Genomic DNA, 57,671 nt, shown 5'->3' with positions numbered 1-57,671 from the left:
ACACGCACAAAACGCGGAAGACGAGGTTCGCCACACTGCGCCGAGGCCTGTTGATCCCGGCCCCCGCTCTGGTACTGATCGCGGGCACTGTCTTCTCACGCGTGGGCGACTCCCTCGCCTCCCTCGGGATGGTGCTGGACGCGGCGGACCACGGCATCCGCTGGGGCGTCACCGAGGTGTTCCTCGCCGAGCTGATCCCCACCGTCCTGGCCGCTCCCCTCGTCGGAGCACTGGTGGACCGGCGCAGCGCCCGGTCGGTGTGCCTGTCGGCGCTGGCCGTCCAGGCGCTGTCCTTCGGCGCCGCCGCCGCAGTGGACGGCTTCCATCTGCGCGTGGGGCTGATCGCGCTGTCGGGGCTGGCCGGTGTGGCGTCGGTGACGGCCGGCTTCAAGATGCTGCCGGTGGTCGCCGGTGGCGAGCACACCGGACGGGCCAACAGCCTGCTCACCGCGGGGCTGTCGACGGCCGGGCTGATCGGACCGCCGTTGGCCGGCTTCCTGCACTCCGCACGGGGCACCGGGTTCCTCCTCGCCGCCGACGCCGTGTCGTTCCTCGTACTCGCCGGGTGCACGGCGCTGGCCGTCCCGCGCCGTACGGACGTGGCGCTCGGACGCCGGCCGTCGACGAAGCTCTCGGACGGCTACCACGCCCTGCGCGACGCCCCGGTGCTGGGCGTGCTGCTGCCCACGCTCGCCGCGGCGATGCTGGCCACCAGCGTGGAGGGGGTCGCCGGCGTCTTCTATCTGCGGGACGTGGCCGACGGCAACGAACTCCTCTTCGGTCTCTTCCTGGCCACCTGGGCGCTGGGCAGCATTCCCGGTGCGCTGCTGGCCGGCCGCGCGGGCTGGTCGGCGCGGCACACCGCGCTGATCCTCGGTGGAGTGCTCGGCATCTCCGTCGCGCTGCTGTCCGCCGGGCTGCTGCCGGTGGCCGCGGTGATCTTCCCGCTGTTCCTGCTGGGCGGGTTCGGCAATGGTGTATGCAATGTCGGTCTACGAAATGCCGTACACAGTCAGGTGCCGGCGGAGGTGCACGGCAGCGCGTGGGCGTGCTACCAGGCACTGTCGCGGATCTGCATCGGCCTGGGCTTCGTCCTGGGCACCCCGAACGCCCTCGTCTCCAGCCGTGGCCAGGTGATCGTCTCCGGTGCCGTCCCGCTGGCCTTCTCCCTGTGGGCGCTGATCGGCCTGGGCCGCCGGGGGCAGTCGTTCCTCGGGGAGTCCCCGGCCGACATGGGCAAGGTATCGGGCTGAGCCGTCGGGCCGAGGGACCGGGCCTGCCGGCGGACGCGGGACGCGGACAACGCGCAAAGGGTGCCGACCGTCGACCGGTCGGCACCCTTTGTGAGAAGTGTCCGAGGGGGGACTTGAACCCCCACGCCCGATAAAGGGCACTAGCACCTCAAGCTAGCGCGTCTGCCATTCCGCCACCCGGACCAGGTGTCTGCCGCCTTGCCGGGGGTCTTCCCCGCGGCGACATGGACAACAATACCAAGGTTTCGGAGTGCGTTTCACCTGCATATCCGCTGTGTGGGCAGGACCACGGGGGCCCGGTGGCCCCCACGGCCCCGCACCTTCACACCGGGTGAACGCCGTTTCACTCTGCGGTGGCGCAAGGCGTCGCGCGGCGCATCGTCAGGCCGGACCGGTCACGGCCGGAGCGGAGTCACGGCAGAAGCTGGTAGTCCGGGAAGTTCCCGGGCAGCCGTTCCCCGGCCGGGCCCTGCGTGACCGCGCGCACCAGGAGCTCACCGCCGACGAAGGCACCGCGCCAGGACGCGCCGAACCCGCCGAAGAGTTCGTCGCGGTCACCGCGCGAGCGCGGCTTGCCGTGGCCGACCTTGAACGCCCGGATCTGCGGTGCCAGCCGGTCGTAGGTCGCGCGGTCGTCCGTGGCGAGGGTGGCCACCAGGGCGCCGTTGGAGGCGTTCATCGCGGCCAGCAGCTCGGCCTCCGTGTCGACCAGGACGATGGTGTCGACCGGGCCGAACGGCTCCGCGTGGTGCAGCGGGGACGACGGCGGCGGATTGAGCAGGGTGACCGGCTGTACGTACGCGGAGGTGTCCTGGCCGGGCAGGAGGCGGGCGTCGGCGAGCCTGCCCCGGTGCAGCGGGACGGCGCCGCGGTCGACGGCCTCGCTGACCTGGTCCGTGAGCTCCTTGGCCTTGGCGGCGTTGATCACGGGGCCGAAGTCCAGTTCGGGCAGGGCGTCGTCCGGGTTCTCGACGGCCAGCGGGTGGCCGACCCTGATCGTGCGGACCGCCGGGAGGTAGGCGGCGAGGAACTCGTCGAACAGCGCACGCTGGACGACGAAGCGGGGGTAGGCGGTGCAGCGCTGCTTGCCGTAGTCGAACAGCTTGGGGACGACCGCGGTGAGCGCCTCCCAGTCGGAGAAGTTCCAGATGCCCCAGGTGTTGAGTCCTTCCTGTTCCAGGACGTGCCGCTTGCCGAGGTCGGCGACGGCCGTGGCCACCGCGGCGCCGGTGTCGCGCCCGCCGACGAAGGAGACGCAGCCGATCTCGGGTGCCCGCACCAGCGCGTGGGACAGCTCGCCGCCGCTGCCGCTGACGAGGGTGACGGGAACGCCCTCGCGGGCGGCCAGTGCCGAGGCCAGGGTGAGGCAGGCGACACCGCCGTCGGTGGGGGTCTTGGCGATGACCGCGTTGCCCGCCAGGGCCTGGACCAGCATGGCGTGAACGAGCACGCTCATCGGATAGTTCCAGCTGGCGATGTTGGACACGGGGCCGTCCAGCGGGGTGCGGCCGTCGACCATCGGTTCGATGCCGTCGACGTACCAGCGCACGCCGTCGATCGCCCGGTCGACGTCCGCCCGCGCCAGCCGCCAGGGCTTGCCGATCTCCCAGACGAGCAGCAGGGCGAGCAGGTCACGGTGCTCGGTCAGCGCGTCCAGGGTGGCCGCGATCCGGGCCCGGCGTTCGGCGAGGGGGACGTGCCGCCAGGCGCGGTGCTGGTCGAGTGAGGCGCGTACGGCCTGGTGGGCGGTGTCCCGGTCGAGGCGCGGCGCGCCGGCGATGGGGCTGCCGTCGACCGGCGTGGTCGCGGGCAGTGCCCGCCCGTCCGGCTGCCAGGCGCCGCCGAAGAGGTTGAGGACACGGTCGTCGCGGAAGGCCTCGGGGGCGACGGAGAGGCTTCGCTGCCAGGCGTCGTTCCAGGACGTGCCCGGTTTCAGGACGAGGGGGCGGTTCGTGGTCGGGGTGGATGCCATGGGTAGCTCCGCTCTCGGTGCAGGCTCGGGGCGGGTGTGGCCCAGGGTCGTCCTCGGCGCCTGAGTCCGCTTCGACGCGGACTCGGGCGGGGGTGTCCTGCGTCGTCGGCGCGCGCCCGTGGCCGCGGCCGGACGGCAGGCCGGGCGTACCCCGCTCCAACGCCGCCTCGGCACCTCGCAGTTGGTCCTCGTCGCGGCATGCGGCGATGCGGACCGGTCCACGTCGTCCCTCTACGATCGGCTCACCGATCATCCAAGGGGGAACACCGAATGGACACCGCGACGGAGGAGACAGGGCGCCGGGTCACCACCCTGGAACTCTTCTTCGACCTGGTCTTCGTCTTCACGCTCACCCAGCTGACGGTGCTGCTCGCCGCCGACCTGTCGTTCGCGACGGCGGGCCGCGTGGCGCTGATCTTCGTGGTGCTGTTCTGGATGTACGGCGCCTACGCCTACCTCACCAACCAGGTACCGCCCGACCGCCCCTCCCGGCGTCTGCTGCTGATGCTCGGGATGGCCGCGTTCCTGGTGTGCGCGCTGGCGATCCCGCGGGTCTTCGACGACACCGGCGTCGTGTTCGGGCTCGGCTTCCTGCTCGTAGTGATCGTGCACACGGCGCTGTACACGCGCAGCCACGGCTGGGACTCGGTCTGGTACGGCGTGCCGAACGCGCTGGCCGCCCTCTCGGTCACCGCCGCCGGCCTGGTCGACGGCCTCCCGGCGGACGGCCTGTGGATACTGGCGCTGTCGCTCCAGTTCATGACACCGTTCGTGGCCGAGCACGGCCCCGGCCGCCGGGACGGACGTACGGCCGCCGCCCTGCGGGTCCAGCTCGGCGCCCTGGATCCGGCGCACTTCGTGGAGCGGCACGGACTGCTGCTGATCGTCGCGTTCGGTGAGTCGGTGATCTCCATCGGCGTCGGCATCGGTGATCTGCCGCTCTCGCCCGGCCTGTTCGGCGGTGCGTTCCTGGCGCTCGCGCTCGCCGTCGCCCTGTGGTGGACGTACTTCGTACGCGACGAGGAGGGCGCCGAGGCCGCGTTCCGGGCGACGCCGCCGCAGCAGCGCTGGCGGCTGGCGATGAACGCCTACTACTACGCCTTCCTGCCGATGCTGCTGGGCATCGCGTGTCTCGCCGCCGGGGTGAAGAAGACGCTCGGGCATCTCACCGAGGAACTCGCCACCGGCCCGGCGCTCGCGCTGGCCGGCGGGGTCGCGCTGTTCCTCGTCGGTGACGTGGCGTTCAGAAGGGCGATGCGGCTGCTTCCGGTGCGGCACCGCGCGGTCGCCGCACCGGTCGCCCTCGCCGCCGCGTTCCTCGGCGTCCGTTGGTCCGCGGCCGTCGAACTCGTCGCCCTCGTCACGGTGTTGGTGGCGATGCTGGCGGTGGAGGCCCGCTGGTGTACGGCCGAGAGGCGTGGCCTGGACATGGCACGCGCGTGAGGCCCCGGCCGGTCGTCAGGACTGGTCGCGCGCGTGGTACGACCGCCGGGTGTGTTCGGTGTGCTCGCGCATCAGCCGGGCGGCGCGCTCCTCGTCGTGGCCGGTGATGGCGGCGACCAGATGCTGGTGTTCCTCCCAGGACTGCTTGCCACGGGTACGGGCCACCGGCGTGTAGAACCAGCGCACCCGGCGCTCGACCTGCCGGCCCAGCTCGGCGAGGACGGCGTTGCCCGACAAGTCCATGATCTTGGCGTGGAAAGCGGTGTTCAGGGCCACGGCGGTGGCGATGTCGTCAGGGTGGTTGGCGACGGCCGACATTCCCCGGATCAGCAACTCCTCCAGGGCGTCGATGCCGTCGTCGTCCGCGTGTGCGGCGGCGAGGCGGGCCGCCTCGGTCTCCAGGAGCGTCCGGACCGTCAGGAGCTGGTCGGCCTCCTCCTCGGTCGGCTCGTGCACGAACGCGCCCTGGGCGGGCCGCAGATCGACCCAGCCGTCGGTGTTCAGCCGTTGCAGGGCCTCGCGCACCGGCTGCCGGGACACTCCGAGCTGTCCGGCGAGTTCGCTCTCGACGAGGTGCCGGCCGGGCTGCAACGCGCGGGTGGTGATGAGTTCGAGCAGCGCCTCGTAGACGCGGTCGCGCAGTGGGCCGGGCCGTTCGAGTTTGGGCACTGCTCCCTGCGGCAGTCCGGTCGACAACATCCCGGGTCCCCCCTTCTCGGCACGCCGTCCGTCGTGGACGGTGTGCGCGTGTGCAGTGGGCGCCCAGTATCGATTGTCTTTCGTCTACGGTCTACGGTGCACAACCGACCGTAGACCGTGAACCGGGCGCGTGACTGGTGATCTCAAGGGCACCGTACGACCTGCCCGGCATAGGACAGATTGCCGCCGAAGCCGAACAGCAGGACGGGGTCACCGCTGGAGAGCGCGCCCCGCTCGACGAGCTTGGACAGGGCCAGCGGAATGCTGGCGGCTGAGGTGTTGCCCGATTCGGTGACATCGCGCGCGACCACCGCGTTGACAGCACCGATCTTCTCGGCCAGGGGTTCGACGATGCGCAGGTTCGCCTGGTGCAGGACGACTCCGGCGAGGTCCTCGGGGGCGGTCCCGGCGCGCTCGCACGCCTTGCGGGCGAGGGCCGGCAGCCGGGTCGTGGCCCAGCGGTAGACGCTCTGCCCCTCCTGCGCGAATCGCGGCGGTGTGCCCTCGATCCGTACCGCGTGCCCCATCTCGGGCACCGAACCCCACAGCACCGGCCCGATCCCGGGCTCCTCCGCCGCACCGGACGCCTCGACGACGACGGCTCCCGCCCCGTCCCCGACCAGGACACAGGTGCTGCGGTCGGCCCAGTCGGTCACCGCGGACATCTTGTCGGCACCGATGACCAGGGCGCGGGTCGCCGCACCGGCGCGGACCGTGTGATCGGCGGTGGCCAGGGCGTGGGTGAATCCGGCGCACACCACGTTGACGTCTATCGCGGCGGGCTCCGGAACACCGAGCCGGGCCGCGACCCTGGCCGCGTTGTTCGGGGAGCGGTCGATCGCCGTGGAGGTGGCGACGAGGACCAGGTCGATGTCGGCGGGGGCCAGGCCCGCCGCGGCGAGGGCCTTGGCGGCCGCGTGCGCGGCGAGTTCGTCGACCGACTCGTCGGGGCCGGCGAGGTGCCGGGTGCGGATGCCCACCCGGCTGCGGATCCACTCGTCACTGGTGTCGACCATGCCCGCCAGGTCCTCGTTGGTGAGCACCTTGGCGGGCTGGTGGTGGCCGATGGCGATGATGCGCGAGCCGTTCAACTGGGGACCCCTCGTTCAGCGTGAGCAGCGGGATCCACCAGTCTGGGCAGTGACTCACGGGTACGGCGGCAGGTGAAGCCACAGGAATCGGGCGCCGGTGTTGTCGGCTTCTGTCAGACCCTCGGACGCCCGAGCATTCACCCGGTGAACAGCTGGGTCGCCTTCTGCACGAGTTCGTAGAGCCCGTATCCGAGCGGCGCGGCCACCCACAGCCAGGCGAACGCGATCAGTCCCCGTCGGCTAGGCGGACTGGTGTCGCTGGACATCGGCGGCCTCCCTCGGCGCGGGGACGTGGTGACGGGCGTGGACGGGGCGTACGAACTCGTTGGCGACGAACCCGACGACGAGCAGGCCGATCATGATCGCGAACGAAAGCGCGTAGAGCGCGGATCCGTGCTTGCCGGCCGCTTCCTGCCGGTCGGCGATCCAGTTCACGATCAGTGGCCCGAGCACGCCCGCGGTCGACCAGGCGGTGAGCAGCCGTCCGTGGATCGCACCGACCTGGTAGGTGCCGAACAGGTCCTTCAGATAGGCGGGGATCGTCGCGAAGCCGCCGCCGTAGAAGGAGAGGATCACCAGTGCGCACAGGACGAACAGCGGCTTGACCGAGTCGCCGGCCAGGGCGAGGAGCAGGTAGGTCAGCGCTCCGACGCCGAGGTAGACCCGGTAGATGTTCTTGCGCCCGATCAGGTCGGAGGCCGACGACCAGCCGATCCGGCCGGCCATGTTGGCCGCCGACAGCAGGGCGACGAAACCGGCGGCCGCGGAGGCCGACACCGGCGTGGAGCTGTCGGCGAAGAAGTCCGTGATCATCGGCGCGGCCTTCTCCAGGATGCCGATGCCGGCGGTGACGTTGGTGCAGAGCACGACCCACAGGCACCAGAACTGAGGGGTGCGCACCGCGCTGCGGGCCGACACCTGAACGCCCTCGAGGGAGCTCACGGCGCTGCCCTCGGGCCGCTCGGCGCGCGGTACCCGGACCAGGAGGACGCCCAGCGACATGAAGATCGCATACGAAAGACCGTGCACGAGGAACGCGAGCGCGATCCCGGAGTGGTCCGTGCCGAACGAGTCCAGCATCTGCGCCGACCAGGGCGAGGCGATCAGGGCACCGCCGCCGAAGCCCATGATGGCGATGCCGGTGGCCATGCCGGGCCGGTCCGGAAACCACTTGATCAGGGTGGAGACGGGTGAGATGTACCCGATGCCGAGGCCGATCCCGCCGACGAAGCCGTAGCCGAGGACGATGAGCCAGTACTGCTCCGTCTGCGCGCCGAGCGCGGAGAGCAGGAAACCCGAGGAGAAGCAGACGAGGGCCACGGTCATCGCCCAGCGCGGGCCGTTGCGTTCGACGAGTGTGCCGCCGAACGCGGCCGACAGTCCGAGCATCACGATGGCGAGCTGGAAGGGCAGGGCGCTCTGGGTGCCGTCGAGATGCAGCGCGGCTTCGAGAGGCGGTTTGAAGACGCTCCAGGCGTAGGCCTGGCCGATGGAGAGGTGGACGGAGAGAGCTGCGGGCGGGACGAGCCAGCGGCTCCATCCCGGGGGCGCGACAGGGGGCTGCTCATGAGGCCGAACGCTAGGGGCCGGGGAGGGAAGTTGAGAACCGGGCGCGTCGACCGTATGCGATGAACGGTATTCAGGATGCGGTGAACGGTCGGCGTGCGACCCTTGGCCTGCTGTCCTCCACGCTGGGCGTGCAGGACAATGGGATGGCTACCAGCACGTACGGAACCGGGGCTGATCAGGACATGGGACGAGTCACCGAACGACGCAAGGTGATCCGCATCCGCGACGGGGCGGTCTCCGCCCGCCCGGACACGCTCGTCGCCGAGGAACCCCTGGAGATCAGACTCAACGGCAAGCCGCTCGCGGTCACCATGCGTACACCGGGCGACGACTTCGCGCTGGCCGCGGGGTTCCTGGTGAGCGAGGGGGTCCTGGCCACCGCATCCGATCTGCTGAACATCGTCTACTGCGCGGGGGCGACGGTCGACGGTTCCAACACCTACAACGTGGTGGACGTGAAGACCGCGCCGGGCGTCACGCTCCCCGACTTCACGCTGGAGCGAAACGTGTACACCAGCTCCTCGTGCGGGCTGTGCGGCAAGGCCAGCCTGGACGCGGTCCGTACGACGGCCCGCTGGCCCATCGCCGACCGGCCTCCGATACGTGTCGCGCCCGGACTGCTCGCCGCCCTCCCCGACCGGCTGCGGGCGGCCCAGCGGGTGTTCGACCGGACCGGCGGTCTGCACGCGGCGGCCCTGTTCGACGAGGACGGCGAGCTGCTGGACGTCCGCGAGGACGTGGGCCGGCACAACGCGGTCGACAAGCTGGTCGGGCGCGCGTTGCAGAACGGGGACCTGCCGCTGTCCCGCACCATCCTGCTGGTTTCCGGCCGGGCCTCCTTCGAGCTGGCGCAGAAGGCCGTGATGGCGGGCATTCCGGTGCTGGCGGCGGTGTCGGCACCGTCCTCGCTGGCGGTGGACCTGGCCGCCGAGACCGGGCTGACCCTGGTGGGCTTTCTGCGGGGCAGCTCCATGAACGTGTACGCGGGCGAGGACCGCATCGCTCTGCGGACCGCGGCCGCGCAGGGCTGACCCGCCTCGGCCGTCGGGCTCCCGGCCTGCCGTCGGCCGGTCAGGGTTGCAGCCGCAGCTCCTGCGCGCGCACCACCGTTCCCAGCCGGGGAAAGTCCAGCGTCACCGAGGCCTCGTGCTCGGGGGCGGTGAAGGCGGCCATGGCGTCCTCGACGAAGACGAGGTCGTAGCCGAGGTCGGCGGCGGCGCGGGCGGTGGACTCGACACCGAGGTTGGTGGCGATGCCGCCGAACACGAGCGTGGTGACTCCTCGCTCCCGTAGCCGGCGGTCGAGGTCCGTGCCCTGGAAGGCGCCGATCGTACGCTTCACGATCTCCAGGTCTTCGTCCCGCGGAAGGCCGGCCACCAGTCCGCTGCCGGGCGGCTGTTCGGCAACGCCGGGACGTTCGACGCGGACGAGCGCGACAGGCGCGCCGGCCGACCGGAAGGCGGTCGCCAACTGTTCGGCGACGGCGAGGACTTCGGTTCCCTTGCGGGGTTCCAGGGGCAGCGCGACGATGCGGTCCATCAGGTCGACGAGGACGAGGGCGGTGCGCGCCGGATCGAGGGCGAGAGGTGCGGTCATGACGGAACGTTAACCGTCACACGCCCTCCGTACCGGAAATCCGGGTCAGCAGGGCCATGAACTGGTCGCGTTCGGCCGCCGACAGCGGGGCGAGCAGCGCGTCGTTCGCCTCCCGGGCCGCCTCCTCGCAGCGGGTGAGCAGCCGGGCGCCCTCGTCGGTCAGGGAGACAGCGTTCTTGCGGCGGTCGCGGGGGTCCGGCGCACGGACGACGAGGCCTGCGGCTTGCAGGTCGTTGAGGACGCCCACCAGGTCCTTGGGGTCGAGTCCGATGCCGCGGCCGAGGTCGGCCTGGGCGACGGGGGCGAGATCGCGGACGGCGGAGAGTACGACGTGGTGCCACATCTTCATGTCCTGCGCCGCCAGCGCCTCGGCGACCAGGGCCCGGCCGCGCGCGGCCGCCCGGCCGAGGATCCAGCTGGGGAGGGAACGGATCGCGGGAAGGGGGGCTTCGGCCATGAGGACAGCCTACAGGCCAACCGTTGGACTTCCCAATGAATATCCTCTATCGTTGGGGCTCCCAACGATTCGCGGGCGTGGTTCGGGAGGGCGCTCCCCCGCTCCGTCCGCTTCCTCAGGAGGTGCGATGCGTCGCGTCCGGTACGAGTCCCCCGGTGGCCCACTGTTCCTGGAGGACGCCCCGGTGCCCGAGCCCGGCCCGGGCGAGCTGCTCGTGCGCACCGAGGCCGTCGGCCTCACCCTCCCGGTCGTACGCAAGGTCACCGAGGCCGCCGAACCGATCCCGCTGGGCGGTGAGATCGCCGGGGAGGTCGTGGCCGTCGGCGACGGGGTCACCCGGTTCGACGTCGGCCGGCGCGTGACGGGACTGTGCTTCGGGCACGGGTACGCCGACTTCGCGATCCTGCACGAGGCGATGGCCTCCGCCGTGCCCGAGGCCGCCTCCGCCGTCGACGCGGTGGCACTGGTCCGCAGCGGACTGGTCGCACTCGGCGCCCTGGAGGCGGCGCGGCCGGAGCACGGCGAGGCGGTTCTGGTCACGGCGGCCGCGAGCGGCGTCGGCCACCTCGCCGTCCAGCTGGCGCGCCTGCGCGGCGCCGCCCGGGTGGTGGGCGCCGTGTCCGACCCGGCCAAGGCGGACTTCGTCCGCTCTCTCGGCGCCGATGACGTCATCGCGTACACGGACGACAACTGGGGAGACCCCGTCGACTGCATATTGGATGCGGTCGGCGGCGACCTGCTCACGCCCGCGATCGCCGCACTCGCACCGGACGGCCGGCTGGTGGCGTACAGCTCGGGCGGCGGGACGATCCAGGCGTACGACCTCCTGGTGGGCGCCAAGTCGGTGATCGGGTTCCAGATGGCCCGGATCGCCCGAGGCCGGCCGGAGCTGTACGAGCGGTGGCGGGTCGAGCTGTGGCGACTGTTCAGCGAGGGCGCGCTGCGGCCCGCCGTGCACGGAGAATTCGCGCTGGAGGACGCGGCCCGCGCCCACGAGGTCATCGAGTCGCGGAGCAACCTCGGCAAGGTGGTGCTGCGCCTCTGACGCGTCCCGCCGATCCCGGGAAGTGGCCGCACGCTTCTTGTGGGGCGCCCGAAGCGCCAACTACCGTCGTGGGAGCGAACGTTGGACGTGGGATGTCCCGATGTCCAGAGATCCGGACGTCCGGATCCAGGTGGATGAAGGGCAGGTCGCACCATGCCGTCAGGTCTTCGCGCACGCCCGAGACGCATCCTGGCCGCCGTTCTCACGGCGGCCGCGGTGCTCCTCCCGTTCCTGCTGCCGTACCCTGCGCAGGCCGGACCGGCCGCTTTCGCGGCCGACTCGGCCGACTTCGAACAGCAGGTGCTCTTCAAGGCCTCGCAGGACCCGGGTTACGCGTGCTTCCGCATCCCCGCGATCGTGCGGACGACGAAGGGCACGCTGCTGGCGTTCGCCGAGGGACGGGTCCTCAACTGCGGGGACGCGGCCGACATCGACATAGTGGTGAAGCGCTCCGCCGACGGCGGCCGCACCTGGAGCCCGTTGCGGGTCGTCACCGAGGGAGCCGGTGACACGCACGGCAACCCGGCGCCGATCGTGGACCGTGCGACGGGGCGCGTCCTGCTGGCGGAGACCTACAACACCGGCCGTACGGACAGCGGGAGCTGCCAGGTCCCCTGCGACCGTACACCGCACCTCCAGTACAGCGACGACGACGGCCTGACCTGGTCCGAGCCGCGCGACCTGAGTCCGGAGATCCTTCCTCCCGACTGGAACTCCTGGTACGCGACCGGACCGGTGCACGGCATCCAGCTCACCCGGGGCCGCCACGCCGGGCGGCTGGTGTTCGGCGTCAACACCGAGACGTGGAACGGCAGCCGGGTCACCGCCAACCACGCGGCGCTGATCGTCAGCGACGACGACGGCGACCACTGGCGGGCCGGGGCCACCGACACCTGGCCTATCGCCGCCGACGGCACGTTCCGGCAGAAGCCGTCCGAACTGACCCTCACCGAGCGTGCCGACGGCTCCGTCCTCGTCAGCGGCCGTGAACAGGACGGCACCGACCTCGGCCACCGCACCCAGACGGTCAGCCGCGACGGCGGCGCCGGCTTCGCCGCCCCGTTCCGCGACCTCCCGGACCTCTACGCCCCCCAGGTGCAGTGCTCGACACTGCGCCTGGGCGACCGCATCCTGCTGGCCTGCCCGGGCGACCCGGACCGCCGCCGGACGATGATGATCCGTTCCTCCTACGACGGCGGACGCACCTGGGACAGCGTGGACCGGGGCACGGTCGTCACCACGGACTGGTCGGGTTACTCCGACCTGGTAGGTGTCGACCGCGACACGGTGGGCCTGATGTACGAGGGCGGTGCGGTCGACGCCCGCGACGAGATCCGGTTCGCCCGCTTCACCGAGGACTGGCTCACCCCGCGCCGCGGCCCCGACCCGACGACGGCCGACCTCACTTCGCACGCCCCGCGCGCGGCCGTGCTCGGCGGCGCGGAGGAGACGGGCGGTGTGTCGGGCGGCGCGCTGGAGTTCGACGGCGTCGACGACGCCGTGCGACTGCCGTACCGGGCCCGCTTGCCGCTGGGTGCCAAGGACTTCACGGCGTCACTGTGGTTCCGCTACACCGCCACGAACGGCGAGCAGCCGCTGCTGTGGATGGGGGGCATCGGTACCACCCAGCCCCAGGTCTGGCTGCGCGGCGAGCCGGGCAGCGACCGCGTGCGCGGGCTGATCACCGTACGGGACGGCGCGACCGCCGTGCGGACGGCGACCGTGAGCACGGCCGGTGCCTACAACGACGGACGGTGGCACCATCTGGCGCTGCGCCGCGGCGGCGGCCGGTTGACGATTTTCGTAGACGGTATGCAATCGTCCGTTGTCGATGTCCCGGGTTCGGTCAGCCGTAACTCCCCGTTCGGCGTGCACATCGGTCAGCGTATGGACAGCCGGGCCTTCTTCACCGGTGCCATCGACGACGTCCACGTCTGGGACCGGGCGCTGAGCGACGACGAACTGGCCGGTCCTCCGAAGCGGGAGCCCACCGAGGACACCGTGCTGTGGCTGCCCCTGGACCACATCGGCAAGGGCCACGCAGCAAGGTGAACAACCGGGGAGGCCGCCGGTCCCGGCAACCGTCAGCGGCTGCGTGGCCCGCTGTCGGCGGCGGTCCGTGACACCGCGGTCGGCGCCGTCGACGTCGCGGGCGTCTCGGGCGTCTCGGGATCGCCTGCCCGGCGCCGGGCGATGACTGCGCACACCATGAGCTGCATCTGATGGAAGAGCATCAGCGGCAGGACCGCCAGCGAGGCGTGCGCGCCGAACAGCACGCTCGCCATCGGCAGCCCGGAGGCAAGGGACTTCTTCGACCCGGCGAACTGGATGGCGATCCGGTCCTCGCGGCCGAAGCGCAGCGCGCGGGCGCCGTACCAGGTCAGGGCGAGCATCACGGCGAGCAGCACGGCTTCGACGGCCAGCAGCCCGGCCAGCCGGACCGCGCTCACCTGGTGCCATATCCCCCGCACCATGCCCTCGCTGAAGGCGGTGTAGACGACCAGCAGAATGGAACCGCGGTCGACCAGCCCGAGGATCTTCTTGTGCCGGGCGACGAAGCCCCCCACCCAGGGCCGCAGCACCTGCCCGGCGAGGAACGGCACGAGCAACTGCAGCACGATCTTCACCAGCGAGTCGGCGGAGAACCCGCCGCCGGCGTTGCCGAGCAGGCCGGCCGCCAGCAGCGGGGTGAGCACGATCCCGACCAGCGAGGAGAAGGAACCCGCGCATATCGCCGCGGGCACGTTTCCGCGGGCGATCGAGGTGAAGGCGATCGACGACTGGATCGTCGACGGAACGAGTGTCAGAAACAGCAGGCCCTGGTAGAGCGGCTGGGTCAACAGCGCCGGGACCAGCCCACGCGCTGCCAGACCGAGCAGCGGGAAGACGACGAAGGTGCAGGCCAGGACGGTGACGTGGAGCCGCCAGTGCTTCAGGCCGTCCACTGCTTCACGGGTGGACAGCCGGGCGCCGTAGAGGAAGAAGAGGAAGGCGATCGCGGCCGTGGAAGCGCCGGAGGCGACATCGGCGGCCGTGCCCCGGGCCGGCAGCAGCGCGGCGAGGCCCACCGTGCCGAGCAGCAGCAGGATGTACGGGTCGATCGGCATCCGACTCGGCCGGTGCAGGCGTTTCACAGTGCTCCATCTACGTTCGTACGCGGTGCTTGAGGGGTGCCCCAGCCCCCGGAGGGCCCCCTTCCATCGTCCTCCCCGGCAGGCCGATCGGGAATCCCGCACACCACTCTGACTGTCATCACGTTCCGCGATATACCCTCGGCGTGTGTACGACCCCGCGCAGCTGCGTACCTTCCTCGCGGTGGCCCAGACGCTCAGCTTCACGCGGGCCGCTCGGCGGCTCGGGCTGCGCCAGTCCACCGTCAGCCAGCACGTGCGCCGGCTCGAGGACGCCGTCGGACGCCAGCTGTTCCTGCGGGACACGCATTCCGTGGAGCTGACCGAGGACGGCGAGGCCATGCTCGGCTTCGCCCGCCGGATCCTGGCGGCGCACGAGCAGGCGGCGGCGTTCTTCACCGGCACCCGGGTGCGCGGCCGACTGCGGTTCGGCGCGTCGGAGGACTTCGTCCTCACCCGGCTGCCGGAGATCCTCGAAGGCTTCCGGTACGACCATCCCGAGGTCGATCTGGAGCTGACGGTGGAGCTGTCGGGCACCCTGCACGAACAGCTGGCCGGCGGAAAACTGGACCTCGTGCTGGCCAAGCGCCGCCCTCAGGACCCGCACGGCGAGCTGGTCTGGCACGACGACCTGGTCTGGATCGGCGCCGAACGGCTCCGCCTGGATCCCGAACGGCCGGTGCCGCTGATCGTGTACCCGCCACCCGGGATCACCCGGGCGCTGGCGCTGGAGGCCCTGGAACGGCAGGGCCGGCCGTGGCGGATCGTCTGCACCAGCGGCAGCCTCAACGGGCTCGTCGCGGCGGCGCGCGCCGGTCTCGGTGTGATGGCGCACTCCCGGGGCCTGATCCCGCCGGGGCTGTTCCGGCTGCCGGAGCGGGCGGGGCTCCCGGAGCTCGGGAGGGTCGACTTCGTCCTGGTGCACGGACGTGTCCGCGCCTCGGCCCGGAACGCGGCGGACGCGCTCGCGGCGGCCCTCCTGGCGGGCGGGGAGCGGCTGCACCGGCGGGGTGGCTGAGATATGCATTGTGTGCATACAAAATGCAATGTCTGCATACAGAACACAGCTCATGTGGCCCAAAATTGTTCGGTCTGGAGGGGACGTTCGCGTGCTGCGGACGCCGTAATCGCGGCGTACAGATTCGGTGGAGATTACGGCCCCGAAACTTACTGAACCGTAAGGATTCTGTCCGACCCTTCCCCATGTGCGCGCATTTTCCGGTCGTCGGCCTGCGCAAACGTGAGCTTTGCTCGGTTTCGGCCCCCCTCCCGCCCGGTGTGCGGGTGGGGTAGCTTTCACGGCGCTGGGCGAGCGTCACAAGGAGCGGGGAGCGGGTTTGCGCGAGTTCACGAACCCTCCGATGGCGTCGGCGCCACCCGTGGGAGGTCTGGCCGACGTCGTCTTCGACCATGCCCTCGCGGACCCGCTGCACGTCGCGCTCGGCCGCAAGGACGAGCTCGGCCGGTGGCGCGATGTGACCGCCGCCGAGTTCCGCGACGAGGTCCTCGCCCTGGCCAAGGGGCTCCTGGCCCGGGGCGTCCGCTTCGGCGACCGGGTCGCGATCATCTCCCGGACCCGCTACGAATGGACCCTGTTCGACTTCGCGCTGTGGACGATCGGCGCCCAGGTGGTACCGGTCTACCCCACCTCCTCGGCCGAGCAGATCTTCTGGATGCTGTACGACGCCGAGGTGTCCGCTGCCGTGGTGGAGCACGAGGACCACGCGATGACCATCGCCACCGTCATCGACCGGCTGCCGCACCTGCGCCAGCTGTGGCAGCTGGACGCGGGCGCGCTTCAGGAGCTGTACGACGCGGGTGCCCACCTCGACGACGAGACGGTGCACCGGCACCGCCAGGCGGTCACCCCCGACTCGATCGCCACCATCATCTACACCTCCGGCACCACCGGCCGGCCCAAGGGCTGCGTCATCTCGCACGGCAACTTCATGTTCGAGGCGGACACCGTCATCGACCGCTGGGAGCCGGTGTTCCACTCCAAGAAGGGCGACGAGGCGGCGACGCTGCTGTTCCTGCCGCTCGCGCATGTCTTCGGGCGCATGGTCGAGGTGGCCGCGATCCGCGGCAAGGTCCGGTTCGGCCACCAGCCACAACTCAACGCCGCCGCCCTGCTGCCCGACCTTCAGGCGTTCAAGCCGACGTTCATCCTCGCGGTGCCGTACATCTTCGAGAAGGTCTTCAATTCCGCCCGCCGCAAGGCTGAGAAGGAAGGCAAGGCCGGCCCGTTCGAGAAGGCCGTCGAGATCGCGGTGAAGTACGCGGACGCGATCGAGGCGAAGGCATGGGGCACCGGACCCGGCCCCTCGGCGGCTCTGCGCGTGCAGCACCAGTTGTTCGACAAACTCGTGTACGCGAAGGTGCGCGCGGCGATGGGCGGTCGCATACGGAATGCGATGTCCGGCGGTTCGGCGATGGACCGCAGACTCGGACTGTTCTTCGCGGGCGCCGGCGTGCAGATCTACGAGGGGTACGGCCTGACGGAGTCGACCGCCGCCGCCACCGCGAACCCGCCCGAGCGCACCCGCTACGGCACGGTCGGTCAGGCCATCCCCGGCGTCACGGTGCACATCGCCGACGACGGCGAGGTCTGGCTGCACGGTGCCAACGTCTTCCAGTGCTACCTCAACAACCAGAAGGCCACCGACGCGACCCTGCACGACGGCTGGCTCGCCACCGGCGACCTGGGCAGCCTCGACGAGGACGGCTACCTCACCATCACCGGCCGCAAGAAGGAGATCCTGGTGACCTCCGGCGGCAAGAGCGTGTCGCCGGGCGTGCTGGAGGAGCGCGTCCGCGACCATCCGCTGGTCAACCAGTGCATCGTGGTGGGCAACGACCGCCCGTATGTCGCGGCCCTGGTCACCCTCGACCAGGAGGCCGTCGAACACTGGCTCCAGATGCGGGGCAAACCGAAGATGTCGCCCGCCGAACTGGTACGGGACGCCGACCTGGAGACGGAGGTGCGGCGGGCGGTGGTCGCCGCCAACACCCTCGTCTCGCAGGCCGAGTCGATCCGTACGTTCCGCATCCTCGCCCAGCCCTTCACCGAGGAGCACGGGCTGCTGACGCCTTCGCTGAAGCTCAAGCGGAAGGCGATCGAGAACGCCTACGCCAACGAAGTGGACGCCCTCTACCGAGCCTGACGGCCGGTCAACCGATGCTGACGCGGAACAACTTGTCCGACCCGTCCGCCGCCCCTCCGTTGTTGTCGCAGTTGGTCGTCGACAGCCACAGCTGGTCAGCACCCGGTACTTTGGTGACGGTACGCAGTCGACCGTAGGTGCCGACGTAGTACGCGGTCGGAGTGCCGACGCTCTCGTTGTCGCCGTTGATCGGGATGCGCCACAGCCGTTCGCCGCGCAGGGACGCCATGTAGACGACGTTGCGCACGATGGCGATACCGCTCGGGGAGGCCTCCGAGACGTTCCAGGTGGCCTTGGGGTTGGTCATTCCGGCGACGCTGCAACTTCCTTCGCAGGTCGGCCAGCCGTAGTTGGCGCCGGGCTTGATCAGGTTGAGTTCGTCCTTGGAGCTGTTGCCGAACTCCGCCTCCCACAGTCGCCCGCTGCGGTCGAAGGCGAGGCCCTGCGGGTTGCGGTGACCCAAGGAGTAGACGTAGTTGCCGAACGGGTTGCCGGGGGCCGGCTTGCCGTCGGTCGTCATGCGCAGGATCTTGCCGTTCAGGGAGTTCTTGTCCTGCGCGAGGTCGGGTGTCTGGGCCTCGCCGGTGGAGACGTACAGGTAGCCGTCGGGGCCGAAGGCGAGGCGGCCGCCGTTGTGGTAGCGGTTCTTCTTGATGCCCTGCAACAGAACCGTGTAGCCGCTGAGTTGCGTGCCGTCGAAGGTCATGCGGACGACCCGGTTGCCCTCGGCGGCCGTGTGCATGAAGTAGACGAAGTGGTTGCTGTCCCATCCGGGGTCGACGGCGACGCCGAGCAGGCCGCCCTCGCCGTTGGTGGTGACGGCGTTCGGGACGGTTCCGACCTGGGTCCTGGTGCCGTCCTTGGTCACTTTCCAGACCCGGAAGTCGTCCCGCTCGGTGACCAGTGCGGACTTTCCGTCGGGCATCCAGTAGGTGCCCCAGGGGATCGTCCAGCCGGTGGAGAGGGTGCTGATGGATGACGGGACGCCGCCGTCCGTCGCGCAGGCCTTGGTGGTGAGGTTCACCGTGTTGCTCTGCGGGGACACGTTGCCGGCCGCGTCGCGGGCGACGACGTTCAGTGCGTACGGGCTGTCGCAGGCCAGACCGGTGAGTGTGGTCGTCGTACCGCTCGTGACGGTCTTGTAGACGGTGGTGCCGCTGCGCACGTCGTACGCGGCGACCGCGCGGTCGTCCGTGGCGGCGCCCCAGCTCAGGTCGGCGCTGTTCGAGGTGACGGCGGAGACGGAGAGCGTGCCGGGGGCGGTGGGCGGGGTGGTGTCGGAACTGGGCTTGGTGGTGCAGTCGACGACGGGGCTGGCGGAGGATGTGTTGCCGGCGGCGTCGCGGGCGATGACGGTGAGGTCGTAGGTGGTGTTCGGTGTGAGGCCGGTCAGGTCCTTGGAGGTGGAACCCCCCGGCGCTTCACCGATCTTGTTGCCGTGCTCGTAGAGATCGTATGCCGTCACGCCCACGTTGTCCGTCGAGGCGCCCCAGGCCAGGGTGAGGCCGTCCTCGCCGATGTCCGGGCAACTGGGTTGGCCGGGACGGGTCGGGGCCTGGGTGTCGGCCGCCGCGCCGATGCCGACGCGGTCGAGGTTGGGACCGCCGTCGGCCGTCGTGGCGGTGGCGCGGATCTTGTTGGGGCCGGCGTTCAGCGGGACGTTCACGCTCCTGGTCGCCCAGGTGTTCCAGTCGGCGGTGGCCGGGAAGGAGACGGCGGAGGCGACCACCGTGCCGTTGACGGAGATGTCCATCGGGCGGTCCGTGGACGTCCCGTTGGCGAACCGGAGCGTCGCCGCCGCCGTGCCCGCGGTGGCGGCGTTCACCGTGAACTCCACGTAGGAGCCCTTGACGTTGGTGTAGTCGACGAAGCCGGTGCCCGTGTAACCGGTGTGGTTGGTGGCCACGGTGCCCTGGGAGATGACCGCGTCCTCGGCCTGGTAGTCGGTGGCCGCGTGGGCGGGGCCGGAGGTCAGGGCGACGAGCGGCGCGGCGAGGGCCAGGGAGAGGGCCCACGACAGTGCTCTGGTGAGGTTCATGGTTGTCCTCTCAGCCCGTGTACTGGGTGAAGACCTTGAGGTAGTCGTACGGCTGCTGCGTCACGCCGCTGCAGGAGTCGCCGTCGGTGCCGGTGCCGCACGCCCGGTCGCGGTTGACGGCCCAGTAGGTGAGGCGGCCGATGTGGTGCTGCCGGGCGTAGGCGAGCATCGTCTTGAAGTCGGCGGTGCGGACGCGCTCGCCCGAGTCGTCGGTGCGGCCGTTCATCGACGACAGGCCGATGTGGGCGTAGGCGGTGGTGTCGGAGTAGCCGTAGGCGGACTTGACCCGGCTTTTGAGCCCTTCCATGGCCTGGGTGGTAAGGGTGCCCATGTTCGTGGTGCCGCCACCGAAGTCGAACGGCATGATGCACCAGACGTCGTTCGCCAGACCGGAGTTCGCGGCACGCTTGATCATGTCGACGCCGGTGGCGTCGGGTCCGTCGGTTGTCGTGCCGAAGGTGATGACGGTCTTCAGACCGGGGTTGCCGGCCTTCACCGTCTTCAGGGCGTCCACGACGCGTTGGCGCACGGCGGCGTTGGACCACTCGGTGTTCTCGATGTCGATGTCGATCGCCCGTAGTTTGTATGCAGTGATCAGCTTTTGGTATGCGGCGGCCAATGCCGAGGCGCTGGAGCACTTCTCCCCGAGTTTGGCCCCGCTCCAGCCGCCGACGGAGACCATCACGTCACCGCCGGCGGCCCGGATGGCGTTGATCTTCGACTGGTCGGTGCCGCCGGTCAGCGGGCGGTTGCCGTCCCACTTGGGGTTGCAGGTGCCGTCGGAGAGGACGAACGCGAGCGTGAACCACTTGACCCCGGTCGCCGCCATCACGGAGGTGGGATCGGGCGGGCTGCCCCAGCCGAGGTATTCGTACGGGGCGACTGCCATGCCCGGTGAAGCGGCCAGGCCCGCCGCAACGGCCGCCGGCCTCGCCGGGGCGGTCGGCTTCACCCGGATCAGCCGGGTCTCGCCGGGCCGCAGCGTCGCGCTGTAGGAGTCGGCGATCAGGCCCTTGTGCGAGCCGGACCACAGATCGGTCACGTCGCCGGAGCCGGTGAAGCCCACCTGGGACCACTTCACGCTCACCGTGGCGCTGCCTGACGTACTGGTGTTGAACAGGGCCACGACGTACTGGCCGTCGCTCTCCTTCTTGCTCCAGACCTGCCGACCGCCGCTGTTCACGATCCGCGCGGCCGCCACGCCGTCCTGGTCGACGCCGATGAGACGGTCGTTGGTGAGCATGGCCTTGTCGACGGGGTCGAGACGGGTGAGGTCGGTGCCGAGCAGCAGCGGCGATGCCGCCATGGCCCAGAGCGTGAAGTGGGAGCGGCGCTGGTCGGCGGTGAGGCCGACCTGGTCTCCGTTGCCGATCTCGAGGGAGTCCAGGTCGTTCCAGCCGCCGGGTCCGGCGTACGGCTGCCAGGACGCGGCCGTGTTGAAGCGGGCGGAGACGTGCGACCAGTCGGTCAGCGGGTAGCCGCTGCCGTTGGGGTCCGGGCCGCAGTAGCACTCGACGTCACCCTGGGTGCGCCAACTGTTGGCGAGAGTACGCCAGGTGGGGGCGTCGGAGAGGGCAAGGTTGTTGGACAGCGCGAAGTTGATGGGGCGTCCGGTGGCGCGCAGGGCCTTGTCCCAGGCCTGGACGTCGGCGACGTCCTGGCTGCCCACTCCGTCGATCTTCAGGTAGTCGACCCCCCAGGAGGCGAACTGCCGTGCCCAGGAGCTCACGAACTCCTGGGCACCCGGCTTCCCGTAGTCGATGTAGTACATGTTCTTGCAGTTGTAGTTCTTCTCCGTCTTCGAGGTGTCCGCGATGTCCTTCGCGTGGTACGGCGTGCCCTCGATCGGCGTGTTCCTGATCACCGCGTTCTTGGCGATGCCGGGGGTGACGTAGAAGCCGAACTTCAGGCCCTTGGAGTGGATGTAGTCGGCGAGGGGCTTGATGCCGCCCGGGAACTTGGCCGTGTCGACGGCCCAGCGGCCGTAGGAGTCGACGGTGAAGCCGTTGTCGTCGCACTTCTGCCAGAAGTCGTCGAGGTTGACGTGGACGAAGCCGTGGTCCTTCAGGCCGCTCGCCACCAGCGCGTCGGCCTGCGCCTTGATCTTGGCCTCGGTCGGTTGGCGGCGCACGAAGCTCCAACTGCTCCAGCCCATGGCGGGGCGGACCGACTGGCCGTTGTCGGACGCGACCGCCGGGTGGCCGGCGGTGAGCAGTGGGATGGCCGCGGCGATCAGCAGGCCGGCGACAGCGACCACCAGTGCTCTGATACGGGTCATGACCGTCCCCCGTTCGCGGGTGTGGCGTATGCGGTGCCGATCCACGCCTCGTCGATCCGCAGCCGCTTGTAGCGGGTGGTGTCGGTCGACGCGGCCCAGGTGGTGTCGATCTCGAGGCGTACGTAGCGGGCGTTGGCGGCGGTCAGGTCGATGCCCTGGATGCCGCGGCGGCTGGGGAGTTGTCCCGTCTTCACCGCGCTGCCCCAGGTGGTGCCGTCGTTGCTGAGGAAGACCTTGTAGTCCTTGATGCGGGCGGACTGCTCGGTGTCGGAGCGGGCGTAGGCGACGGAGTCCTCGCGCTGGTTGAGCCCGATGTACTGCACCTTCTTCGAACTGCCGAGGTCGAAGGTGAGGTTGACGGGCAGCGTCTTGTTGTTGTCCCAGTACGTGAGGTAGTCGCCGTCGCCGGCGGCCGGGCCCGCGTGCCCGCTCGCGGAGGCGCTGGCGCTGACGGTGACCCCGGAGAGGATGCCCTGCCGTCCGGCGGTCGTGACCTTGAAGACAGTGTCGTACGGGTCCCAGGTGTCCAGGCCGTTCAGCGTCAGCACACCGCCCGACTGTGACCAGGAGACGGCGGCGCCGGTGCGGAGGTCGGTGACGGAGGCGATCCGGTAGCCGTTGTCACGGATGCGCAGGGTGCTGGTGCTGGGCGGTGCCAGGACGTGGATGTACTGGCGGTCGGGGTCGGTCCTGCTGATGGTGGTGACACCGTGGGCGCCGTCGTTCCAGAAGCCGGGTTTGAGGCCGCCGTACATGTAGCCGCCGCCCTCCGTGCCGTGCAGGGATTCCCAGATGGGGTCGAGATAGGTGTTCGCGAAGGTGTTGAAGGCGGCCTGGTTGGTGGGGAAGGTGCCATTGACCTGCGCGGTCTCCGCCATCAATGCCTTGACGGAGGAACCGGCGTTGGTGATCAGCCGGCCGAGGGTGAGCATCCGGTCGACGGTGGGATTGGAGCCGTCGTACCACCAGGCGCCGGTCGAGGGCAGTTTGAAGTCGGCCTCGGTCAGGCGGGGCTGCGCGGTGTATACAGCCTGCGGGTAATCGTATGCAGGCGACATCCCCGTCTTCTGCTCGTTGCTGATCATATCCATGATCGGCGTGTCTTCGTTGTTGTTGCTGAGCGTGTAGTTCGGGCGCTTCCGGTAGATCTGCTGGTAGAGGTCGTGGCTCTCCCAGTAGGCGTTGTCGTTGTCGATCCAGAAGCCGCCGAGGTCGGGGTAGCGGTCCATGACCTCGAAGAAGTTGTCGTAGCTGAACTGGCCGAAGCCGTCGCGGGTGGTGAGGTCGACGTGCTTGCCCTTGTAGGCGGAGTAGGCAGCCGAGTCGAGCCACTCGTGGCCGCCCTCGTCGTGCCACTGGGGGTCGTCGGTCATGTAGAGGATGACCTTCATGCCCTTGGCCTTCGCGGCGTTGATCAGTTCACCGAGGAAGTCCCGTTTGGTGGAGCAGGAGCCGGGGATCTTCGACGGCCAGGGGCGGGCGTAGCCGAGACGGCTGTGGAGTGTCGCCAGTACGAGGTATTGCGTATGCAGTTTCCGGGCTTCGTTCACCCAGTAGTCCGGTGTCCATCCGCCATTGGTGACGTCGTTCTCCCAGGCGGTGCAGCTGGTGTGGGCGGGGGCGGTGCGCAGGCCCCAGTGCAGGAAGAGTCCGCCGACGGAGGCGCGCAGGAAGTCCTGGCGGGGGTTCTGCACGTCGAGGGGGCGTGCGGCGGCCGTGGATCCGCAGTTCTCCGTGGATCCGCTGCCGGAGACGCGGAGTGTCGATCCGGAGGTGGTGCGGCTGTCCGTCAGGCAGTAGCCGGTGACGTTCTGGAAGCCCATGTCGTAGGGTGCGTCGCTGCCGTGCTGAGCGGTGAAGCGGGTGAGGCGCAGGCCGCTCGCCACGTTGGCGATGACCGCCGGGCGCCCGTCACCGGCGGCGAACCGCACGGAGCTGTCGGTCAATTGCACGTTGTCTACGTTGTGCATGTACCAGCCGTACGCCGGCCGTGTCCCGATGCTCTTCGGGTTGTAGTCGCTCGCGTCGTTGCTCGGTACGCCGGTGGACATGGTGCCGTTTCCGCCGGGCACGGTGATGTCGACGTTGGTGAAGCTGATGCCGCTGATGCGGTGGCCGCTCTCCCCCCACAGGGTCGGGCTGAAGGAGGGGCTGTTGCCGGTCGCGGTGATGTTCTCGTAGGTGACGTCGCTGATGGATCCCACGCCCGGGCCGTTGCCGCACCGCTTCCGCGTGCCGATCTTCTCCATGATCGGGGAGTGGACGTCGGTCATGGTGATGTCGCGGTAGTGGACGTCGGAGATCTTCGCGCCGTCCATGGAGACCATGCCCAGCCCCGACTTGTCGGCGCCCTCGATACGGATCTTCTCGAACTGGTAGTCGGAGAAGTCCCCGCAGGTCTCGGAGCCGAACATCAGGGCGTTGCAGCACTTCGCCGACAGGTACGAATCGCTCACCCGGACATGGCCGTTGGGGAGCTTGGCGCCGAGTGCGTAGTCGCTCTTGAAGACCAGGGCGTCGTCGTTGGCCTTGATGTTCGCGTTGGTGACGGTGACATTGGTGGTGGAGATGATGTTCCAGCCGTCGCGGTCGCTCGCGGTGTCGATGGTCAGCCGGTCGGAGGTGACGTTCGTACAGCCGTTGACGAGGGCGGCGAAGTGGCCGCCGCGGCGCAGGGTGAGGCCGTCGCCGATCCTGAGCCCGTTGCACCGGGTGAGCGAGATGATCTTGTCTGCTTCGCCGGAGTCGGGGTTGCCCGTGATGAGGTTGCCGAGGCCGTCGATGACGCCGTCACCGACGAAGCCGATGTTGCTCAGCCGGTCACCGTAGATCATCGCGTCGTGGAAGTGGCTGTGTCCGTAGTCCTGGTAGTCGTCGTAGGGGTTGGTCTCGGCCTTGTCATAGGTGTCCGCGCTCGAACCCTGGATCGTGGCGCCCGTGTCGACCTGGAGCGTCACGTTGCTCTTCATGTGGATGGTGTTCTTCGACTTGTAGGCGCCGGACGGGAAGCGGACCGTTCCGCCGCCAGCCGAGTTCGCGGCCGTGATGGCCTTGTCGATGGCCGGGGAGTCGTTGGTGGATCCGTCGCCCTTGGCGCCGTAGTCGCGCACGTTGAACACGGCGGCCTGCTGCGGTCCGGGCGGGCGGGCCGCGAGGGCCGACGGTTGGGTGAGGCCGAGGACGACGGCGAGTACGAAGAACACGATCGCCGCCGCCCCCTTCCGGTGAACTGCGGGGGGTCGCATGGGACGGCTCCTCAGACGAGTTGGTAGCCGCGGAGGTCGGTCAGCAGGAGGTAGGTGTTCTGCAGGGATCCGGATGTGTCGCCGAGGGAGCGGTAGATGCCCCACTTGGGGCGCACGCGGTCGGCGAGGAAGGTGTCGACGCCGGTCTTCGACTTGTCGATGACGGTCGAGGAACCGGACTTGAGGATCCAGCGCACCGAGCCGGACGAACCGTTGCCGACCTTGATCTGGAAGTCGACGTTCGTCCATTTGTCGTGCAGCGGCTCGAGGTCCGTACGGCCGACCAGGATGTCGTCGATCGCCAGCTTCAGTTCGATGGTCTGCACACCGTTCACGCGGCGCAGCGACTGGACGACGATCGGCGAGGTTCCGCTGCCGGGCTGCTTCATCTGCATGATGTGGGTGAAGGTCGTCGTGGCCTTGAGCGAGCTGGGGATGTACATGGAGTACGTGATCCGCCAGGTCTGGCCCTCGGTCCACTTCAGGTAGCTGCTGCTGCCGGTCCGCAGACCGGTGACTTCCTGTCTCTGGCGGTCGGTCGACGTGTCACGGTCGACCGTATGCATGTTGAAGCGCCAGTTGTCGCCGGTGGCGAAGATGTGCGGCTGCCCGGCCGGATGCGAGTCGGCACGGTCGTCCTCGACGGTCTCGAAGGCGCCGAGTCCGTCGCGGCTCGCCGACGGTGCCCATTTCTGCTGCCAGGAGGCTGCGTGTGCGGTGCCCGCCGCGGGGAGCCCGGCGACCGCGCCGGCCGCGCCCCCGATGGCGGCGCCCAGCAGCGCCCTTCTGGATGTGCTCATGACATCAATCACCTCGCAGTTGCTCGTTCATGATCAGGAAGGCGCCGAGGCCGTGGAAGTCGTTCACGGCCCGGGTGCGGGCTACGTAGTACGCGTAGTCACCCACGTTCGTGCCGATGGAGATGTCGGCGAGCTCGGTCCGGCCGTCCGCTCCCGTCGAGAGCTCCGCCAGCACGCCCTCGTAGCCGCGGCGCGCCACGGCCGCGTAGTGCGGATCGATGTATCCGCGCTGGGCACCGCGCGAGAGGGCGTAGGTGAACATGCTGGAGCACGACGTCTCGGTCCAGTTGTCGCCGCGGCCACCCTTGTCGATCACCTGGTACCAGCGTCCGGTCGCCGGATCCTGGTACTTCTCCAGGCCTTCGGCCAGGCGACGGAGGATTCCGAGGAGCTGGCCACGACGCGGATGGCCCGTGGGGATCGCGTCCAGCACGTCGACGATCGCCATCGAGTACCAGCCGACCGCACGGCACCAGTGCTCGGGAGCCAGCCCGGACTGCGGGTCCGCCCAGTTCGCGTTCTTCGACTCGTCGTAGGCGTGCCTGAGCAGCCCGTTGCCCACTTGCAGATGGCTGCCGTAGACGTACAACTGCCGGGCGGCCTCGTCGTTCGCATACACGCTGTCCCCGAACTCCTTGCCGTACTCGACGAGGAACGGGTTCACCATGTAGACGCCGTCCGCCCACAACTGGTGTGCGCGGGAGGAGTTGTCGGCGTGCCAGAAACCGCCGTCGCTCGTGCGCGGGTAGGTGTTCAGGCGGTCGCGGATCTTGCGGGCGGCCTTGCGGTAGCGGTCCTGGCCCGTCTCGTGGTGCAGGATCACCAGCAGGCGGTCGGCCTGCATGCTGTCCAGGCTGTTGAACGACTGACTGATCGAGCCGTCGCTCTTCACGAACCGGTCGACGTAGTCCTTGATGTAGGTGAGGTAGCGGGCGTCGTGCGTCCTGAGGTAGGTGAGGTACTGGCCGTAGAGGTACAGGCCGACCGGGTACGACCAGCCGCCGATCGTGCTCGGCGTGTAGCGGGCCATGGTGGAGTCGACGACGGCCGTGGACCAGTCGCGCGCGGCGGCCGGGCGGCTCACGGCCACCGCCGGGGTCGGGGCGGTCGCGGGCAGTGCGGCCAGGGTGGCGGTGGCGACCGCGACGGCTGTGATCGCCGCCCGCAGGCGTCGGCGTCTCATGTTCCTCCCTCTTGGTGTGCGCTCTTCCTGTATGCGACCTGCTTGTATGCAATCGGCGTATGCAATCCGTCTGTGCGATCGTGCCGGCGCGCGTCAGCTCACTGACAGGCCGTCAGCTCGACGGGCCTCCACGAGGCGGTAACCAGGGCTTTGCCAGACCTTTTCATCCGATGTATGCAGAACCAGCAGTTCCGTCCGGCAGGGCTCCTGCGAGGTTCCGTTCATGGCTGCGTACCCGCCTTTCCCGAGCTTGGGTTCAGGGTGACGGCCTTCAAGCGCAGATCAGCCCAGACTCAGAGCGGGCGTTCAGAGGCATGCACCGAGTTCATCTACACGTCCGGCGGCGCGATCCAGATTCCCGGGATGACGGGGCGCGGTCAATGGTCCGGACCGATAAGGTCGGATGCATTTCCGGCCATTCTCCGTCCGCCGCGGTGACTCGCGGGTCAGTTCCGGCGGATTCGGCGGTGAGGAATGCATCGCGGCCCGTGATCGTTGACGATGGGAGTACCACTTGTCGACAACCTAAGGATCAAGAGCTCGTGAGCAGCAAGGTCCCCCCGATCATCCTGAACAATGGCGTCGAGATGCCCCAGCTGGGCTTCGGCGTCTGGCAGGTGCCGGACGACGAGGCCGAGCAGGCCGTCGCCGCGGCGCTCGAGGCCCGGTACCGCAGCATCGACACAGCGGCGATCTACGGCAACGAAGAGGGCACCGGCAAGGCCATCGCCGCCGCCGGCCTCCCCCGCGAGGACGTCTTCGTCACCACCAAGCTCTGGAACAGCGACCAGGGGTACGACTCCACCCTCCGCGCGTTCGACACCTCGCTGGCCAAGCTCGGCCTGGAGTACATCGACCTGTACCTGATCCACTGGCCGCTGCCGGCCCGCGGCAAGTACGTGGACACGTACAAGGCGTTCGAGAAGCTGCTCGCCGACGGGCGGGTGCGCGCCATCGGCGTCTCCAACTTCCTTCCGGAGCACCTCGAGCACCTGCTCGCCGAGACCTCGGTCGTGCCGGCCGTCAACCAGATCGAGCTCCACCCGCACCTTCAGCAGCACGCGGCCCGTGAGTACCACGCCGAGCAGGGCATCGCCGTCGAGGCCTGGTCGCCGCTGGGTTCGGGCAAGGGCCTGCTGGAGGTCCCGGCGATCGTGGCCATCGCCCAGAAGCACAACCGCACCCCGGCCCAGGTCGTGCTGCGCTGGCACCTCCAGCTCGGCAACATCGTGATCCCCAAGTCCGTGACGCCGTCCCGGATCAGGGAGAACATCGAGGTGTTCGACTTCAGCCTGGACACCGAGGACCTCGCGGCGATCAGCGCGCTGAACGAGGACCGGCGCCTGGGCCCCGACCCGGCCACCTTCGACATGGGCTGACACCCGCCCTCGTACGACCGTCCGCCCCGCCATGCCGCGGGGCGGACGCGCCGGGCCGTGTGACCAGGCCTCAGTAGTCCTGCGCGTCCGCGTGGATGACCTCGAGCTCCTCCAGCCCGGTCACGGTCACGTTCGCCTTGGCCGCCCCTTCGTGCCAGGCCGCGGCCTGGGCCGCGCGGGACGCGGCGAGGGACTCTCGGTCGGTGAACAGGGTCCAGACCAGACCTCGTCCGCGTTCCCGGTCGATGAACAGGGCGGCCCTGGCCAGCCCCGCCATGACCTCCAGCCGGGGCACGACCGACGCCCGGAACGTGTCGGCCAGCAGGTCGGCGTCGGCGGGCTCGAACTCCAGCCTGGCGATGCGCAGTCCGCCGCCCACCCGCGGCTGCCTGATCTCGTGCAGGACAGCCACCTCGGCGTTGTCGACCGCGAGCGTTCCGGCGAACGGCCCCAGCAGCGCGCCGCGCCGCTCACGCATCACCTCGTCGCTGTTGCGCCGGGCCTCCTCGGACTCCCACCAGCTCACGGCCAGCAGCTTGCCCAGCGTCCGGTCCACGAAGACGCCCGCCCCGCGGTATCCCGGACGCTCTTCCAGCAGGTCCCGGCCCTCCGAGTTCAGCGCCCTGATCGCCGCGTCGATCTTCGCGGGGTCACCGGTCGCGTAGATGCTGCGTACGAACATGGCTCGTCGCCTCCGGGATGTCGTACACGCGTCCGGAATTCCGGACACTGCCAGTCTTCCCCCCAGCCAGGACGACCGCCAATCAGGGGACGGCGACCGACTTCACATCCCAGGGGTTGACGGGGACATGCTGCCGGGTCCACTTTGTACGACACTCGAGTAAGGAAACTTTCCTAACAGAAGGGTCCCCCACAGTGCGCCTTCGAACACTGACCCTCGCCGCGGCCTCCGGGGCCGCTCTGCTCGCTGCCGGAGTGCTCCCCGCGAACGCCTCCGGCAATCCCACCACCCCGGCCTCCGCCCAGGAGGGTTCGGTCAGCGCGGCCGACCTGCTCGCCAAGGTGAAGTCCTGTTCGCAGATCTCCAACGGCAAGTACAAGACCGACGACGAGACATCGGCCACGATCCCCGTGTGCGGCAAGAACGGCGCGGTGTTCTGGAAGGCCGACATGGACATCGACTGCGACGGCCAGCGCACCACCAACTGCAACGAGGACCGCGACCCCTGGTACCAGGACGACACCGCCTTCCACCAGTCCGACGGCAAGCCGCTCAAGGCCGAGTCGCTGCCGTACGTCGTCGTCCCCAGTTCCAGCAGCATCTGGAACTACGCCGGCGCGGGCATCAAGGGCGGCGGCGTGGTCGCCGTCATCTACAACAACAAGGTCGAGTACGCGGTCGTCGGTGACACCGGCCCCACGAAGATCATCGGCGAGGCCTCGTACGCCACCGCCAAGGCCCTCGGCATCGACCCGGACCCGGCGACCGGCGGCACCGACTCCGGCGTGACGTACATCCTGTTCAAGAACTCGAAGGTCTCCCCCATAGAGAGCCACAGCGCGGCGGTGTCCCTCGGGGACCAGCTGGCCAAACAGTTCCTCGCCAACAACTGAGCCTGGGAGGGGAGGCGGGTCCGGTGCCGCGTCCTGGGCGGCGGCACCGGGCCTCGCGCTACGTCAGTTGGGCTGCCCGATCGGCCGGACGACCACGGTGTTGACGTCGACGCCGGCGGGCTGCCGGATCGCCCAGACCACGGAGTCGGCGATCTGGTCGGCGGTGAGCAGGTGACCCGGCGGAAGACTGCCGTTACCGTCCCAGAAGGGCGTCTCCACCCGGCCGGGGGCGATCAGCGTGACACCGACGCCGAACTCCGTGACCTGGCGCCGGGTGTTCTCGGCGAGGCCGGTCACCGCCCACTTGGTCGCGCCGTAGATGTTGCCGGGCGTGTTCACGAATCCGGCGACGCTGCCGACGAGGACGATCCGGCCACGGGTCTCCTTCAGGGCGTCGATGGAGGCGCGGATGAGGAGGGCGGGACCGAGGACGTTGGTGAGCACCATCTCCGTCCAGCCGGCGGGGTCGCCGTCGGCGACGGAGTCGTGAGTGGCGTGACCTGCGTTGGCGATGACCGTGTCCAGTCGGCCATACGTCTTCAGGGTACGGTCGACCGCCGACTGTATGTCTTCGTACACGCCCGCGTTGCCGGTGAACGTCAGCAGACCGTCCGGGTTGCCGAGGCTCTCGGCGAACTCCCGCAGCCTCTTCTCACCGCGCCCGGTGACGGCGACCCGGTGCCCGGCATCCAGCAGTTGCCGGGCGACAGCGGCGCCGATACCGCTGCCGCCGCCGGTGATGAGCGCGACCGGAGAATCTGTCATGGTTACCCCCTGCGTTTCGGACGGACGCGGGCGAGTTCATCACTTCGAGAGGGCTCGAAGTCAAGCTCCTTGTTTGGCATGGGGTTTGGACCGCGGGACAGCCAGTCGACCGTGGATCGCATGCCCGGCGGCATCCGCCGGACGCCGTATGCAGTCACCGCATGCGATTGCTGTATGCGATCGGTGTATGCGATCGACTAGACCGGCCGTACGGCCGTGTGCACCGTGTATGCCCCCAGCAGGAACACATCCGGCCGCCGGTGCACACTCGCCGGGTCGGCCGGGTCGAGCAGGCGGTCCAGTGTGGCGCGGTCCTCGGCGTCGAGGCCGTCGGTGATCGCGTCGCGGAGCCGGGCGAGGGACTCGGCGACGTAGGCGCGGGCCCGGTCGGACGCGGGTGCGGGCAGGTCGAGCAGGAAGCTGCGGGTGCGGGTGTGCTTGAGGCCGGCCGCGGTCAGCAGGGCCGGCCAGTCCTCGGTCACGGCGACGGAGCCGGGCAGGTCGGCCCGCATACGCGTGAACCATTCCTCCTGCACGACGTCGAGGCGCGCCTGAAGTCCGGGCCGGCCGATGCCGATGTCGCGGGGCAGGAAACGGGAGGGCAGGCCGCCCTCGAGCAGGGCCAGGGTGCCGCCGGGGGCCAGGCGGTCCGCGAAGGCGGTGAGGGCGGCCCGCTGGTCGCCGAGGTGGTGCAGGCTGCGGCCGGCCCACAATAGGTCGGCGGGGTATTCCAACTCACCCAGGACGTCAGGGAGCTCACCGGCCAGGGTGGCGAAGCGGTCGGCGACGCCCTGCCGGGCCGCCCGGGCGCGGGCCCGTTCCAGAAGGGGCTCGGCGACATCCACGGCCATGACCCTCGCGCCCGGGAACGCCTCGGCGAACAGGCACGACACGACGCCGGGACCGCTGCCCGCGTCGACGATCAGACCGGGTTCGGTCACTTCCCGCGCCAGCCAGGCCATGGCTCGCTCGTAGACGGGGCTGAACAGTTCCGCCTGGTTCTCCAGCTGCGGACCCATCTCGGCCCAGTCGATGTCCGTGTGCCCGTGACCGTGCCCCTGGCCGTGCTGGTCGCTGTGCTCGTGGTGGTGCGCCATGGTGTCAGCCTCTCTTCCGGATGCCGCCAGACTGCGCCGACGCACCGCCGACCGGCCAGCGGTGTTGCCACGACGGCAAAAACGGGATGCGGCGGAAACCGGGGACCACCGAGCATCAGGCGGTGGACGACGAACTGGTGGAGCGCTCCCTCGAAGCTGCATGCGGCGTTCGACCTGCTGGTCGGTGCGGGCCGCTGGAAGCCCCGCTGCCACCTGGGCGCCTTCCCGTTGCGCTTCCCGCACGCCGACGAACCGGACGACGCGGGCCGGCACGTCGACGGGGGCCACGTCCCGGAGGGTGAGACCTGGCCGTACGCCAACCTGCGATCCCGTGGGAGTTCGCGATCCGCCGGGGTCTGGCCCCGGAGGGCTGAACCCGGCGGATCGCCTGGGCGTCACCGGGTCACGACAGCGGCGGGTAGGCGTTCTGCATCAGCTGCTGGAACTGGGCGGAGAACCAGTGCCCGGACAGTGGTGCGTTGGGAAGGGCGCCCGACATGTTGTTGCCGTTGCGGGGGTTGCCCGTGTACGTCGGGTCGCACATGCGGTCGAAGCCCTTGCCCTCGTCGTTGGCGATGGCGCTGCTGGAGCCGTCGGACTCGCCCGGGGGCTTCATCCACACGTAGGCGTCGATGCCGGTGGCCGGGCTGGCCTGGGGGCGTTCGCCGAGGCCGGCACCGGACTGGTTGCACCAGTTTCCGACGTGGATGCGGCGGTCGTAGCGGCCGCCGTCGACGTAGGTGTCGACGCTGGTCTGCGGACCGGGGCCGGTCGGGCGGGCGGTGCCGCCCCAGCCGTTGCGGGAGGTGTCGATGAGCATGCCGATGTTGGAGTTGAAGCCGACGGACACCGCTTGGTTGCGGAAGGCCTGGGCGTAGGACAGCTCGTCGACGTAGCGGTTCCAGTCGACCCACTTGGACTGGCGTACGGAGGTGCCGTTCACCGTGTCGTTGATGGTGAAGTTGTTCTCCTTCAGGGCGCTGTAGTTGGCCGTGTTGGTGATGAAGCCCTGTACATCGTCCACAGTCGCCCCGTTGCTGGTCGCCACCTGCTTGAACAGGGTCGCGGTCGGGCCGAAGTTGTCGTCCCAGCCGAGCCAGCCGTGGTGGCCTGCGTCGAGGTAGTTGTAGACGTTGGGGATGGCGCCGAGCTTGGCCAGGGCGTAGCTGACGCCCTTCTGGTAGTTGCCGTTGGCGAGCATGGTGTCGCAGGCAGGGGTGGCGGTGGCCTTGCTGCCGGTGTTGGTGATGAGGTTGGGCAGCGAGTCGAGCTCGATGGTGTTGACGATCCTGAGCGAGGCGTACTTGGGGTCGGCGAGGATCGCGGCGATCGGGTCGATGAACTGCGTCTTGTACTTGTCGATGTCGGTCGGGCCGAGTTCGCCGTTGGAGGCGAGGGCGGAGCAGTCACGGCCGGGCAGGTCGTAGATGACGAGCTGGATGACCTCTTCGTTGCTGCCCTTCTGGGCGAGGGCGGCGTCCAGGTGGGCACGCAGGCCCATGTGACCGTTCGCGCCGTTGATCGCAGCGATGCGGTCCAGCCAGACGCCGGTGGGCTGGTTGGAGACGCGGCTGCCGCCCGGTTCGGCGGCTGCGTTGGCCGACCACTCCGGGTTCACGTACACCTTGGCGCCGGCGTACGGATTGTCGACACGGCTGCCGGTTCCGCCGCCCCCGTTGTTGCCACCGCCCCCGTTGTCGCCCCCACCGCCGCCGTCGTCCACGTTGCAGGTGACGCCGTCCAGGGTGAAGGCGGCCGGGACGGCGTTGCTGCCGCTGTAGGTGCCGTTGAAGCCGAAGCTGACCGACCCTCCGGCCGCCAGGCTGCCGTTGTACGTCTCGTTGTTCGCGGTGACGGCGGTGCCGCTCTGGGTGATCTTGGCGTTCCAGCCGCTGGTGACCTTCTGGTTGCCGGCGTAGGACCACTTGACGGACCAGGCGGACTTCGCGGCGCCGTTGTTGGTGACCGTCACGGCGGCGGTGAAGCCGGTGTCCCACTGGTTCTGCACCTTGTAGTCGACGGTGCAGGGGATGGCGGAGATACCGGCGTCCGTGGCCGGGACGGACGCGTACGCCGTCCCCGAGGCGCCGGCGAGCAGCGCCAGGGCGGCGAGCATCGCTGATCTGGTACGACTCATGAGTGCGGGTTCCCTCTCCGTTGCGGGAGTTGCGGGTGTCGTGTTGCGGATGTCGTTTCCACCTGTGGGCTTGCGGTGCGGACTTACGGGTTGACGGCGCGCAGGTGGTCGCGCAGGCCGACGCCGTAGGCGGTGGGCGTGCCGTCGTAGCTGGAGATCAGGGACGGGCCGGAGGAGCAGTCCCAGGTGTTCCAGGTCCAGCCCAGGTAGGACAGGTTCCGGTCGTCGAACCACTTCATGACCTGGTCGACGAAGCCGTGCGAGCAGGTGTTCTCGCCGATCTCTCCTGCCACCAGCGGCACTTGGGCCGCCACCGGGGCCAGGGTCGAGTTCCAGCAGCTCTCACTGGCGCAGGTGTTGAAGTTGTAGACGTGGTAGGCGGCGGCGAGATTGCCGGTGGGGTCGGTGGGCTTGTACGTCAGCCACTGGCTGAGGTCGTTGGAGTAGGCGAGCCCGCCGGCCAGGATGACGTTCTTGGCGCCGGCGGATCGTATGGAATCGACGAGGTCCTGCATACCGGCGACCTCGTACGAAATGCCGGGGCAGGTGCCGCCGTCCTTCCAGCACTGCCACGCCTGGGTGGTGGTGGATGTCGCCCGGTCCGGATACGGCTCGTTGAACAGGTCGAACGCCACCGCCGGGTCGTCCTTGAAGGTGCCGGCCACGGAGGACCAGAACGAGGGGGTGTACTGCATGTCGGGCATCGGTTTCTGGCAGGTGGCGTGCACGTCGGAGCAGCCGGCCGAGTTGCCGGTGTACTGGCCGTAGGACCAGTGCAGTTCGACGATCGGCGTCATGCCGTGCGCTTCGACGCGCGCCACCAGGTCCTTGACCGCGTTGATGTAGTTGGCGCCCGCGTACTCCGGTTTGATGTTGGCAAGGCCCAGCCAGCATTCCTCGTTGAGCGGGATGCGGACCGCGTTGGCCTTCCAGTCGGCGATCGCCGCGACGGCCGCGTCGTCGGCGGGGCCGTCCCAGATGCCGTAGCCCTGGACGCACATGAACTCGCCGCCGGAGCGGTTCACGCCGAGCAGCCGGCGGGTCTTTCCGTCGGCGTCGACGAGCTTGTTGCCGGAGACGTGCAGGGCGGGTGCCTTGCCGGTCGTCGGGGGTGGGTCGGTGGGCGGCGGGTCGGTGTCGACGTTGCAGGTCGTCCCGTTGAGCTTGAACGTCGTCGGTACGGAGTTGCTGCCTGACCGGGAGCCGAGGAACCCGGCGCTGACGCTGGCGCCGGTGCCCAGGGAGCCGTTCCAGGTCTCGTTGGCCGCGGTCACGGTGGTGCCGGACTGGGACCATTTGGCGTTCCAGCCCTGGGTGACCTTCTGGCCATTCGCGAAGTCGAAGGTGAGGTTCCAACTGCTCAGCGCGGCCTTGATGTTGGTGATTTTCACGGAGCCCTGGAAGCCGGTGTCCCACTGGCTGGTGACGGAGTACTCCACCGTGCACGCGGGTGTGGCTCCCTGTGCCGTGACCGCCGGGACGGTCACGCTCGCGAGGAGTGTGACCGTCCCGGCGACGGCTAAAAGTACTGAACGCGGGGGGTGTCGCATGAGCGAGTCCTTGCAGCTCGGGCGCGTCGTTACGGACGCGTCGACTGAACGGAATCGCTCCCACTGGTGCGAAGGAAGGTAGCGCCAAGTACCGGCAAAGGACAGAGGAGTCGCTTGACTTTTCCTCAACCGGATCCGTCGAATCTTTTCGACTCTTCAAGCACCTTGACCGTTCACACCCCCGTCTCCACTATGGGAGCGCTCCCACTGGTTCAAGCCTTGACTTCTTCCGAGCCGCAAGGAGGAACCAGCACATGCATCCCGGACGGAGGCTCAGAGCCGCGCGACGGTTGTGGACGGCCGTCGTCGCGGCGCTCGCCCTTCCCGTGACAATGCTCGCCACGGGAACGGCACCCGCGCACGCGGCGGCACTCCAGTGCAGCGTCGACTACAAGACCAACGACTGGGGCTCCGGCTTCACCGCCGACCTCACCCTCACCAACCGCGGCACGGACGCCGTCAACGGCTGGACCGTGACGTACGGTTACTCGGGCAATCAGAAGCTCCTCAACGGCTGGAACGGCACCTGGTCCCAGTCCGGCCAGTCGGTCACCGTGCAGAACGCCTCGTACAACGGGACGATCGCCGCCGGCGCGGCCGTGAGCACCGGCGCGCAGTTCACCTACAGCGGTACCAACACCGCTCCGACCGGCTTCGCGATCAACGGCACCGCCTGCGTCGGCGCGCACCAGCCACCCGTCACCGTGCTGACCAGCCCCGCCGCGGGCGCGGTCTACACACAGGGGGACGCGGTTCCGCTGGCGGCGACCGCGGCGGCCGCCGACAACGCGACGATCAGCAAGGTGGAGTTCTACGACGACACCACGCTGCTCGGCACGGACACCAGCGCGCCGTACTCGCTCTCGGCCTCAACTTTGACCGTGGGCAGTCATTCTCTGGTGGCGAAGGCGTACGACAGCCTGGGCGCCTCCGCCGCGTCGACGCCGGTCGGCATCACGGTCGCCTCGGGGCCCGCCGTGGTGGCCTCGCCCACCCAACTGGGTGTCCAGCAGGGTAAGACGGGGACGTTCTCGGTGAAGCTGTCGACACAGCCGAGCGCCAACGTCTCGGTGAGCGTGGCCCGTACGGACGGCAACACGGGCCTCAGCGTGACCGGCGGATCGTCGCTGACGTTCACGCCGTCCAACTGGAACACCGCGCAGACGGTGACCATCACGGCCGATTCCTCGGGCACGGGCGCGGCGACCTTCACCGCCTCGGCGACCGGTCACACCAAGGCGACGGTGAGCGTGACGGAGCTGGCGGCGTCGAAGGCGTACGACGCCCGCTTCCTGGACCTGTACGGGAAGATCACCAACCCGGCGAACGGCTACTTCTCCCCCGAGGGCATCCCCTACCACTCGGTCGAGACGCTGATCGTCGAGGCCCCGGACCAGGGTCACGAGACCACGTCGGAGGCCTACAGTTACCTTCTCTGGCTTCAGGCGATGTACGGCAAGGTCACCGGTGACTGGTCGAAGTTCAACGGCGCCTGGGATCTGATGGAGAAGTACATGATCCCGACCCACGCCGACCAGCCGACCAACTCCTTCTACAACGCCTCGAAGCCCGCGACGTACGCGCCCGAGCTGGACACGCCGAACGAGTATCCGGCGAAGCTGGACACGTCGGTGCAGGTCGGTTCGGATCCGATCGCCGGTGAGCTGAAGACCGCATACGGGACGGGCGACGTATACGGTATGCACTGGCTCCAGGATGTCGACAACGTCTACGGCTACGGCAACGAGCCCGGCAAGTGCGAGGCCGGCCCGACGGCCACCGGACCGTCGTACATCAACACCTTCCAGCGCGGCCCGCAGGAGTCGGTCTGGGAGACGGTGCCGCAGCCGACCTGCGACGCCTTCAAGTACGGCGGCACCAACGGGTACCTGGACCTGTTCACCGGCGACTCCTCCTACGCCAAGCAGTGGAAGTACACGGACGCCCCGGACGCCGACGCGCGTGCGGTGCAGGCCGCGTACTGGGCGGACGTCTGGGCGAAGGCGCAGGGCAAGGGCAGCGACGTGTCGGCCACCGTCACCAAGGCGGCGAAGATGGGCGACTACCTGCGGTATGCGATGTACGACAAGTACTTCAAGAAAATCGGCAACTGTGTCGGAGCCTCCTCCTGCCCGGCCGGCACCGGCAAGGACGCCTCGGACTACCTGCTGTCCTGGTACTACGCGTGGGGCGGCGCGACGGACACCAGCGCGGGCTGGGCCTGGCGTATCGGCTCCAGCCACGTGCACGGCGGCTACCAGAACCCCCTCGCGGCGTACGCGCTCAGCTCCTACGCCGATCTGAAGCCGAAGTCGGCGACGGGTGCGACGGACTGGAGCAAGTCGCTCCAGCGGCAGCTGGAGTTCTACCAGTGGCTGCAGTCCTCCGAGGGCGCCATCGCGGGAGGCGCCACCAACAGCTGGCAGGGCCGGTACGCGACCCCGCCGGCGGGCACGTCGACCTTCTACGGCATGTACTACGACTGGCAGCCCGTCTATCACGACCCGCCGTCCAACCAGTGGTTCGGGTTCCAGGCGTGGTCGATGGAGCGGGTCGCCGAGTACTACCAGCAGACGGGGAACGCCACCGCCAAGGCGATCCTCGACAAGTGGGTCAAGTGGGCGCTGTCCAAGACCACGGTCAACCCGGACGGCACCTATCTGATCCCGTCGACGCTCCAGTGGTCGGGCCAGCCCGACACCTGGAACGCCTCCTCCCCCGGCACCAACAGCGGGCTGCACGTCACCGTCGCCGACTACACCAACGACGTCGGCGTGGCGGCCGCCTACGCCAAGACGCTGACGTACTACGCCGCCAAGTCCGGTGATGCGACGGCGAAGTCGACGGCCAAGGCGCTGCTGGACGGCATGTGGAACAACTACCAGGACAGCCTGGGCATCGCCGTGCCGGAGACCCGTACCGACTACAACCGCTTCGACGACAGCGTGTACGTGCCGAGCGGTTTCAGCGGCAAGATGCCGAACGGTGACGCGATCAACTCGTCCTCGACCTTCATCTCGCTGAGGTCCTTCTACAAGAACGACCCGGCCTGGTCGAAGATCTCGAGCTACCTGGCGGGCGGTGCCGCGCCCGTCTTCACGTACCACCGGTTCTGGGCCCAGGCGGACATCGCCATGGCCATGGGTTCGTACGCGGAGCTCCTCGAATAAGTCCCCGCTACCGCTCCGTGTACGCCGGACCGGGCGGCCCCCACCCGCACTGGGGGCCGCCCGGTCGTCACGCCCTCCTCCCCGAAGGAAGGACCCCCACCGTGCGAAGAACGCGTACTCTCACGGCAGTTCTGGCGCTGGCCGTCGGCCTGCTGGCGGGCAGTCCGCCCGCGCTGGCCGCGAGCACACCGAAGGTGACGCTCGCGGCCGACACCTACACCTGGAAGAACGCCCGGATCGACGGCGGTGGCTTCGTCCCCGGCATCGTGTTCAACCGCTCCGAGAAGAACCTGGTATACGCCCGCACGGACATCGGCGGCGCCTACCGCTGGCAGGAGTCGACGAAGACCTGGACCCCGCTGCTGGACTCGGTCGGCTGGAGCGACTGGGGTCACACGGGTGTCGTCAGCCTCGCTTCGGACGCGGTGGATCCGAACAAGGTGTATGCGGCCGTCGGTACGTACACCAACAGCTGGGACCCCGGGAACGGCGCGGTGCTGCGCTCCGCCGACCGGGGCGCGAGCTGGCAGAAGACGGACCTGCCGTTCAAGCTGGGCGGCAACATGCCCGGCCGGGGCATGGGCGAGCGTCTGGCGATCGACCCCAACAAGGACAGCGTCCTGTACCTGGGCGCGCCCAGCGGCAAGGGACTGTGGCGGTCGACGGACTCCGGGGTGACCTGGTCGCAGGTGACGGCCTTCCCCAACCCCGGCAACTACCAGCAGGACCCGAGCGACACGACCGGATACGCCAGTGACAACCAGGGGATCGTCTGGGTCACCTTCGACGAGTCCACGGGTACGTCGGGCAGCGCGACGAAGACGATCTACGTCGGGGTGGCGGACAAGGACAACGCGGTGTACCGGTCGACGGACGCCGGTGCGACGTGGTCGCGGCTGGCGGGGCAGCCGACCGGCTATCTGGCGCACAAGGGTGTACTGGATACGAAGAACGGCTACCTGTATATCGCATACAGCGACAAGGGCGGTCCGTACGACGGCGGCAAGGGCCAGCTGTGGCGGTACGCGACGGCGACCGGCACCTGGACCAACGTCAGCCCGGTCGCCGAGGCCGACACGTACTACGGCTTCAGCGGTCTGACGGTCGACCGGCAGCATCCGGGCACGGTGATGGCGACCGCATACAGTTCCTGGTGGCCGGACACCCAGATCTTCCGCTCCACGGACAGCGGCGGCACCTGGACGAAGGCCTGGGACTACACGTCGTACCCCAACCGCTCGAACCGCTACACCATCGACGTGTCGTCGTCCCCGTGGCTGACCTTCGGCGCGAACCCGTCGCCGCCCGAACAGAGCCCGAAGCTGGGCTGGATGACGGAGTCGCTGGAGATCGATCCTTTCAACTCCGCGCGGATGATGTACGGAACGGGTGCGACGCTGTACGGGACGGAGAACCTGACGAACTGGGACAGCGGCGGGCAGTTCACCGTCAAGCCGATGGTGCAGGGCCTGGAGGAGACGGCCGTCAACGACCTGGCCTCTCCCCCGGCCGGCGGCACCCAGCTCTTCAGTGCCCTGGGTGACGTCGGCGGCTTCCGGCACACGGATCTGTCGAAGGTGCCGTCGATGATGTTCACCTCGCCCACCTTCACCACGACCACCAGCCTGGACTTCGCGGAGACCAACCCGAACACGGTGGTGCGCGTCGGCAATCTGGACTCCGGTCCGCACGTGGCGTTCTCGACCGACAACGGCGCCAACTGGTTCGCGGGCACGGATCCTTCGGGTGTCAGCGGCGGCGGCACGGTGGCGGCGAGCGCCGACGGCAGCCGGTTCGTGTGGAGTCCGGCGGGTACGGGCGTGCAGTACACGACGGGCTTCGGTTCGTCCTGGTCGGCGTCGAGCGGGATTCCGTCCGGGGCGGTCGTCGAGTCCGACCGGGTGGACCCGAAGACCTTCTACGGTTTCAAGTCGGGCAAGTTCTATGTGAGTTCGGACGGCGGTGCGACCTTCGCCGCTTCCTCGGCGACCGGGCTGCCCGGCGGTGACAGCGTGCGCTTCAAGGCGTTGCCCGGTGTCAAGGGCGATGTGTGGCTGGCGGGCGGTGCGAGCGACGGGGCGTACGGGCTGTGGCACTCGACGAACGGCGGCGCGAGCTTCACCAAGCTGTCGAACGTCGAGCAGGCCGACACGATCGGCTTCGGCAAGGCGGCTGCGGGGGCCTCGTACCAGACGCTGTACAGCAGCGCGAAGATCGGCGGGGTGCGGGGCATCTTCCGGTCGACCGACAAGGGGGCGAGCTGGACCCGTGTCAACGACGATGCACACCAGTGGGGTTGGACGGGTGCGGCGATCACCGGTGACCCGCGGGTGTACGGGCGGGTGTACGTGTCGACGAACGGGCGGGGGGTCGTCTACGGCGACACCTCCGACACGAGCGGAGGCGGGGGTGACGGCGGCGGAGGCGGCGGAGGCGGCGGAGGCGGCGGAGGCGGAACGGATCCGACGCCGACCGGTGCCTGCGCGGTGACGTACAAGATCACGAACCAGTGGTCGGGCGGCTTCCAGGCCGATGTCCAGCTGACCAACACCGGTTCGACCGCTTGGACCGGCTGGTCGCTCGGCTGGTCCTTCACCGACGGGCAGAAGGTCACCCAGCTGTGGAACGCCGACTACACGCAGTCGGGCGCGGCGGTCAGCGCGAAGAACGTGAGCTGGAACGGCGCGGTGGCGGCGGGTTCCTCGGTGGGCTTCGGCTTCACCGGGAGCTGGTCGGGTGCCAATACGAAACCGACGTCGTTCAAGCTGGGCGACCAGAGCTGTACGGTCGGCTGACGACCGGGGGCGCGTGCCACGGCGGGCACGCGTCCCGTCCGCTACTTGGCGGAAATGAGCTTCTGGTTCTTGGGGAGTCCGCAACCCCAGGGCACATTGATGCATCGTAGCGTCGAGGCTTTTGCCGCCGCCTTCGTAGGTGACCGTGTCGGTCAGGGCGTAGACCCCGTCGTCGGTCTCGTCGGGCGTGAGGCCGGCCCCTTCGTCGGCCGCGACCACGGCGCCCATGGCGGCTGCCGCGGTCGCGACGACGACCGTGTTGGTCTTCTTGGGCGGTGGCGGTGGCGGAACGGCCGGGCCGTATCCGGGCATGGGCGGTGGCGTGATGTTGGTGCTCATTGGTCCCCGCAGGGATGAAAGTGTGCCCAAGATCGGTGTAGCCGTCATTTACCGGCTCAGGGGGTGTATACCGCAGGCCTCGGTGCCGTCGCCATCCCGTCGCCGATGAAGAAGCTCGGGTGGGGCGGTTGATTGTATGCGGTGTTCTGCCATGCGAGTGCCGTGCGGTACTGGGTGTCGTGCAGCAGCGTCGTTATGCGCGTGCCCGTCTCGTACGGCGTGGAGTAGATGCGCAGTGCCTTGTTGTCGGTGGTGGGCCACACGACCTCCTCGCGCCAGTCGCCGAGGATGTCCCCGGACAGGGCGGGGGTCGCCTTGGTGCCGTTGTCGGAGTGGACGCCGGATCCGGTCAGCAGCCGGGTGTCGGACGAGGTGCCGTACTTGTCGATGTGGGTGTCGTCGAGGAGTTCACGGACGGTGTCGCCGTCCCACCAGCTCACGAAGTTGATGCTGCCCGGTTTGCGGCTCGCCACCACGGTGCCCTGCGGGTTGCGCACCCCGTCGGCGTGGGACGACCAGGATTCGGCGCCGGGGCTGCCCGCCCAGACGTCTCCCGAGACGCCTCTGCCGTTGTCCCCGTTCGCCGCCGTCGACCACAGGATCTGCCCGGTCTTCACGTCCGCCATCCAGGACGCCGGCTTCGAGGAGTCCTCGTCGACCTTGAACTCCTCCAGGCCGGGCCGGGACGGGTCGAGATCGCCGACGTGCATGGCGTCGCCGTGGCCGTTCTTCGTCGTCCACAGGCCGTAGCCGTTGTCGTCGACGGCCATCGACCCGTACACGATCTCGTCCTTGCCGTCGCCGTCGACGTCCGCGACGGACAGCTGGTGGTTGCCCTGGCCGTCGTAGCCCATGCCGCTGTTGGTGGAGGAGTTGGTGTCGAAGGTCCAGCGACGGGTGAAGGTGCCGCCCCGCCAGTCCCAGGCCGCGATCACGGTCCGGGTGTAGTAGCCGCGGGCCATGATCAGGGAAGGGCGGGAGCCGTCCAGGTAGGCGGTGCCCGCCAGGAAGCGGTCGACGCGGTTGCCGTAGGAGTCGCCCCAGGAGGAGACCGTGCCGCGGGCGGGGACGTAGTCGACGGTCTGCATCGCCTTGCCCGTCTGCCCGTTGAACATGGTCAGGTACTCCGGGCCGGACAGGACGTATCCGCTGGAGTTGCGGTAGTCGGCCGAGGCGCTGCCGATGACGGTACCGGTTCCGTCGACGGTGCCGTCGGCGGTCTTCATGGCGACCTCCGCCTTGCCGTCGCCGTCGTAGTCGTACACCTGGAACTGCGTGTAGTGGGCGCCGGAACGGATGTTACGGCCCAGGTCGATGCGCCACAGGCGGGTGCCGTCGAGTTTGATGCCGTCGAGGACGGTGTCGCCGGTGTATCCGGACTGGGAGTTGTCCTTGGCGTTGGTCGGCTGCCACTTCAGGACCAGGTCCAGCTGCCCGTCGCCGTCGAGGTCGCCGACGGAGGCGTCGTTGGCCTCGTAGGTGTAGGCGACGCCGTCCGGTGTGGTGCCGCCGGCGGGCGGGGTGATGGGCACGTCCTTGTATCCGGTGCGGAGTTGGAGGGCGTGCTCGGAGTCGGCCTGCTCCACGCCGTTGACGATGGCCCGGACCGTGTAGTCGGCGGAGGCCGGGGCGCCGGAGTGGAAGTAGTTCGTGGAGCCTGTGACGGGGCCGGAGTTGACCTTCGTTCCGGCCCGGTAGACGTTGAAGGAGACGTTGTCCGGGTCGGTGCCGAGCCAGCGCCAGCTGATCAGGTTGCCGCTGTCGGTGTGGACGCTGACCAGGCCGCGGTCCAGCTTCTCGACCTGCCGGGCGGTGGCGGCCTCGGCGTTGCCGGGAGTGAGGGCGGTCAGTCCGGCGCCGACCAGCGACGCCGCGGCCACCACGGCGGCGAGGACGGCACGGCGGCCACGCTGCCGGTGCCGGGTACGGGGGTGCGGGTGCTGCATGGGACGAACCTCCTGCGGAGGGGGCTGGGTTCGCCTCTCAGTTGCCGCCGGGGGCAAGGGAGTTGCCGTACCGCTCGGCCAGCTCGGCCGCCGTCCGGGCGATCCGCTCACGCAGTTCGGCGGGCTCGAGCACCTCGATGTCCGTGCCCAGACGCAGGAACTCCCCGTGGGCGTGCTCGACGGACTCGATGGGTACGGAGGCCACCGTCCACCCGGACTCGTCCGTACGGCCGCCCGCGGCCACCGCCGCCGCCCCGGGGCCGGTGAGACGGGCGCCGGGGGCGAGCCGGATCAGGGCCTCGGCCCGGTACAGACGGTCGTGGAAGTCGCACTGGTACGCCGTCCAGAACGCGGTCAGGTCGAAGTCGTCGGGGCGGGTGAACTCCTCGTCCCGGACGGTCAGTCGGAGGATCTGGTCGACGCGGTAGGTGCGCGGGCCGGGCCCGGCGACGACGTACCAGCGGCCCGCCTTGAGGACGAGGCCGTACGGCTCCAGGCGGCGCTCCACGTCGGTGGGCTCCCGCCAACGCCGGTATACGACATCCAGTATGCGATTGTTCCATACGGCGTCGGCCACCGTGGACAGGTACGGAGTCCGGTCGGCGTCCGCGTACCAGCCGGGCGCATCGAGATGGAAACGGCCGCTGATCCGGTCGGCGTGGGCGCGCAGTTCCGGCGGCAGGGCGGCACGGACCTTGAGCTGGGCGGCGGCCAGGACCGGTCCGAGGCCGAGTTCGGCGGCGGGGCCGGGGGCTCCGGCGAGAAAGAGGGCCTCTGTCTCGCCGGTGGTCAGGCCGGTGAGGCGGGTGCGGTAGCCGTCGAGGAGACGGTACCCGCCGGCGTGGCCCGCGTCCCCGTACAGCGGGACGCCCGCCGCGCTGAGCGCCTCGACGTCCCGGTAGACCGTGCGCACCGACACCTCCAGTTCCCCGGCGAGCTGGGCGGCGGTCATCCGGCCGCGGGTCTGGAGCAGCAGGACGATCGAGACGAGGCGGCTGGACTTCACTGACACAGGATGTCAGGGAAGCCGTCCTACCGTGCGGGCATGGCCTTCACGGAGAAACTGCTGACCGTGCCGCCGCCGGTCGAGGTGGCCGGGCGGCGCGTCAAGCGCTACCACGTCACCGCCGACCCGGCGGGCATCGCGCCCGAGGTGGAGAAGGCGGCGTACGCGATCCTGCCGGAGCTGCTGCCGGAGCCGGACGGCACGCCGCCGGCGACGTTCGTCGTCCTCCACCGGGGAGGGGACGACGGCGCCTATCTGAACGCGTACAGCTGGGTGTGGGACAACGTGCTGCACTTCGGCGGCGCGGCGGCCGGCCAGCCGGTGCTGGGCTGTCCCGACGACGACCCGGCGCACTTCGTCCGGCCCGGTCTGCCGTGGATCGGCTGCGTCTGGGAACTGCCGCCGATCCTGCACGAACGCGACGCGTGGGTGCGCCACATGCTCGCACCCGAACGCCCGGACCTGGCCGCCTACCTGGCCGACACCCTGCCCGAAGGAACCACAGGAGACCGCTCATGAGCAGCCCGCACGACTTCGACTTCTTCCACGGCGAGTGGACCGTCCGCCACCGCCGCCGCACCGACTTCCTCGACCCGGAGAGCTCCTGGGAGGAGTTCCCGGGGACGAACCACTGCCGGCCCCTGTTCGACGGGGCCGCGAACATCGACGAGATCGACATGCCGCACCTGGGCTGCAAGGGGCTGACCCTTCGGCTCTTCGACCAGGAGAGCCGTCAGTGGTCGCTGAACTGGTCGTCCAGCCGCAGCGGGAAGGTGTTCCCGCCGGTCGTCGGCCGGTTCGCGGGCGACCGGGGCGAGTTCCACGGGGACGACACGCACGACGGGAAGGACGTGCGGGTGCGGTACGTGTGGTCGGGGGTCTCCCCCGCCGCCGCCCGCTGGGAGCAGGCCTTCTCGGTGGACGGCGGGGAGATCTGGCTGACCAACTGGGTCATGGAGTTCACCCGGCCGGAGGCTTCCGGAACGAGCGCAGGCTGAAGCAGGGGTCGTCGCGGGGCCGGTCCTGGTCCGGGAGGGCCGCCAGCCGCTCGGCGAACCGTTCGGTCAGCGGGTCGCCGGGCGGCAGCACCGTGAACCAGCCGCGGCGCAGGTCGGCGATGGTGCCGCGGGGACTGCGGCCCTGTCCGAAGCCGCGGAAGGACGTCTGCCCGGCGGGACGCAGACCGTGCCGGGCGGCGTGCTCGGCGACCGCGCCTGCTTCGTCCTGGGCGGGGCGGCGCGGGCGCGGGGCGAGGACGGCGTCGAGGTCGCTGCCGACGTCGTGCGCGGCCGCCTTGTCGACGGTGGTGACGTAGACGCCGCCCGGTCTGAGGACGCGGGCGCACTCGCCGACGATGCGGTCGGCGTCGGCGGGGTCGTCCAGCAGGTGCAGCAGCCACACGCTGGTCACGGCGTCGAAGGTGCGGTCGGGGAAGGGCAGGCGGCGGCTGTCGGCCCGGACCACCGCCCCGGGCAGCCGGGCGGCGGCCATCCGGGTCATGCCCTGGGCCAGGTCCGCGCCGGTGACCCGCATGGCGGGCCGGGCCGCGGCCAGCCGGCGGGTGACGATGCCCGTGCCGCAGGCGACGTCGAGGAGGCGGTGGGCGCCGTCGGGTATCAGGCCGAGGACCGCCTCGGCGGCCGCGGCGGCACGGGCCTCGCCGCCGCGCGTCGCGTCGTAGGCGTCGGCTTCCTTCTCGTAGTCGAGCACGTGGCTCAGTGTGCTCCGTGGCCCGCGGCGAGTGCCTCCACCCGGCGGGCGAGTTCGAAGTCCTTCTCGGTGACGACGCCGCCCGCGCTGTGCGTGTTCACGGTGAGCGAGACCGTGTTGTATCCGAGGGTGAGGTCGGAGTGGTGGTCGAGTTCGTCCTGGACCTGGGCGATGTGCACGACCATCGCCGTCGCCGCGAAGTGCGAGCCGAGCCGGTAGGAGCGGGCGATGCGGTCGCCGTCCAGGGACCAGCCGGGCAGTTCGGCCAGCCGGTCCTCGATCTCCTTCTGCGACAGCGGTTCGACGGCCATCCCTGGCTCCCTTCCTGGGTGTCGGGTACCTGTTCAGCCTGCCACAGGCGGGCCGCCGGGGCGCTGGTCAGGAAGGTGCTGCGGGGTGATGCCGGGGTTCGGGGGCGGTGGTCGTCGACGGTGGACGGCGATCGTGGACGACGACTGTAGACAATCATCGTCGACAATCGACCGTCATCGCCGACAATGAACCGTCCCCGTCATCGTCGGCAACCAGCCGCCGGCGTCACCCCCGCCCGCACTCCGCCGCCAGATCGTCCGCCAGCGCCGCGATCCGGTCACGCCCCTCCACCCGCTCCACCCACCCGTGCGGCAGCCCGTGGTCCCCGTACCGGGCTCCCAGGATGTTCCCGCAGATGGAGCCGGTGGAGTCACTGTCACCCGAGTGGTTGACGGCGAGCAGCAGGGCGTCCTCGACGCGTGGCGCGGCGAGGGCGCTGTAGACGCCGATGGCGAGGGCCTCCTCGGCGATCCAGCCGGCGCCGAGCCTCTCCAGCTTCTCGGGGGTGCCGTCGCCGTCGGCGGCCAGGTCGAGGGCCCGGGTCAGGGCGGTGGTGGTCTCGTCGTGGCCGGGGTGGTGGGCCAGCAGGCGCAGGGTGCGCAGGACGGCGCCCTCGACGGAGTCCCCGGTGACGATGTGGGACACGATCGCGGCGAGCGCGCCGGCCGCGTAGTAGCCGGTGGGGTGGCCGTGGGTCATCTGGGCGCAGCGGGCGGCGAGCCCGAAGGCGCTGCCGGCGTCGGTGCGGGCGAGTCCGAAGGGTGCCGAGCGCATGACGGCGCCGCAGCCCTTGGAGTCGGGGTTGACGGGTCCGGGCGGGCCGAGTTCCGTCCAGGGTTCGGGGACGAAGTCATGGGCGAGTCCGGAAAGGCAGGCGTTGCCGGGGGCGCGCCGGGCGTACAGCCAGGGTTCGGAGACGAGGCCGCCGCGGGGGCCCTCGTGGGGGCTGCCGGTGGGGTGGGCCGGGTCGCTGGGCTCGGGTCCGGGTTTGAGTTGGGTCTCCAGCCAGCGTGCGTAGGCCTGGCGCAGCAGGTGGGACCAGCCGCCGCCGATGCCCTTGAGTCGTTCGCGTTCGGCGGCCTGCCGGATGCCCTCGACGGTGAAGAGGGTCATCTGGGTGTCGTCGCTGATGCGGCCGGTGACGCCGTCGGCGTCGGGGACGAGTCCGGTCACGCCGCGTGGGCCGTGTGTGGCGCGGATGGTGTCGAGGGAGCTGAACTCGACGGGGTAGCCGAGAGCGTCGCCGAGTGCTCCGCCGAGGAGGCAGCCTCGGACTCTGGCCCGGTACACGGCCGTGGCCTCCCAGGACGGTTTCCAGGGGTCGTTCATGCGCACACTCCTCGACTACGGTCGTACGTATGACCATTGTGTCCTCGCTTCGTCCCGCCGCCCCGGCCGGGCCCCCTGCCGTTTCCGGCACCGCGACCGCCGTGATCCCCGCCGACAAGGGAGTGGGGCCGCTGTTGCGGGCCTGGCGGGAGCGGCGGCGGATCAGTCAGCTGGAACTGGCCCTGCGTGCCGACTCCTCCGCCCGGCACATCAGCTTCGTCGAGACGGGCCGGTCGCGGCCGAGCGAGGAGATGGTGCTGCGGCTGGCCGAGCATCTGGACGTGCCGGTGCGGGAGCGCAACGCCCTGCTGCTGGCCGCCGGTTACGCCCCGCACTACCCCGAGACCCCTTTGAGCGACCCGGGGTTGGACGCGCTGCGGGACGGAATGGAGCGGCTGATCACGGGTTATGAGCCGTATCCGGCGCTGGTGGTCGACGCGACGTACACGGTTGTCGCCGCCAACCGGGGCATCGCGATGCTGCTGGAGGGTGTGCCGGAGTCGTTGCTGGCGCCGGCGCCGAACGCGATGCGGCTGACGCTGCATCCGGAGGGGCTCGCGCCGCGCATCCGTAATCTGAGGGAGTGGCGCGGGCATCTGCTGGATCAGATGGCGCGGCAGATCGCGCTGCACCGCTCGGACGCGCTGCGCGCGCTGTACGAGGAGGTGGCCGCCTATCCGGTTCCCGAGGAGGGGGGCGCGGGGGAACCGGCGGAGCCGGTGGCGTACTTCGCGTTGCCGATGCGGATCGAGCACGAGGGGCGGGTGTTGTCGTTCGTGTCCTCGATCTCCACCTTCAACACGCCGATGGACGTGACGGTCGCGGAGCTGGCGATCGAGACGTTCCTGCCGGCGGATCCGGCGACGGCGAAGTACTTGCATTCGCTGCTCGGTTGACCGGAGTTGTGACGTCCCTTTTCGGGGTCGAGCAGGTGTGCGAGGCCGTCTCGCGTGGCACACTGCTCGCGTACTTGGGCGCGTAGGGGAGGGCGTGGCGTGAGTGAGCGGCGGGCTGCGCCCACCGTTGGCCAGGTGGTGCTCGGCAAGCGGTTGCAGGAGTTGCGGGAGGCGTCCGGGCTGGGGCGTGACGAGGCGGCCCGGGTGCTGCGGGTGGCGTCGGCGACCGTGCGGCGGATGGAGATGGCCGAGGTCGCGCTGAAGATCCCGTACGTGCAGGTGCTGCTGGCGACGTACGGTGTGCCCGAGGAGGAGGCCACGGCGTTCGTGACGCTGGCCGAGGAGGCGAACCAGCCCGGTTGGTGGCAGCGGTTCCACGACGTGCTGCCGGACTGGTTCAGCATGTACGTGAGTCTGGAGGGCGCCGCCCGGGTCATCCGCTGCTACGAGCCGCACTTCGTGCCCGGTCTGTTGCAGACGGAGCAGTACGCGCGGGCGGTGATGGAGGCGGGCACGATCGGTCAGACCGGGCCGGAGACGATCGAGCGGCATGTGTCCTTGCGGATGGCCCGGCAGGGGTTGCTGGAGCGGGAGGATCCGCCGCACCTGTGGGTGATCATGGATGAGACGGTGCTGCGGCGGCCGGTGAGCGCGCACGCCGAGGTGATGCGCGACCAGTTGGACAGGCTGCTGGAGTACGCCGAGCGTGACCGTGTCACGATCCAGGTGGCCGAGTTCACGAACGGGCCGCACCCGGGGACGTACGCGCCGTTCTCGCTGTTCCGTTTCGCCGAGCCGGAGTTGCCGGACATGGTCTACACGGAGTACCTGACCGGCGCCCTGTACCTGGACTCCCGCAAGGAGGTCTCCGCGCATCTGGAGGTCCTGGACCACATGACGGCGCGCGCGGCGTCGGTGCAGCGGACCCTGAGGATCCTTCGGGAGTGCCGTGCGATGTACTGATCGGGCACCGTCGCAGGGCATTCTCCGCATCCCGCATGTCCCCGTCGGCTCAGCCGACTCACGCCGAGGAGCGCACACCGTATGACCGGATCCGACGCCGCCGCCCCCCGTATCGACACCAGCCGGCCGCATCCGGCCCGGGTGTACGACTGGTGGCTGGGCGGCAAGGACAACTACCCGGTGGACGAGGAGCTGGCGCGGAAGATCCTCGCCGTGGACGGCACGGTGGTGCGCGGGGCGCGTGCCAACCGCCGGTTCATGCAGCGGGCGGTCCGTGTGGTCGCCGAGGCGGGGGTGCGGCAGTTCCTCGACATCGGGACCGGTATCCCGACCGAGCCGAACCTGCACCAGGTGGCGCAGCGGGTGGCTGCGGAGTCCAGGGTCGTGTACGCCGACAACGACCCGATCGTGCTGCGGCACGCCGAGGCGCTGCTGCACGGCTCCGCCGAGGGCAGCACCGAGTACGTGCACGCGGACGTCCGCGATCCCGACACCATTCTGCGGCTGGCCGGCGGGTCGCTGGACTTCTCGCGGCCCGTGGCGCTGTCGATGGTCGCGCTGACGCACTATCTCGGTGACGCGGTCGACGGGGACGATGTGTACGGCCTGCTCAAGGGGTACGTCGACGCGCTCGCGCCCGGCAGCTTTCTGATCCTGTCCCAGGTCACTCCTGATCTGAACCCGGAGGCGATCGAGAAGGCCGCCGGTCTGTTCCGTCGCAACGGGACCCCGTTCCACCCGCGTGCTCTCGCCGAGTTCTCCCGTTTCTTCGACGGGTTGGAGTTGTTGGGCCCGGGGGTCATCCCGGTGACCGGCTGGCGGCCGGAGCCCGAGGACGTGGCGGTCCAGGCGGAGGGCATCGTGCCGGTGTACGCGGGGGTGGCCCGCAAGCCCTGAGGGTCGCGGGCCCTGTCCGCAGCGGCAGGTCAGGCCGCTCCGCCCTTGGTGTTCTTGTCGTCGTCGACGATCTCCGCGTCGACGACGCCTTCGTCGTCCGGTGCCGCGGAGTGCTGTCCGGCGGTGTCGGTGGGGGTCTGCTGGGCCCGTTGGGCCTGTTGGGTCTGGGCGTACATGGCCTGACCCATCTTCTGGCTGACGGTGGCGAGTTTCTCGACGCCGGTGCGCAGGGCGCTGGTTTCCGCGTTCTGTTCGAGGAGGCTCCTGACCTCCGCGCAGGCGGACTCGACCTCGGGTTTCGTGTCGGCCGGGATCCTGTCGCCGTTGTCGTGGAGGAACTTCTCGGTCTGGTAGACGAGTTGTTCGGCCTGGTTGCGGGTCTCGGCGGTCTCGCGGCGTTCGCGGTCCTCCTCGGCGTACTGTTCGGCCTCCCGCATCATGCGGTCGATGTCGTCCTTGGGCAGGGCGGAGCCGCCGGTGACGGTCATCTTCTGTTCGCGGCCGGTGGCGAGGTCCTTCGCGGAGACGTGCATGATGCCGTTGGCGTCGATGTCGAAGGCGACCTCGATCTGGGGGACGCCGCGCGGGGCGGGCGGCAGGCCGGTGAGGTCGAAGACGCCGAGCTTCTTGTTGTAGGCGGCGATCTCGCGTTCGCCCTGGTAGACCTGGATGCCCACCGAGGGCTGGTTGTCGGTGGCGGTGGTGAAGATCTCCGAACGGCGGGTGGGGATCGTGGTGTTGCGTTCGATCAGTTTGGTCATGATGCCGCCCTTGGTCTCGATGCCCAGGGACAGCGGGGTGACGTCGAGGAGGAGGACGTCCTTGACGTCGCCGCGGATGACGCCGGCCTGGAGGGTGGCGCCGACGGCGACCACCTCGTCGGGGTTGACGCCCTTGTGGGGGTCCTTGCCGGTGAGTTCCTTGACGAGATCGGTGACGGCGGGCATGCGGGTGGAGCCGCCGACGAGGATGACGTGGTCGATCGCGGAGAGCTGGACGCCGGCGTCCGTGACCGCCTGGTGGAAGGGGGTCCTGCACCGGTCGAGCAGGTCGGCGGTGAGCTCCTGGAACTGGGCCCTCGTCAGTTTCTCCTCCAGGTGCAGCGGGCCCTCGGCGGAGGCGGTGATGTAGGGCAGGTTGATGCTGGTCTCGGAGGACGACGACAGTTCGATCTTGGCTTTCTCGGCGGCCTCGCGCAGTCGCTGCACGGCCATCTTGTCGCCGGTGAGGTCGATGCCGTACTGCCCCTTGAAGCGTGCCGCGAGGTGTTCGACGATCCGCTGGTCCCAGTCGTCGCCGCCGAGGTGGGTGTCTCCGTTGGTGGCCTTGACCTCGATGACGCCGTCGCCGATCTCCAGGAGGGAGACGTCGAAGGTGCCGCCGCCGAGGTCGAAGACGAGGACGGTCTGTTCCTCGCCGCGGTCGAGGCCGTAGGCGAGGGCGGCGGCGGTCGGCTCGTTGATGATCCTGAGGACCTTCAGGCCGGCGATCTCCCCGGCTTCCTTGGTGGCCTGCCGCTGGGCGTCGTCGAAGTACGCCGGTACGGTGATCACCGCGTCGGTGACGTCCTCGCCGAGGTAGGCCTCCGCGTCCCGCTTGAGTTTCTGGAGCACCCGTGCCGACAGTTCCTGGGCGCGGTAGCGGGTGCCGTCGACGGAGCCCTGTTCTGGGAAGCGCCAGTCGGGGTCGCCCATGTGGCGTTTCACCGAGCGGGCGGTGCGGTCGACGTTGGTGACGGCCTGCCGTTTGGCGACCTCGCCGACGAGTACCTCGCCGTTCTTGGCGAAGGCGACGACGGACGGTGTGGTCCGTGCGCCCTCGGCGTTGGCGACGACGGTGGCCTCACCGCCTTCCAGGACGGCCACCACCGAGTTCGTGGTTCCGAGATCGATTCCCACCGCGCGTGCCATCTGCTCTCCCCTTCCGCCAGGGCGCCGGCTCGTTCCGCCTTCCCAGCACAGGATGCGGGTGGGCCGTTGTCAATGGCGGTACCCCGGGGCCGGCGGACAAGACGGTGCCGCGCCCTCGGTGGGAGGGCGCGGCACGGGTCCTGGGGCGGGGGTCAGGCGAGCTTCGCCGACAGGGTGATGGTGGTGCCGGTGAGGGCCTGGCTGACGGGGCAGTTCTTCTTGGCGTCCTCGGCGGCGGCGACGAACGCGTCGTTGTCGAGGCCGGGAACGGTGCCCTCGACGGTGAGGTGGATGCCGGTGATGCCCTCGCCCGGCTGGAAGGTGACGTCGGCGGAGGTGACGAGCTTGGTGGGCGGGGTGCCGGCGCCGGTCAGGCCGTGCGACAGCGCCATGGAGAAGCAGCTGGAGTGGGCGGCGGCGATCAGCTCCTCGGGGCTGGTCTTGCCGTTCGCCTGCTCGGCGCGCGACGGCCACGACACCGGCTGCTGGCCGATGCCGGAGGAGTCGAAGGTGACGACGCCGTTGCCCTCGAGCAGGTTGCCTTCCCAGACGGTGTGTGCGGTGCGCGTGGTAGCCACGGTGTGTCCTTTCGCGTGTGATTCCGTGTCCGGGATCCGTAGTGCGGGCCCGTTGTCCGGGATCCGTGGTCCGGCTTCCCTTGTCCGGGTCCGTAGTCCGGGTTCCGTCGCTCCCATCCGATCACATTCCGGCCCGTCGTACCCGCAGGACCCGGTTCACCGCGGGTGAACGGCGAGCGGCGCTCAGGCGACCCTCCTGTCCCGCTCGGTGTCCGCGTCGGTGTCCGCCTCGGTGTCCGTGACCGGTACCTCGGGTCCGTTGGACTCGCGCAGCCAGCGGCGCAGGACGCGGTGCACCTGTTCGGCGCCGGTGATCTGCTCGCCGTCGTCGGCGGGCGGGGACAGGGCGAGCGGGGACAGCAGGAAGGGGCGGGCCTGGGCGCCGCCGAGGCCGCCGTGGGAGCCGATCTGCTCCTCGAAGGCGAGGACTTCGCCGTCTGCGGGGTCGTGGAAGGAGTTGACCATGATGTCGGCGGTGTGCGGGAAGGAGTGGGTGCGGCGGACGGCGTCGGCGGCGCCGGGGCCGAAGACGGCCAGCGGACCGGGTTCGTCGTCGAGTCGTCGGAGAGGGACCTCGGCGCCGTGCGCGCCGAGCACCACGCCGTCGTGTTCGGCGCTGCTGACCAGGAGGAAGCCGACGCCGGGGTGGTTGGCGAGGGTGGCGAGCAGGGCGGGGTGGCGGGCGTCGATCTCCTCCTTGGTCATGCGGTGGTGGACGTCCGGGAAGGAGATCAGGCCGAGGTTGCCGGAGGCGAGCACGATCGGCTCGGAGTGCCGGGCGGGGCGGCTGCGTTCGCCGCGGGTCTCGGCGGGGCGGCGCAGGGCGGCGCGGACGGCGGCCCGGGCCTCGGCGCCGCTGTGGGTGCGTTCGGCCTTGCGTGGGACGGGCAGGCCGCAGCCGGCGCGGACGAGGTCGGCGAGGGTGAGGCCGTAGCGGGCGCGGAAGGTTTCACCGGGGCTCTGCCCGTGGTCGGACAGGACGACGATCCGGTAGGGGCGGGGGGCGTGTTCGGCGACGTTCTCGATCAGGGCGAGGGACCGGTCGAGCCGGGCCAGGACCTTCTCGGCGTCGCGGCTGCGCGGTCCGGAGTGGTGGGCGACCTCGTCGTAGGCGACGAGGTCGGCGTAGACGGCGGTGCGGCCGGCGAGCATGTCGCCCATGACGGCGGTGACGACGACGTCCCGTTCGACGACGGTGGCGAAGGCGCGGACGAACGGGTAGAGGCCGCCGCGGCCCACGCGTGGGCGCTGCTTGCGCAGCCGGGCGTGGGTGGACTGGCCGATCTCGCGGCCGACCTCGGCGATGAAGGACAGGGCGGTGCGGACGGCGTTGGCGGGGTCGGAGAAGTACGCGAAGTAGCCGGCCCGCGAGCGGTTCTCACGGCCGCGGCGACGGGTGGCGATGGACAGCACGAGGGCCTGTTCGTCGGCGCCGCCGCTGAAGAGGTTGCCGCGGCTGGCGCCGTCCACGGTGAGCAGTCCGCCGTCGCCTGTATGCGATGTGGCGCGGCGCTGGAGTTCGGCGGCACTCGCCGGTCGATTGCATACCATCACCTCGCCCCGGTCCTTCTCGTACCAGCGGAAGGCGGGGACGTCGAAGGTGCTGCCGTGCAGGATGCCGAGCTGGCTGGCGCCGGTCTGGCTGGACCAGTCGGTGTGCCAGGGGGTGAGCCGGTACGCGGGCGGCGTGCCGTCGCCGCCGGCGAGCCAGCGGCCGACGGTGGGCATCACGCCCTTGGCGACGGCGGCGGTGAGTACGTCGTGGCCGACGCCGTCGAGTTGGACGAAGACGGTGCCGGGTCCGGCCGGGCAGGGCGGGTGGGCTCTTCGGCGGCGGTCGGCGAGCCGGTGCAGTCTGCGCCGGTAGGCGTCGTCGTCGCGGACGGTGAGGGCGGCGCCCGTGGCGGAGGCGACGGCGGACATCACGGCGGCGACGATGACGGCGGTCTCGGGTGCGGCCTCGCTGTCGCCGGAGGGGTTGATCCGCAGGGCGAGCAGGAGCAGCGAGCCGTTGAGGAAGAACACCAGCAGGCCGAGGACGAGGGCGGGCACGAGCAGCAGCAGCCGTACGAGGAGGGGCCACACGACGGCCGACAGGACACCGAAGGCGCCGGCGCCGAACGCGGCGGTGACGGCGATGCGGGTGGCGCTGTCGCCGTCGGCGGACTGGAGCTGGAAGTCGGGCAGGAGGCCGGCGAGCACGAGCATGGTGAGGGTGGAGACCACCCATACCGCGATGCTCCGTCCGATCTGACCGGCGATCCGCCGCCACCGCCCGCCACGCACGCCCGTGCTCCTTCGACGTCGCCGGCCCGCGGCCGCCGCGGGCGTTCGATGCCCCACCCTGTCATACGGGCCGTGCGGCCGCCCCGGCTGCCCGCGGCTACCGGCCGTCGTAGCCGGCGGTGGGCATCGACAGTCTGCGGTGCACGTGTGCCTTCATCTGCGCGTCGTAGCGGGGTTCGGCCCGTCCGACGGTCTCCACGCGCACTCCGCGCCGGCTCGCTTCGGCGGTGAACTCCTCGACGGAGGACAGCGCGGACTCCAGGACGCGGTGACTGGGGGCGACGAACAGGTCGAGTCCGGGGCGGACGCCGTCCCAGAGCGCCGCGTGGTCGTGGCGCAGCCGTCGTACGAGGAGTTCGCGGGCGATGACGTAGCCGTGCTCGGCGGCCCAGCGGGCGCACATCGCGTGCTGGCTGCGGGAGTCGACGAGGAAGGGGTCGATCTCCAGCTCCTCCAGGGGAGTCAGGCTGGCGATCGCGGTGACCCGTACCAGCGCGGCCCTGCCGGAGGCAACCCGTACCTGTCCCATGGCGTCCCCCTCACCTCCGGGTTTTCCCGCCGACCCTACTCCTGCCCGTAGGCTTCGGGGAGTCGCACGAAGGAGGCAATGCGGTGCCGGTGGAGATCACCTGGTGGGGTCACGCCACCTGCACGGTCGAGGATTCGGACACGCGGGTGCTCACCGATCCTCTGTTCGCCCGCCGGCTCGCGCATCTGCGCCGACGGCGGGGTGCGCTGCCGCCGCCGGGGGCGTGGCACGCGGACGTGGCGCTGGTGTCGCATCTGCACGCCGACCATCTGCATGTGCCGTCGCTGGCGCGGCTCGCGCCGGGCACGCGCCTGCTCGTGCCCCGGGGCGCGCCCCGTGCGGTGCCGGGGCTGCGCCGGCTCGAGGCCTTGCGGATCACGGAGGTGGTGCCCGGGGACCGGGTGGAGGTGGGTCCGCTGGTGGTGCGGGTGGTGTCCGCGCGGCACGACGGGCGGCGGCTGCCGGTGGGGCCGCACCGCTCCCCCGCGCTCGGGTATGTCGTGGAAGGGGACGCGCGGACGTACTTCGCCGGGGACACGGGCCTGTTCGAGTCGATGGCCGAGGAGGTCGGGCCGGTGGACGTGGCGTTGCTGCCGGTGGGCGGCTGGGGCCCGTACCTCGGCGAGGGGCACCTGGACGCGGGGCGGGCGGCGCGGGCGCTGGCCGGGCTGGCGCCGCGGGTCGCGGTGCCGGTGCACTACGGGACGTACTGGCCGATCGGTATGGACGCGGTGCGCCCGCACGAGTTCCATGCGCCGGGTGACGAGTTCGTGCGGCGTGCGGCGGCGCACGCGCCGGGGGTGGTGGTGCACCGGCTGGGGCACGGGGAGAGCGTGCGCCTGGAGGTTGCGCGGTGATACGGCTCGCCGCCGTCGTGACGCTCGTGCCGGCCGAGTCGACCCAGCAGGCCCTCGGGTATCCGTCGCTGTTCCTGCTGGTGCTGATCGGGGCGTTGGTGCCGGTGGTGCCGACGGGCGCGCTGGTGAGTTCCGCCGCGGTGGTGGCGTTCCATCAGACGGCGCCGTTCTCGCTGGCGCTGGTGTTCGTGACGGCGTCGGTGGCGGCGTTCCTCGGGGACGCGGCGCTGTACTGGCTCGGGCGGCGTGGAATGGGGTCGAAGAACGGGTCGCGGTGGCTGGCGGCGATCCGGCAGCGGGCGCCGGAGGAGCGGCTGACGCAGGCGCAGGGGAAGCTCGCCGAGCACAATGTGGCGGTGCTGGTGCTGTCCCGGCTGGTGCCGGCGGGGCGGATCCCGGTGATGCTGGCCTGTCTGATGGCCGAGTGGCCGCTGAGACGGTTCGCGCGGGGCAATCTGCCCGCGTGTCTGGCGTGGGCGGCGACGTATCAGGTGATCGGGATCCTCGGCGGGTCGCTGTTCCCCCGCCCGTGGGAGGGCGTGGTCGCGGCGGGGGGGCCGGCCCCGGGGGGGGGGGCCCCCCCCCGCCGGGGGGGGCCCCCCCCCCGGGGCCCCCCGGGCCCCCGGGGGGAAACAAGGCGGGGGCGCCACGGTGCCGGATCCCCCCCCCCCCCCGGCCCAC

At 70.0% G+C, this 57,671-nt stretch carries 43 protein-coding genes, 1 tRNA gene and 3 pseudogenes (1 of these 47 running past the window's edge); 19 read left to right on the top strand and 28 right to left on the bottom strand.

Annotated elements, in window-relative coordinates; translation table 11 throughout:
* Positions 1 to 1,253, top strand: the 3' portion of a protein-coding gene (locus tag ACFY01_RS26250) for an MFS transporter (protein WP_390738177.1). The gene continues 4 nt to the left of window position 1, outside the view; 1,253 of the gene's 1,257 nt are visible here — the last part of the coding sequence; its start codon lies off the left edge, out of view; the stop codon is at positions 1,251 to 1,253.
* A gap of 98 nt (positions 1,254 to 1,351) precedes the next feature.
* Here ACFY01_RS26250 and ACFY01_RS26245 read toward each other — a convergent pair.
* Together ACFY01_RS26245 and ACFY01_RS26240 are read right to left on the bottom strand one after the other, a co-directional pair.
* Positions 1,352 to 1,436, bottom strand: a tRNA-Leu gene (locus ACFY01_RS26245).
* 229 nt (positions 1,437 to 1,665) lie between these two features.
* On the bottom strand, positions 1,666 to 3,225 hold the full coding sequence (locus ACFY01_RS26240; RefSeq protein ID WP_390738176.1) for an aldehyde dehydrogenase family protein: 1,560 nt from the start codon (positions 3,223 to 3,225) through the stop codon (positions 1,666 to 1,668).
* A gap of 270 nt (positions 3,226 to 3,495) precedes the next feature.
* On the opposite strand from ACFY01_RS26240, the gene ACFY01_RS26235 reads away from it, so the two are divergent.
* Positions 3,496 to 4,668, top strand: coding sequence for a low temperature requirement protein A (locus ACFY01_RS26235; RefSeq protein WP_390738175.1), 1,173 nt, complete (start codon positions 3,496 to 3,498; stop codon positions 4,666 to 4,668).
* A 15-nt stretch (positions 4,669 to 4,683) separates the two neighbouring features.
* On the opposite strand, the gene ACFY01_RS26230 is transcribed toward ACFY01_RS26235, so the two are convergent.
* The 4 genes and pseudogenes from ACFY01_RS26230 to ACFY01_RS26215 all read right to left on the bottom strand — a co-directional run.
* The gene (locus ACFY01_RS26230; protein ID WP_390738174.1) at positions 4,684 to 5,367 is read right to left on the bottom strand and encodes a GntR family transcriptional regulator; all 684 of its coding nucleotides are present in this window, start codon (positions 5,365 to 5,367) and stop codon (positions 4,684 to 4,686) included.
* A 143-nt stretch (positions 5,368 to 5,510) separates the two neighbouring features.
* A complete protein-coding gene (locus tag ACFY01_RS26225) occupies positions 5,511 to 6,458 on the bottom strand; it encodes a beta-ketoacyl-ACP synthase III (RefSeq protein ID WP_390738173.1) in 948 nt (315 codons plus the stop codon).
* Between the two features lie 137 nt (positions 6,459 to 6,595).
* On the bottom strand, positions 6,596 to 6,724 hold the full coding sequence (locus tag ACFY01_RS26220; protein WP_361448894.1) for a hypothetical protein: 129 nt from the start codon (positions 6,722 to 6,724) through the stop codon (positions 6,596 to 6,598).
* Positions 6,699 to 8,018 (bottom strand): annotated as a pseudogene (locus tag ACFY01_RS26215) (OFA family MFS transporter); the annotation flags it as partial. The pseudogene ACFY01_RS26215 and the gene ACFY01_RS26220, both read right to left, overlap by 26 nt.
* A gap of 191 nt (positions 8,019 to 8,209) precedes the next feature.
* Here ACFY01_RS26215 and fdhD point away from each other — a divergent pair.
* The gene (gene fdhD, locus ACFY01_RS26210; RefSeq protein WP_390738172.1) at positions 8,210 to 9,058 is read left to right on the top strand and encodes a formate dehydrogenase accessory sulfurtransferase FdhD; all 849 of its coding nucleotides are present in this window, start codon (positions 8,210 to 8,212) and stop codon (positions 9,056 to 9,058) included.
* A gap of 40 nt (positions 9,059 to 9,098) precedes the next feature.
* On the opposite strand, the gene ACFY01_RS26205 is transcribed toward fdhD, so the two are convergent.
* Positions 9,099 to 9,623 (bottom strand): isochorismatase family protein, encoded by a 525-nt coding sequence (locus ACFY01_RS26205; protein WP_390738171.1) that lies wholly within the window; start codon positions 9,621 to 9,623, stop codon positions 9,099 to 9,101.
* 16 nt (positions 9,624 to 9,639) lie between these two features.
* The gene (locus ACFY01_RS26200) at positions 9,640 to 10,080 is read right to left on the bottom strand and encodes a MarR family winged helix-turn-helix transcriptional regulator (protein ID WP_390738170.1); all 441 of its coding nucleotides are present in this window, start codon (positions 10,078 to 10,080) and stop codon (positions 9,640 to 9,642) included.
* A 127-nt stretch (positions 10,081 to 10,207) separates the two neighbouring features.
* On the opposite strand from ACFY01_RS26200, the gene ACFY01_RS26195 reads away from it, so the two are divergent.
* Positions 10,208 to 11,125, top strand: a complete 918-nt coding sequence (locus ACFY01_RS26195; RefSeq protein WP_390738169.1) for a zinc-binding alcohol dehydrogenase family protein — start codon at positions 10,208 to 10,210, stop codon at positions 11,123 to 11,125.
* A 153-nt stretch (positions 11,126 to 11,278) separates the two neighbouring features.
* Positions 11,279 to 13,177: an exo-alpha-sialidase gene (locus ACFY01_RS26190; protein ID WP_390738168.1), complete on the top strand. Its 1,899-nt coding sequence runs from the start codon at positions 11,279 to 11,281 to the stop codon at positions 13,175 to 13,177.
* Between the two features lie 32 nt (positions 13,178 to 13,209).
* Here ACFY01_RS26190 and ACFY01_RS26185 read toward each other — a convergent pair whose 3' ends face one another.
* Positions 13,210 to 14,232 (bottom strand): bile acid:sodium symporter family protein, encoded by a 1,023-nt coding sequence (locus tag ACFY01_RS26185; RefSeq protein ID WP_390738167.1) that lies wholly within the window; start codon positions 14,230 to 14,232, stop codon positions 13,210 to 13,212.
* A 172-nt stretch (positions 14,233 to 14,404) separates the two neighbouring features.
* On the opposite strand from ACFY01_RS26185, the gene ACFY01_RS26180 reads away from it, so the two are divergent.
* Together ACFY01_RS26180 and ACFY01_RS26175 are read left to right on the top strand one after the other, a co-directional pair.
* Positions 14,405 to 15,274 (top strand): LysR substrate-binding domain-containing protein, encoded by an 870-nt coding sequence (locus ACFY01_RS26180; RefSeq protein WP_390738166.1) that lies wholly within the window; start codon positions 14,405 to 14,407, stop codon positions 15,272 to 15,274.
* Between the two features lie 319 nt (positions 15,275 to 15,593).
* Complete coding sequence (locus ACFY01_RS26175; protein WP_390738165.1) at positions 15,594 to 17,420, top strand: AMP-dependent synthetase/ligase; 1,827 nt, start codon at positions 15,594 to 15,596, stop codon at positions 17,418 to 17,420.
* Positions 17,421 to 17,427: 7 nt separating this feature from the next.
* On the opposite strand, the gene ACFY01_RS26170 is transcribed toward ACFY01_RS26175, so the two are convergent.
* Genes ACFY01_RS26170 through ACFY01_RS26150 form a run of 5 tightly spaced genes read right to left on the bottom strand, consistent with a single transcriptional unit; the run spans position 17,428 to position 26,964 of the window.
* Positions 17,428 to 19,458, bottom strand: coding sequence for a PQQ-dependent sugar dehydrogenase (locus tag ACFY01_RS26170; RefSeq protein ID WP_390738164.1), 2,031 nt, complete (start codon positions 19,456 to 19,458; stop codon positions 17,428 to 17,430).
* Positions 19,459 to 19,468: 10 nt separating this feature from the next.
* Positions 19,469 to 21,736: an alpha-galactosidase gene (locus tag ACFY01_RS26165; RefSeq protein ID WP_390738163.1), complete on the bottom strand. Its 2,268-nt coding sequence runs from the start codon at positions 21,734 to 21,736 to the stop codon at positions 19,469 to 19,471.
* Positions 21,733 to 24,981, bottom strand: a complete 3,249-nt coding sequence (locus tag ACFY01_RS26160) for a glycosyl hydrolase family 28 protein (RefSeq protein WP_390738162.1) — start codon at positions 24,979 to 24,981, stop codon at positions 21,733 to 21,735. The genes ACFY01_RS26165 and ACFY01_RS26160 overlap by 4 nt, the downstream gene beginning before the upstream one ends.
* A gap of 11 nt (positions 24,982 to 24,992) precedes the next feature.
* The gene (locus ACFY01_RS26155; protein WP_390738161.1) at positions 24,993 to 25,781 is read right to left on the bottom strand and encodes a Tat pathway signal sequence domain protein; all 789 of its coding nucleotides are present in this window, start codon (positions 25,779 to 25,781) and stop codon (positions 24,993 to 24,995) included.
* A 4-nt stretch (positions 25,782 to 25,785) separates the two neighbouring features.
* Positions 25,786 to 26,964: a glycoside hydrolase family 105 protein gene (locus ACFY01_RS26150; RefSeq protein WP_390738160.1), complete on the bottom strand. Its 1,179-nt coding sequence runs from the start codon at positions 26,962 to 26,964 to the stop codon at positions 25,786 to 25,788.
* A 542-nt stretch (positions 26,965 to 27,506) separates the two neighbouring features.
* On the opposite strand from ACFY01_RS26150, the gene ACFY01_RS26145 reads away from it, so the two are divergent.
* A complete protein-coding gene (locus ACFY01_RS26145; RefSeq protein WP_390738159.1) occupies positions 27,507 to 28,343 on the top strand; it encodes an aldo/keto reductase in 837 nt (278 codons plus the stop codon).
* Between the two features lie 70 nt (positions 28,344 to 28,413).
* Here ACFY01_RS26145 and ACFY01_RS26140 read toward each other — a convergent pair whose 3' ends face one another.
* Positions 28,414 to 29,025: a hypothetical protein gene (locus tag ACFY01_RS26140; protein WP_390738158.1), complete on the bottom strand. Its 612-nt coding sequence runs from the start codon at positions 29,023 to 29,025 to the stop codon at positions 28,414 to 28,416.
* 194 nt (positions 29,026 to 29,219) lie between these two features.
* Here ACFY01_RS26140 and ACFY01_RS26135 point away from each other — a divergent pair, with 194 nt between their 5' ends.
* Positions 29,220 to 29,918 (top strand): glycoside hydrolase family 75 protein, encoded by a 699-nt coding sequence (locus ACFY01_RS26135; RefSeq protein WP_390738157.1) that lies wholly within the window; start codon positions 29,220 to 29,222, stop codon positions 29,916 to 29,918.
* Positions 29,919 to 29,981: 63 nt separating this feature from the next.
* On the opposite strand, the gene ACFY01_RS26130 is transcribed toward ACFY01_RS26135, so the two are convergent.
* On the bottom strand, positions 29,982 to 30,683 hold the full coding sequence (locus ACFY01_RS26130; protein WP_390738156.1) for an SDR family oxidoreductase: 702 nt from the start codon (positions 30,681 to 30,683) through the stop codon (positions 29,982 to 29,984).
* 197 nt (positions 30,684 to 30,880) lie between these two features.
* On the bottom strand, positions 30,881 to 31,780 hold the full coding sequence (locus ACFY01_RS26125; protein ID WP_390738155.1) for a class I SAM-dependent methyltransferase: 900 nt from the start codon (positions 31,778 to 31,780) through the stop codon (positions 30,881 to 30,883).
* Between the two features lie 141 nt (positions 31,781 to 31,921).
* On the opposite strand from ACFY01_RS26125, the pseudogene ACFY01_RS26120 reads away from it, so the two are divergent.
* A pseudogene (locus ACFY01_RS26120) lies at positions 31,922 to 32,116 on the top strand (phytanoyl-CoA dioxygenase); the annotation flags it as partial.
* Positions 32,117 to 32,183: 67 nt separating this feature from the next.
* Here the strand turns inward: ACFY01_RS26120 and ACFY01_RS26115 are convergent.
* A complete protein-coding gene (locus ACFY01_RS26115) occupies positions 32,184 to 33,917 on the bottom strand; it encodes a glycoside hydrolase family 6 protein (protein ID WP_390738154.1) in 1,734 nt (577 codons plus the stop codon).
* A gap of 83 nt (positions 33,918 to 34,000) precedes the next feature.
* A complete protein-coding gene (locus ACFY01_RS26110) occupies positions 34,001 to 35,467 on the bottom strand; it encodes a cellulase family glycosylhydrolase (RefSeq protein ID WP_390738153.1) in 1,467 nt (488 codons plus the stop codon).
* Positions 35,468 to 35,721: 254 nt separating this feature from the next.
* On the opposite strand from ACFY01_RS26110, the gene ACFY01_RS26105 reads away from it, so the two are divergent.
* Together ACFY01_RS26105 and ACFY01_RS26100 are read left to right on the top strand one after the other, a co-directional pair.
* Positions 35,722 to 38,637: a glycoside hydrolase family 48 protein gene (locus ACFY01_RS26105; protein WP_390738152.1), complete on the top strand. Its 2,916-nt coding sequence runs from the start codon at positions 35,722 to 35,724 to the stop codon at positions 38,635 to 38,637.
* Positions 38,638 to 38,738: 101 nt separating this feature from the next.
* Positions 38,739 to 41,432, top strand: coding sequence for a cellulose binding domain-containing protein (locus ACFY01_RS26100; RefSeq protein ID WP_390738151.1), 2,694 nt, complete (start codon positions 38,739 to 38,741; stop codon positions 41,430 to 41,432).
* A gap of 395 nt (positions 41,433 to 41,827) precedes the next feature.
* On the opposite strand, the gene ACFY01_RS26095 is transcribed toward ACFY01_RS26100, so the two are convergent.
* The gene (locus ACFY01_RS26095; RefSeq protein ID WP_390738150.1) at positions 41,828 to 43,717 is read right to left on the bottom strand and encodes a rhamnogalacturonan lyase; all 1,890 of its coding nucleotides are present in this window, start codon (positions 43,715 to 43,717) and stop codon (positions 41,828 to 41,830) included.
* A gap of 37 nt (positions 43,718 to 43,754) precedes the next feature.
* On the bottom strand, positions 43,755 to 44,723 hold the full coding sequence (locus ACFY01_RS26090; RefSeq protein ID WP_390738149.1) for a helix-turn-helix transcriptional regulator: 969 nt from the start codon (positions 44,721 to 44,723) through the stop codon (positions 43,755 to 43,757).
* A gap of 39 nt (positions 44,724 to 44,762) precedes the next feature.
* Here ACFY01_RS26090 and ACFY01_RS26085 point away from each other — a divergent pair, with 39 nt between their 5' ends.
* Together ACFY01_RS26085 and ACFY01_RS26080 are read left to right on the top strand one after the other, a co-directional pair.
* Positions 44,763 to 45,242, top strand: a complete 480-nt coding sequence (locus ACFY01_RS26085; protein ID WP_390738148.1) for a hypothetical protein — start codon at positions 44,763 to 44,765, stop codon at positions 45,240 to 45,242.
* Positions 45,239 to 45,721: a hypothetical protein gene (locus ACFY01_RS26080; protein ID WP_390738147.1), complete on the top strand. Its 483-nt coding sequence runs from the start codon at positions 45,239 to 45,241 to the stop codon at positions 45,719 to 45,721. The genes ACFY01_RS26085 and ACFY01_RS26080 overlap by 4 nt, the downstream gene beginning before the upstream one ends.
* Here the strand turns inward: ACFY01_RS26080 and ACFY01_RS26075 are convergent.
* The 3 genes from ACFY01_RS26075 to ACFY01_RS26065 form a co-directional block, all read right to left on the bottom strand.
* Entirely contained in the window at positions 45,684 to 46,433 is a 750-nt protein-coding gene (locus tag ACFY01_RS26075) for a class I SAM-dependent methyltransferase (protein WP_390738146.1), read from the bottom strand. The two genes, ACFY01_RS26080 and ACFY01_RS26075, sit on opposite strands and share 38 nt — an antisense overlap.
* Before the next feature lie 5 nt (positions 46,434 to 46,438).
* Positions 46,439 to 46,744, bottom strand: coding sequence for a 4a-hydroxytetrahydrobiopterin dehydratase (locus tag ACFY01_RS26070; protein ID WP_390738145.1), 306 nt, complete (start codon positions 46,742 to 46,744; stop codon positions 46,439 to 46,441).
* A gap of 226 nt (positions 46,745 to 46,970) precedes the next feature.
* Entirely contained in the window at positions 46,971 to 48,074 is a 1,104-nt protein-coding gene (locus tag ACFY01_RS26065) for an ADP-ribosylglycohydrolase family protein (protein WP_390738144.1), read from the bottom strand.
* Between the two features lie 29 nt (positions 48,075 to 48,103).
* Between ACFY01_RS26065 and ACFY01_RS26060 the strand changes: the two genes are divergently transcribed.
* The 3 genes from ACFY01_RS26060 to ACFY01_RS26050 all read left to right on the top strand — a co-directional run bounded on the left by ACFY01_RS26060 (position 48,104) and on the right by ACFY01_RS26050 (position 50,830).
* Positions 48,104 to 48,970 carry a helix-turn-helix domain-containing protein gene (locus ACFY01_RS26060; protein ID WP_390738143.1) on the top strand — a complete coding sequence of 289 codons (867 nt, stop codon included), beginning with the start codon at positions 48,104 to 48,106 and terminating at the stop codon, positions 48,968 to 48,970.
* A gap of 99 nt (positions 48,971 to 49,069) precedes the next feature.
* Positions 49,070 to 49,933 carry a helix-turn-helix domain-containing protein gene (locus ACFY01_RS26055; RefSeq protein WP_390738142.1) on the top strand — a complete coding sequence of 288 codons (864 nt, stop codon included), beginning with the start codon at positions 49,070 to 49,072 and terminating at the stop codon, positions 49,931 to 49,933.
* Between the two features lie 81 nt (positions 49,934 to 50,014).
* On the top strand, positions 50,015 to 50,830 hold the full coding sequence (locus tag ACFY01_RS26050) for an SAM-dependent methyltransferase (RefSeq protein ID WP_390738141.1): 816 nt from the start codon (positions 50,015 to 50,017) through the stop codon (positions 50,828 to 50,830).
* A 29-nt stretch (positions 50,831 to 50,859) separates the two neighbouring features.
* On the opposite strand, the gene dnaK is transcribed toward ACFY01_RS26050, so the two are convergent.
* The 4 genes from dnaK to ACFY01_RS26030 all read right to left on the bottom strand — a co-directional run bounded on the left by dnaK (position 50,860) and on the right by ACFY01_RS26030 (position 56,133).
* Entirely contained in the window at positions 50,860 to 52,740 is a 1,881-nt protein-coding gene (gene dnaK / locus ACFY01_RS26045) for a molecular chaperone DnaK (protein WP_390738140.1), read from the bottom strand.
* Between the two features lie 152 nt (positions 52,741 to 52,892).
* A complete protein-coding gene (locus ACFY01_RS26040; protein ID WP_390738139.1) occupies positions 52,893 to 53,318 on the bottom strand; it encodes an OsmC family protein in 426 nt (141 codons plus the stop codon).
* Positions 53,319 to 53,501: 183 nt separating this feature from the next.
* The gene (locus ACFY01_RS26035) at positions 53,502 to 55,604 is read right to left on the bottom strand and encodes a phage holin family protein (RefSeq protein ID WP_390738138.1); all 2,103 of its coding nucleotides are present in this window, start codon (positions 55,602 to 55,604) and stop codon (positions 53,502 to 53,504) included.
* Between the two features lie 97 nt (positions 55,605 to 55,701).
* On the bottom strand, positions 55,702 to 56,133 hold the full coding sequence (locus ACFY01_RS26030; protein WP_390738137.1) for a hypothetical protein: 432 nt from the start codon (positions 56,131 to 56,133) through the stop codon (positions 55,702 to 55,704).
* Positions 56,134 to 56,216: 83 nt separating this feature from the next.
* Here ACFY01_RS26030 and ACFY01_RS26025 point away from each other — a divergent pair, with 83 nt between their 5' ends.
* Positions 56,217 to 56,990, top strand: coding sequence for an MBL fold metallo-hydrolase (locus ACFY01_RS26025; RefSeq protein ID WP_390738136.1), 774 nt, complete (start codon positions 56,217 to 56,219; stop codon positions 56,988 to 56,990).
* A pseudogene (locus ACFY01_RS26020) lies at positions 56,987 to 57,541 on the top strand (DedA family protein); the annotation flags it as partial. The gene ACFY01_RS26025 and the pseudogene ACFY01_RS26020, both read left to right, overlap by 4 nt.
* Positions 57,542 to 57,671: the final 130 nt, after the last annotated feature.

This window comes from Streptomyces sp. NPDC001480 (assembly GCF_042894725.1).
GTDB lineage: Bacteria > Actinomycetota > Actinomycetes > Streptomycetales > Streptomycetaceae > Streptomyces.
This window is presented reverse-complemented; position numbering and strand designations above follow the sequence as displayed.

Bases quoted from the DNA above. Each gene is read 5' to 3' on its own strand.
- fdhD (WP_390738172.1), top strand. From the start codon at position 8,210: ATGGGACGAGTCACCGAACGACGCAAGGTGATCCGCATCCGCGACGGG.
- ACFY01_RS26150 (WP_390738160.1), bottom strand. From the start codon at position 26,964: ATGAGACGCCGACGCCTGCGGGCGGCGATCACAGCCGTCGCGGTCGCC.
- ACFY01_RS26240 (WP_390738176.1), bottom strand. From the start codon at position 3,225: ATGGCATCCACCCCGACCACGAACCGCCCCCTCGTCCTGAAACCGGGC.
- ACFY01_RS26050 (WP_390738141.1), top strand. From the start codon at position 50,015: ATGACCGGATCCGACGCCGCCGCCCCCCGTATCGACACCAGCCGGCCG.
- ACFY01_RS26230 (WP_390738174.1), bottom strand. From the start codon at position 5,367: ATGTTGTCGACCGGACTGCCGCAGGGAGCAGTGCCCAAACTCGAACGG.
- ACFY01_RS26110 (WP_390738153.1), bottom strand. From the start codon at position 35,467: ATGCGACACCCCCCGCGTTCAGTACTTTTAGCCGTCGCCGGGACGGTC.
- dnaK (WP_390738140.1), bottom strand. From the start codon at position 52,740: ATGGCACGCGCGGTGGGAATCGATCTCGGAACCACGAACTCGGTGGTG.
- ACFY01_RS26200 (WP_390738170.1), bottom strand. From the start codon at position 10,080: ATGGCCGAAGCCCCCCTTCCCGCGATCCGTTCCCTCCCCAGCTGGATC.
- ACFY01_RS26105 (WP_390738152.1), top strand. From the start codon at position 35,722: ATGCATCCCGGACGGAGGCTCAGAGCCGCGCGACGGTTGTGGACGGCC.
- ACFY01_RS26235 (WP_390738175.1), top strand. From the start codon at position 3,496: ATGGACACCGCGACGGAGGAGACAGGGCGCCGGGTCACCACCCTGGAA.
- ACFY01_RS26080 (WP_390738147.1), top strand. From the start codon at position 45,239: ATGAGCAGCCCGCACGACTTCGACTTCTTCCACGGCGAGTGGACCGTC.
- ACFY01_RS26140 (WP_390738158.1), bottom strand. From the start codon at position 29,025: ATGTTCGTACGCAGCATCTACGCGACCGGTGACCCCGCGAAGATCGAC.
- ACFY01_RS26220 (WP_361448894.1), bottom strand. From the start codon at position 6,724: ATGTCCAGCGACACCAGTCCGCCTAGCCGACGGGGACTGATCGCGTTC.
- ACFY01_RS26060 (WP_390738143.1), top strand. From the start codon at position 48,104: ATGACCATTGTGTCCTCGCTTCGTCCCGCCGCCCCGGCCGGGCCCCCT.
- ACFY01_RS26130 (WP_390738156.1), bottom strand. From the start codon at position 30,683: ATGACAGATTCTCCGGTCGCGCTCATCACCGGCGGCGGCAGCGGTATC.
- ACFY01_RS26115 (WP_390738154.1), bottom strand. From the start codon at position 33,917: ATGAGTCGTACCAGATCAGCGATGCTCGCCGCCCTGGCGCTGCTCGCC.
- ACFY01_RS26195 (WP_390738169.1), top strand. From the start codon at position 10,208: ATGCGTCGCGTCCGGTACGAGTCCCCCGGTGGCCCACTGTTCCTGGAG.
- ACFY01_RS26065 (WP_390738144.1), bottom strand. From the start codon at position 48,074: ATGAACGACCCCTGGAAACCGTCCTGGGAGGCCACGGCCGTGTACCGG.
- ACFY01_RS26085 (WP_390738148.1), top strand. From the start codon at position 44,763: ATGGCCTTCACGGAGAAACTGCTGACCGTGCCGCCGCCGGTCGAGGTG.
- ACFY01_RS26095 (WP_390738150.1), bottom strand. From the start codon at position 43,717: ATGCAGCACCCGCACCCCCGTACCCGGCACCGGCAGCGTGGCCGCCGT.
- ACFY01_RS26190 (WP_390738168.1), top strand. From the start codon at position 11,279: ATGCCGTCAGGTCTTCGCGCACGCCCGAGACGCATCCTGGCCGCCGTT.
- ACFY01_RS26155 (WP_390738161.1), bottom strand. From the start codon at position 25,781: ATGAGCACATCCAGAAGGGCGCTGCTGGGCGCCGCCATCGGGGGCGCG.
- ACFY01_RS26030 (WP_390738137.1), bottom strand. From the start codon at position 56,133: ATGGGACAGGTACGGGTTGCCTCCGGCAGGGCCGCGCTGGTACGGGTC.
- ACFY01_RS26185 (WP_390738167.1), bottom strand. From the start codon at position 14,232: ATGCCGATCGACCCGTACATCCTGCTGCTGCTCGGCACGGTGGGCCTC.
- ACFY01_RS26170 (WP_390738164.1), bottom strand. From the start codon at position 19,458: ATGAACCTCACCAGAGCACTGTCGTGGGCCCTCTCCCTGGCCCTCGCC.
- ACFY01_RS26125 (WP_390738155.1), bottom strand. From the start codon at position 31,780: ATGGCGCACCACCACGAGCACAGCGACCAGCACGGCCAGGGGCACGGT.
- ACFY01_RS26160 (WP_390738162.1), bottom strand. From the start codon at position 24,981: ATGCGACCCCCCGCAGTTCACCGGAAGGGGGCGGCGGCGATCGTGTTC.
- ACFY01_RS26070 (WP_390738145.1), bottom strand. From the start codon at position 46,744: ATGGCCGTCGAACCGCTGTCGCAGAAGGAGATCGAGGACCGGCTGGCC.
- ACFY01_RS26165 (WP_390738163.1), bottom strand. From the start codon at position 21,736: ATGACCCGTATCAGAGCACTGGTGGTCGCTGTCGCCGGCCTGCTGATC.
- ACFY01_RS26205 (WP_390738171.1), bottom strand. From the start codon at position 9,623: ATGACCGCACCTCTCGCCCTCGATCCGGCGCGCACCGCCCTCGTCCTC.